This window comes from Nocardia nova NBRC 15556 (assembly GCF_001613005.1).
Classification (GTDB): Bacteria; Actinomycetota; Actinomycetes; order Mycobacteriales; family Mycobacteriaceae; genus Nocardia; species Nocardia nova.
The window spans coordinates 57,465-112,524 of record NZ_BDBN01000021.1 but is presented as its reverse complement, the minus strand read 5'-3'; the positions used below and the strand labels follow the sequence as shown (position 1 = coordinate 112,524).

Below are 55,060 nucleotides of genomic sequence, written 5' to 3'. Positions count from 1 at the left end.
CCCGGCGCCGGGACTGCTTGGCGCGCGGTACGACCGACGCCGGGACCGCACTCAGCGTCACGCCCGACGCGGGAAACTTTGTCCCGCAGCGGGACACAACGGGACAACCGGCTATCGGCTGCCTGTCCCAACTGGGACGCTGCCGTTATCGTGGAGCTTTGGCGCCGGTGCGAGGGAAATCCCATGACTGAGAATCCGCAGGAACAAGACAGCTATGTCGGACAGCAGGTGCGTGTGATTCGCGCTCGCCGCGGAATGACCCAGCAGGTACTTGCCGATCGCGTCGGCGTATCTCGGGGCGCGATCGCCAAATACGAAAATGGCGAGCGCCCAATAGATTCCCGCACAACCCTATTGGCGCTCGCGCGAGCACTCGGCGTCACTATCGGCGACCTCACCGGGCACCCGGAACAAGAAAAACTCGACCCGGTAACCGCCGGATTCCATATGTTCGTCCCCGAAATCGAGACGGCCCTATGGACACACGGCAACATCACCGACGAGCGCGCGCCCCGGAATCTAGACGCCTTGACGGCGGCTACCCGCGAAGCGAACCGGCTCCGCGCCGACTGCGAGTACGTCACACTCGGCCCGATGCTGGCGCCCCTGCTGATCGACGGATACCGCCTGATTCGCGACCTGCCCGACGATGCGCGGGCATGGGATGTGTTCGGCAACATCGCCTACGGCGTCGCGAGCGCGCTCAAGGCCCGCGGCTATCCCGCGCTCGCATGGACCGCGGCCGCCGAAGCGCGCCGCGCCGCCGAGCACACCGGCAGCCCCGCGGCCGCGGCCGGATCCGCTTTCTACCGCTCACAGATTCTGCTCACCCGGCCCGGCGCACTGGCATCCGCACTCGCCGAAGCCGAAGGCACCGCCGACCAGCTCGCCGCCGACGTGCGCACCATTGGGGACGTCGAAGTAACCGGGATGCTCCGATTGCAAGCGTCGTTGGTCACCGCGGCCATGGGAGGCGACCCGGAACCGCACCTAGCCGAGGCCGCCGACCAAGCCACCCGGCTAGCCGAGGCCGCGCCGAGCACATCCCTCGCGCGCAACGACTCGTTCCGGCCACCGAACATCACGCTATGGCGCATGTCGGCAGCGCTGGAACGCCGCGAGCCCGGCCAAGCGCTGGCGCTCGCGCCCACCCTGCGCCCCGACGATCTGCCGAACAAGAACCGCCACGCCCAATACTTCGTCGAAATCGGCCGCGCGCACGCGATGCAGCGCAACTACCGCGACTCTCTGTACGCGCTTCTGAGGGCCGAACACACCGCCCCCCAGCACGTACGCAACATGACCCACGTTCGCGAACTGGTGGGCCACATGATGCGCACAGCGCGCCGCGACCTCACCACCGGAGAACTTGGCCGGCTCGCGCAACGCGTCGGCGTCGTACCCACATAGCCCCGAACCGATAACCTGACACCGCGCCCCAAGCGCGGGCGGCGCACAGAGCCCGCCGGTCGAGCCGATCGCTCCCGGCGGGCTCTCGCATTCCACGACCACGGAGCCACGAGGCAAGGCGACGAAGTCGCCGCGGCAGCCCCTTCTTTTCGACGCCCGGAGTTAGCTGGGTGATCACGTCCGCGGTGCAACGTGACGTTTTTCGTGACGCAATTGGGTGCGATCGGATGCGATCGAACGGGAACGGACAAGAATTTGATCATGCGACCAAGACCGCCGGTCGGGCGGTCCCGTCCTGTTCGGTGAGGCTATCGAGGTCTCGACCGATCCCGTTGGATCACACCCGGTCTGTGTAGGGTCTAACCCGTGAAGGCATTGCGTCGTTTCACCGTCCGTGCCCATCTGCCACAGCGGTTGGCCGCCCTCGGTGAGCTGGCCGCCAATCTGCGGTGGTCGTGGCACGGGCCTACTCAGGATGTGTTCGCGCAGCTGGATCCCGAGTTGTGGGCGCGGGTCGGCCGCGATCCGGTGCGGATGCTCGGCGAGGTGGACGCGGAGCGGCTCGACGAGTGGGCCGCGGACCCCGATTATCAGGCGGCCGTCGACGCCGCCGAGGCCGACCTGCGGGACTATCTGACCAGACCCAGCTGGTTCGCCGAGCATAACGCCGCACAACCGCAAACCCCGGCGCCGCGCGGTATCGCCTACTTCTCCATGGAATTCGGTGTGACCGAGGTGCTGCCGAATTACTCGGGCGGGCTGGGAATTCTGGCCGGTGACCATCTCAAGGCGGCCTCGGATCTGGGCTTGCCGCTGATCGGCGTCGGCCTGCTGTATCGGTCGGGCTATTTCCGGCAGTCGCTCACCGCCGACGGCTGGCAGGCCGAGCGCTATCCCGACCTCGATCCGCAAGGTCTGCCGCTGCGACTGCTGGCCGAGGAGGGCGCCCCGGTGCTCGTCCACGTGCCCATGCCCGAGAGCCGGGTGCTGCGCGCCCGGGTGTGGATCGCGCAGGTGGGGCGAATTCCGTTGCTGCTGCTCGATTCCGATATCAGCGACAACGATCCGGAACTGCGGGCGGTGACCGATCGGCTCTACGGTGGCGATCAGGACCACCGCATCAAACAGGAGATTCTGGCCGGCATCGGCGGCGTGCGCGCGATCCGCGCCTATACCCGGGCTCGCGGTCTGCCGGATCCGGACGTGTGGCATATGAACGAGGGCCACGCGGGATTTCTCGGGATCGAGCGGATCCGCGAATATATGTCGGGCGGAATGGATTTCGACTCCGCGCTCGCCGCGGTGCGGGCCGCGACCGTCTTCACCACGCATACTCCGGTGCCCGCCGGTATCGACCGGTTCGCCGCCGGGCTGGTCCGCCGCTACTTCGGCGGCGCCCACGGGGAACGGGAATCGCCACTGCTGCCGGGAATTTCGGTGGACCGGATCCTGGCGCTGGGACGTGAGGCCGATCCTTCGGTGTTCAACATGGCCCACCTCGGTTTGCGACTCGCCCAGCGCGCCAACGGTGTTTCGCGCTTGCACGGCGAGGTCAGCCGCGACATGTTCGCGCCGCTGTGGCCCGGATTCGACGCGGCCGAGGTGCCGATCGGTTCGGTGACCAACGGGGTGCACGCCCCGACCTGGGCGGCTCGCGAATGGATAGCCAAGGCGCGCGATCTCGTCGGGCCGGAGCTCGTGGCCGAGGCGCGCGGCTGGGAACAGCTGCGGTCGGTGGATCTGCGCGAGCTGTGGGAGACCCGGGCGGCGCTGCGTGCGGTGCTGGTCGCCGAGGTGCGTCGCCGGCTGCGGGATTCCTGGCTCGAACGCGGCGCGGCCCCGGCCGAATTGGGCTGGGTGGACGAGGTTTTCGATTCCGGGGTGCTGACCGTCGGATTCGCCCGGCGCGTGCCCACCTACAAGCGGCTCACGCTGATGCTGCGCGATCCGGACCGGCTGCGCGCGCTGTTGCTCGATCCGGAGCGGCCGCTGCAACTGGTGGTCGCGGGTAAGAGCCATCCCGCCGACGACGGGGGTAAGGCACTGATCCAGCAGGTGGTGCGGTTCGCCGACGATCCGGCGGTGCGGCACCGCATCGTGTTCCTGCCCGACTACGACATGTCGATGGCCCGCTACCTCTACTGGGGTTGCGATGTGTGGTTGAACAATCCGCTGCGTCCGCTGGAAGCCTGTGGGACCTCCGGGATGAAGGCCGCACTCAACGGCGGCCTCAATCTCTCCATCCGCGACGGCTGGTGGGACGAAATGTACGACGGCGACAACGGCTGGGCCATCCCGACCGCCGACGGCGTCCGCGACGAACATCGGCGCGACGATCTGGAGGCGTCCGCGCTGTACGAGATGCTGCAGCGCTCGGTGCTGCCGCGGTTCTACGAGCGCGACGACTCCGGCCTGCCGGTGCGCTGGATGGAAATGGTGCGCCACACGCTGCGCACCCTCGGCCCGAAGGTGCTCGCCTCGCGCATGGTCCGCGACTACACCACCGGCTACTACCTTCCGGCCGCCGCGTCGTACGCCGCGGTCGCGGCCGACGACTTCGCCGGGGCGCGGGAGCTGGCCGACTACCGCCGCCGCCTCGAGGGGGCGTGGTCGCAGGTGAAGGTCCTGCAGGTCGACAGCTCCGGCCTGCCCGATATTCCGGTGATCGGTGCGGAACTGTCGCTGCGGGCCCGCATCGATCTCGCCGGGCTGTCCGTCGGCGACGTGGTGGTGCAGGCGGTATTGGGCCGGGTCGGTTCCGACGACGAGCTGACCGATACCGAGGTCGTCGACATGGACCACATCGCCACGGATGCCGGCACCGAGCAGTTCGCGGTCACCACGCCGGTGCCGCATTCGGGTGCCGTCGGGTATACCGTCCGCGTGCTGCCCAGACACCGTTTGCTGTCGGGCCCGGCGGAACTCGGATTGGTCGCCGCGGCGCGGCCGTAGAACGTCTGGTCAGCGCGGATATCGGGGAACGTGATTTGCCGCATGTTCGCCGATCTGAATGGCATCGACCGGTCCGGGACCGATACGGTGCCCTCGGCACAGTCCGATAGGTCCGGGGCGAGGGTGGAGAGCAGTACATGAGCAGTGTCGACGTCCTGTCACGGTCCAAGGGACGCCTCGATTCCTACTTCGGAATCGCGAGGCTCGGATCGACCATGAAGCGCGAGCTCATGGCCGGCACCGTCACCTTCCTGGCGATGTCCTATGTGCTCGCGGTCAACCCGGCGGTTCTCGGCGACCACGGTCAACTCGGATCGCGCGGCATTCCGACCCAGGCGGTGTTCACCGCCACCGCGGTGGCCGCGGTGGTGGGCACGCTGGTGATGGGGGTGTGGGCGCGCTATCCGATCGCGCTGGCGCCCGGGATGGGGCTCAACGCCTTCTTCGCGTATTCGGTCGTGCTGGGGATGGGGATCGACTGGCAGGTTGCGCTGTCGGGCACGCTGCTGTCGGGCATCATCTTCTTCATCCTCGCTGTGACCAAGATCCGCGAGAAGATCATCGACGCGATTCCGCTGCAGCTGAAACTTGCCGTCGGCGCGGGGATCGGCATGTTCGTCGCGTTCCTCGGCTTCAAGAACGCCGGGATCGTGGTCTCGGATCCGGCGACCTTCGTACACCTGGGTGATTTCACCAAGGGGACCACGCTGCTGGCCCTGTTCGGACTGCTGGTGACGGTGGTCTTCCTGGTGCTGGGCTGGCACGGCGCGGTGCTGTACGGCATCGTCTGCACGACGGTCGTCGGCATCGTCAGCGGGCTGGTGCATCTGCCGCATCAGGTGGTGGCGCTGCCGCACGGGCTGGACCAGACCTTCGGCCAGGCCATCGTGAATCTGCCGCACGCCTTCACCGGCCAGATGGCGATCGTCGTGCTGACCATGCTGTTCGTCGACTTCTTCGACGCCTCGGGCACGCTGATCGGAATCGCCAACCAGGCCGGGCTGCTCGGGCCCGACGGGAAACTGCCGCGCGCCGCGCAGGCGCTGGCCGCCGATTCGATCGGTACCGCCGCGGGTGCGATCATCGGCACCTCGACGACCACCGCCTATGTCGAATCCACGGCCGGCGTCAGTGCGGGCGGGCGTACCGGGCTCACCGCGGTGTCGACCGCGGGGTGGTTCCTGGCCGCCATGTTCTTCTTCCCGATCTTCGCGGTGGTGGCCGACGTTCCCGCCGTGACGGCGCCGGCGCTGATCGTGGTGGGTGTGCTGATGTCGCGCGCGCTCGGCGACATCGATTGGAGCAAGCTCGAATTCGCGATTCCGGCGTTCATCACCGTGATCATGATGCCGCTGACCTACTCGATCGCCAACGGAATCGCGATGGGGCTGACCTTCTATCCCGTCGTCATGGTCGCGCGGCGGCGCGGGCGGGAGGTGCACCCGGTCATGTGGGTGCTGATGGCGGTCTTCCTCGCGTACTTCTTCTTCCTCGCCGAGTAGACCGCTCGGCGGCCGCCGATGAGTTCGGCGGGGATTCCTCGTCCTATAAGCAAGCCGGACGGAACGAACCGCACGGAACAACTCCGTGAACCGGGTTCGGTTGGTGACCGTGTTATCAATCGGACCGCAGTCCGTTTTGCTTTCGCCAACTAACGAGATGAGGACTCCGCGATCATGACCGCCAACACCGAAACCCGGACCGCCCGCTCGCTGGAATTCCGGACGGTCGCCGATCCCGTCGCCGCCGATATCGGCCTCCTACTGCTGCGGCTGGTCTTCGGCGGACTGCTGTTCGTGCACGGCACCCAGAAACTCTTCGGCTGGTTCAACGGTTACGGCCTGTCCGCGACCGCCGACGGATTCCAGCAGATGGGTTACGACCCCGGGAAATTCTTCGCCACCCTGGCCGGGCTGTGTGAGGCCGTCGGCGGCGGACTGCTGTTCCTCGGGCTGGTGACGCCCCTGGCGGCCGCGATCGTGCTCGGCACCATGATCAATGCGATGCATGTGACCTGGCCGCACGGGCTCGCCGGATACGAATCCGCCCTGTTGTTCGCGGTGGTCGCGGTGGCACTGGGCTTCACCGGCCCGGGCCGGTTCTCGGTCGACCACGGGCGGCCGTGGCAGCGGCACGGCATCGTCTGGGGAGTCGGCGCGGTCGTGATCGGTGTGGTGGCCGCGGTGATCACCTTGTTGGTGAAGTAGTTTCGCGAGCCGGGCGATATGAGTGTCCCCACGTCGCGTGCAGGGTTCGCGACGCGGGGACCTCGGATACTCCGATGTGGGAATTGGGGGTGCATCGGAAGTATCGCCCGCCAACTTACTTCCGGATAGAAGTAGGTTCCCAGCCAATGTGGGTGGTGTCACATAACGGTTCGGTTCACTTTTCGGCGGCGGTGGTCAGATCGGCGGCCGTGGCGGTCAGCCGCCGCAGCGCCTTGGTGACGACTTCGGGATCGGAGGTCTCCCAGTACGGCGGCAACGAGGCGCGCAGATATCCGCCGTACCGGGCGGTCACCAGCCGGGAATCCAGAATCGCCACCACGCCGCGATCGTGCACGCTGCGCAGCAGCCGTCCGGTGCCCTGAGCCAGCAGCAGGGCGGCGTGGTTGGCCGCGATGGTCAGGAAGCCGTTGCCGCCGCGCGCCTGGACGGCCTGCTGCCGGGCGACCAGCAGTGGATCGTCGGGCCGGGGAAAGGGAATCCGGTCGAGAATGACCAGGCTCAGCGACGGTCCCGGAACGTCCACGCCCTGCCACAGCGAGAGCGTGCCGAACAGCGAGGTCGCGGGATCGTCGGCGAAGCGGCCGACCAGCGTGCCGGTGGCGTCCTCGCCCTGGCACAGGATCGGCGTGTCCAGGCGTTCGCGCAGGATCTCGCTGGCGGCCTTGGCGGCCCGCATCGAGGAGAACAGCCCCAGCGTGCGCCCGCCGGCCGCCTCGATCAGCCGCTCGATCTCGTCCAGATAGGACGGGGCCAGGCCGTCGCGGCCGGGGGCCGGGAGATGTTTGGCGACGTAGAGGATGCCGGATTTGGCGTGATCGAAGGGTGAGCCCACATCCAGCGAATTCCAGCGCATGGCCGACGTGTCGGCGGGCGCTTCGGCCCCGTTGGCCATGGCCGGGTCGATGCGGCGGATGCCCTTGTCCGCGCGGTCGGCGCCCGGGACGTCGGTTCCGGCGCGATCGGGTGTCTGCGGGGGCAGGCCCCAGGTGACGGCCAATCCGTCGAAGGATCCGCCGACCTGCAGCGTGGCCGAGGTGAGAATGACCGTCGCGGTGCCGAACAACCGGCTGCGCAGCAACCCGCCCACGGAGAGCGGGGCCATGTGCAGCGTGCGCCGGGCGACGCCGCGCACCTCGTCCACCGCCAGCCACAGCACATCGCGGCGGGCCGCGGGATCGGGTTCCTCGAACGCCGTCAGCGCGCGCACGGCCGTATCGTGCACCTCCTCGACCGCGGCCACCGCCATGTTGCGGGCCGCGGCGGCCTCCGGATCGCCTTGTGGCGCACCGGAACCGGGAGGTGCGAGGGCGGTGCGGACGGTCCAAGCGGCGTCGCGCAGCAGCGCCAGAACCTGATCGCCGCCGGCGGGTAACTCGTCCCAGCGGCCCGCCGGCAGATCCTCGAGCAATTCGTGCCAAGCCTCCGCCGCACCCTCGAGCCGGTCGAGATCGCCCTCGTCGACGAGTTTGGTGCAGCGCTTGGCCGCCGCGGTGATGGTGGCGGTGGACAGTTCCGCGGTCGCCACGCCGGTGACCCGGTCCACCAGTTCGTGCGCCTCGTCGATGACGACCACATCGTGTTCGGGCAGCACCTGGATGCCGCTGATGGCATCGATGGCCAGCAACGCGTGGTTGGTGACCACCACATCGGCTTGTCCTGATTCCGCGCGAGCGCGTTCGGCGAAGCAGTCGGTGCCGAAGGGACAGCGCGATTTGCCCAGGCATTCCCGCGCCGACACGCTGACCTGGCGCCATGCCCGGTCGCTGACGCCGGGGACCAGTTCGTCCCGGTCGCCGGTCTCGGTATCGGAGGCCCACTCGTTGAGTCGCTGCACCTCGCGCCCGAGCCGGGAGATCGCGAAGGCGTCGAACAGTTCGGTCTCCGGTGGTTCGTCCGGGATCGCGCTGTTGATCTTGTGCAGGCACAGATAGTTGTTGCGGCCCTTGAGGATCGCGAACCGGGCGTGCCGGCCCAGTGGTTTCTCCAGCGCCTGCGCCAACCGGGGCAGATCGCGGTCGACCAGCTGCCGCTGCAGCGCGATGGTGGCCGTCGACACCACGACCGTGCGTCCGCTCTGCACCGCGTGCCGCAGGCTCGGCACCAGATACGCCAGCGACTTACCGGTGCCGGTTCCGGCCTGGACGGCCAGGTGCTCCTTGGTGTCGATGGAGTGCGCGACCGCGGCCGACATCGTCTGCTGACCGGTACGCGCCGTACCGCCGAGTGCTTCCACGGCGGTCGCCAGCAGGGTCGGTACGGGCGGGAGTTCGGGCACCCAGGAAGACTAGCGCCCCCTGCCGACAATCGACCCGACCGGCGGCGGTCGCCCGTGCCTGCCCGCTCCCGTCCGCGCGAGGTTGTGCACAGGCCGGCGGTTGTCCACAGGGGCCGTCGCGGTGACGCCGGATCCGGTGGCCGCGTCCGGGACGGCCAGTAGGGTTGGCGGTAATCCGCATCAGGGGGTGCGGTACGGGGAAGGAGACGCGCGTGGAGCCGGATTACCGCACCTGGATCGCCGGGGGTTCACACCTGGAACTGAGTGGCCACCGGATCTTCCACCGGCAGGACGGCCCGATCGACGGGCGGCCGGTGACGCTGCTGCACGGATATCCGACGTCCTCGCACGACTGGGTCTCGATCCTGCCCGCCCTCACCGAATCCGGCTGCCGGGTAACGACTCTGGATTTCCTCGGCTTCGGTGCCAGCGACAAACCGCGCGGGCACGAGTACCGGATGACCGAACAGGCCACGCTGGTCGAACAGCTCTGGCAGCGGCTCGGAATCACCGGCACCGCGCTCGTGGCACACGATTACGGGGTCAGCGTGGCACAGGAGTTACTGGCCCGCGACAGTACGCGGGTACAGCGGATGGCCTGGCTCAACGGCGGCCTGTACCCGGACCTGTACCGGCCCTTGCCGATTCAGCATCTGATGACCACCCCGATCGGCAAGATACTGAATCCGCTCATGTCGGAGACGACCTTCCGGATGACCCTGCGCAAGATCCTGGGGCGCCCGGTCCCCGATGCCGATCTGCATCAGATGTGGCTGGCGATGACCGACGGCGGCGGTAAGCACGTGCAATGGGCGCTCAATCGCTACCACGCCGAGCGCCGGGCCAATGCCGAACGCTGGCAGCAGGCGCTCGAAACGTATTCCGGGCCCACGCTTTTCGTATGGGGTCCGGCCGATCCGATCAGTGGCGGCCATCTCCTTCCCCGCCTGCGGGAACGGCTGCCGGGAGCGCGCTTCGAAGTGCTGGACGAACCGCCCGCGACGGGTCACTATCCCCAAGTCGAGAACCCCGAGGCGGTGGCCGGTGCGCTGGTCGGCTTCCTGGCCGGCTGAGGTCGGGCGGGGCCGAAGTCCGGTCCGCCCGGGACCGCGGGGCGGGTCGGGTCAGTTCAGCGAGGCTCAGTTCAGTTCAGTTCAGGGACCTGTCCGGACAACTCGACACCAGCCGCACGCAGACGATCCAGCGCGATCTGCGTCGTCTCCGCCGACACCGCCGCGGTGAGATCGAGTAGAACCCGCGTGGACAGACCCGCCGCGCGGGCGTCGGCGGCGGTGGCGCGGACACAGTGGTCTGTGGCGATGCCACAGACGTCCACCGCGTCGATGCCCTTGGCGCGCAACCACTCCGCCAATCCGACCGCCTCTTCGGTCGCCCCTTCGAAGCCGGAATAGGCGGCACTGTAGGCGCCCTTGGAGAACACCGCCTCGAAATGTGTGGTCTCCAGGTTCGGGTGGAAATCCGCACCCGGGGTGCCGGCGGCGCAATGACGCGGCCAGGTGTCCACGAAGTCGGGCCGATCGGAGAAGTGGCCGCCCGGATCGATGTGCAGATCGCGGGTGGCGGCGATGGCGGCATAGTCGTCGCCCCGGGCAACCAGATACTCGCTGATCTGCCGGGCCACCGCGGCGCCGCCCGCGACCGCGAGGGAGCCGCCCTCGCAGAAGTCGTTCTGCACATCGACGACGATGAGTGCTCTACCCATCTCCCGCACCTCGTTTCGCGCCGGTTGCCTCTCCTTCATTGTAGGAATGTGGTCGCGACAGCCGGTTCGCCCGCGGACAATTTCAAACCTTCCCAGGGGAGGCTGACCAGGCCGCGTGCCACCAACTCCCGGCTGCCGGCCAGGTCCGGTGAATCGGCTGCCGGCTCGCCTTTGCGAATGAGCGGAATCAGCAGATCCCGCACCTCGTACCCGTTGCCGGTGGGTCGGGGTGCCGCGGCCGGATACACGATCTCCTCGACGATGGTGCCGGTGTCGCGGGACAGTCGCACGGCGCGCTTGGTACCGCCTCGCGACTGTTTGTGACTACTGCGCTTGGCCACCGGTACGCCCTCGACTTCCACCAGCTTGTAGACCATTCCGGCGGTCGGCGCGCCCGACCCGGTGACCAGGGAGGTGCCCACGCCGTAGACGTCGACCGGTTCGGCGCGCAGGGCGGCGATCGCGTATTCGTCCAGATCGCCGGACACCACGATCCGGGTGTGTTTCGCGCCGAGGGTGTCGAGCTGATCGCGCACCTGCCGCGCCAGGACGCCCAGGTCGCCGGAATCGATACGCACACCGCCCAATTCGGGCCCGGCCACCTCGATGGCCCGGGCCACCCCGGCGGTGATGTCGAAGGTGTCCACCAGCAGTGTGGTTCCGATGCCCAGCGCGTCGACCTGACTGCGGAACGCCGCCGCCTCGTGCTGCCCGTCCGGTCCGCTGTGCAGCAGCGTGAAGGCGTGAGCGCTGGTGCCGGCGCCGGGAATCCCGTAGCGCCGCACCGCCTCCAGATTCGAGGTGGCGTCGAATCCGGCCAGATAGGCGGCGCGGGCGCAGGCGGGAGCGGCCAGTTCGTGGGTGCGGCGCGAACCCATCTCGATCATCCGGCGTCCCGCGGCCGCGCTGACCATCCGAGCCGCCGCGGCGGCGATCGCGCTGTCGTGGTTGAGGATCGACAGGATCAGCGTTTCCAGCACCACGCACTCGGCGAAACTGCCGCGCACCGACAGGATCGGCGAGCCGGGGAAGTAGAGATCGCCTTCCAGATAGCCGTCGATATCGCCGGTGAAGCGGAAATCGCGCAGCCATTCCAGGGTTCGCGGGTCCAGGAATCGCGCTGCCACAGCGAGTTCGGCTTCGCCGAAACGGAAGTCCCGCAACGCGGTGAGCAACCGGTCGGTACCCGCGACGACGCCGTATCGGCGGCCGTGCGGCAACCGGCGAGCGAATACCTCGAAGGTGCATTGCCGCTGGGCCGAACCGTCGGCCAGGGCGGCCGCGAGCATGGTCAGCTCGTACTGGTCGGTCAGCAGGGCGGTGCTCGCGGCGGCGGCCGATGTGTCCACGCGGCCACTGTAGACATACCGGACGCGCGGCGGCGCGGATGGCCTTCGGGACCTGCTCGGCGCGGGTGTTGTTTATCCGGAGGCGCGTCGTACTCTGAGGGTATGGGTCTGTGCATGAGAGACGCCGTCCGGATCGCCGCCGGTCCGGTCGGCGCGAACCAGGCAGCGGCGCGAGCGACGGGCCCGCAGGACACGGCATGGCCGGGGCAGTCGTGGGCGGGGCGGAGCAGCCGCGTATGCGCCGTAGCCGGACAGTTGTCGGCGGCTCAGGCCACACCGGAAACCGTCGAGGTCACCGAGATCCTGGAGGCCGAGGACCGGCCGTGGGTCACGGTGGTCTGGGACGACCCGGTGAACCTGATGCACTACGTCACCTACATCTTCCAAAAGCTGTTCGGTTACAGCAAAGCCAAGGCAACCGAACTGATGCTGCAGGTACACAACGAGGGCAAGGCGGTGGTGTCGTCGGGGTCCCGGGACAGGATGGAGCACGACGTTCAGCGTCTGCATGCCGCCGGACTCTGGGCGACCATGCAACGTGACCAGTGACCGCGACGGCTACGGTAGCCCCGTGCGCAAGTGGAGCAGGAAGAACTCGCTGAGCGGGCTCAAGCTGCGGTCGGAAATGGACCCCAGGGAGGCGGACGTTCTGCGTTCGCTGGTGGGGGCGGTAACCGGACTGCTCACCGATCGGGCCCGGTCCACCCCCGAGGACGATCTCGCGGAGCTGACCGGACTTCGCACCGGCAACAGCGCTGCGCCGGAGGACCCGCGGCTGGCGCGGCTGCTGCCCGACTTCCATCGCAAGGAACCCGGTTCCCCGGACGCCGACCGCGCCGATCTCAACAGCGCTCTGCGCAGCCTGCACGAACCCGAGATCATCGACGCGAAGGTCGCCGCCGGCACGGTGGTTCTGGAAACCCTGCCCGAGCGCGGCGGCAAGATCGTGCTCACCCCCGAACAGGCCGACGCCTGGCTGAACGCGCTCAACGACGTGCGGCTCGCGCTCGGCACCGCACTGGGCATAGATCCCGACACGCCGGACCAACTCGATCCGGACGACCCCCGCGCCCCGCACCTGGACGTCTACCACTGGCTCACCTGGATGCAGGATTCGCTGCTGCACGCCCTCGCTCCCTGACTCCGCTCTCGCCGCGCGGATGCCGACCTCTGCAGGAGGACATGTGACTTCGGTGCCGGGACCTCGCGATTCGATCACCGATGTCGCTGGTGTGCTCGTCGGCCATCATCACGAACTCGATCCGGACGCGACGCTGGGTTCGGGCGCCGCGACCGGATGCACCGTGGTGCGCGTGCCGGGCGGCGCCACCGCCTCGGTCGACGTGCGCGGCGGGGGACCGGGCACTCGCGAGACCGATCTGCTCGATCCCGGACAGACGGTGCGGCAGGGGAATGCGGTACTGCTCACCGGCGGCAGCGCCTACGGGCTGGCGGCCGCCGACGGGGTGATGCGCCGGCTGGAGGAGGACGGCGAGGGCATTCCGATGGATCCGGCCGATCCCTCGCGGGTGGTGCCGATCGTTCCGGGCGCGGTGATCTTCGATCTCCCGGTGGGGGCGTGGGATATCCGGCCGACCGCGGAATTCGGCTATCGCGCAACGGAATCGGCGAGTGCGGTGTTCGAGCGCGGCAGTGTGGGCGCCGGTACCGGCGCGCGTGCCGGTTCCCTCAAAGGCGGAATCGGCACGGCCAGTGTGCATTTCACCGCGGGCCCGGCCGCCGGTCATACCGTCGGTGCGCTGGTGGTCGCCAATCCGGTCGGCTCGGTATTCGATCCGCGGACCGGTCTGCCGTGGGGAGCGGGTACCGACGGACCGGAGCATTTCGGTCTGGCACCCGCCACGGCCGAAGCGCTGGCCCGCGCCAATGCCCTGCCGGTGAAGGGAACCGTGCTCAACACCACCATCGGTGTGGTGGCCACCGATGCCGCGCTGGATCCGGCGGGATGTCGCCGCCTCGCCGTCACCGCGCACGACGGGCTGGCCCGCGCGATCCGTCCCGCCCATTCCCCGCTGGACGGTGACACTCTGTTCGCGCTGGCCACCGGCACGGCGACCGCGGAATCGAATATCGCGCTGCCGCCCGCGTTTCCGGCGGATCTGCTGCTGCTCGACGAACTGTGCACCGCGGCCGCGGTCTGTGTGGAGCGGGCGATCGTGGACGCGGTCCTGCGGGCGAACCCGGTGGCGGGCATTCCGACCTACCGCGAGTTGTTCGGCTGAGTGGCGTCCGCACCGATCGAGGTATTTCGCCGCCCTCCGACGTGCTATATCAGGCCCGGCCGCGCGGTGGGTGGGAATAGCCGAATATCCTCGGCCGTTGACGGCAGCGATACGACCCGCGCGGGCCGGCGCGTCGTGCGGTGAGCGGAAGGATTCGAACTGTGCTGGTGATCAGGGCCGATCTCGTGGATGCGATGGTGGCGCACGCCCGCGCCGATCATCCCGACGAGGCCTGCGGTGTGATCGCCGGCGCCGAGGGCTCCGACCGTCCCGAGCGATTCGTGGCGATGATCAACGCCGAGCGCTCGCCCACCTTCTATCGATTCGACTCCGGCGAACAGCTGCGGGTCTGGCGGGAGATGGACGACCGCGACGAGGAGCCGGTGGTGATCTACCACTCGCACACCGCCACGGAGGCCTATCCGAGCCGGACGGACATCTCGTACGCCTCCGAGCCGAACGCCCACTACGTGCTGGTGTCCACCCGCGACCCGCACGAGCACGAACTGCGCAGCTACCGGATCCTCGACGGTGTGGTCACCGAGGAACCGGTGAAGATCGTGACCGAATACCCCCGGGCCTGAGCCCGACGCGTCCGCGAACCAGGCGACCAGAAGAAACAGGAGCACCCATGTCGGTAACCGTGTCCATCCCGACCATCATGCGCACCCTCACCGGAGGTGAGAAGCGGGTCCAGGCGACCGGTTCCACCCTCGCCGAGGTGATCGGTGACCTCGAGACCAACTACCCCGGACTCGAACAGCGCCTGCTGTCCGACGGCAAGCTCAACCGCTACGTCAACATCTACGTCGACGACGAGGACGTGCGCTTCGCCGGTGGGCTGGAGGCCGAGGTTCCGGCCAACGGATCGGTGACCATTCTTCCTGCCGTCGCCGGCGGCGCGCTCGGCCGCTGATTTCCGTGGCACGCTACGAATCGCTGATCGAGACCCTCGGCAACACCCCGCTGGTGGGTCTGCGGACGCTGTCGCCCAAATGGGACGGTGACGACCACGTCCGGCTGTGGGCCAAACTCGAGGACCGCAACCCGACCGGGTCGATCAAGGACCGGCCCGCCCTGCGCATGATCGAACAGGCCGAGGCCGACGGCACGCTGCGGCCCGGCTGCACGATTCTGGAGCCGACCAGTGGCAATACCGGCATCTCGCTGGCCATGGCAGCCAAGCTCAAGGGCTATCGCCTGGTCTGTGTGATGCCGGAGAACACTTCGGTCGAGCGGCGGCAGCTGCTGACCATGTTCGGCGCCGAAATCATCGACTCGCCGGCCGCCGGTGGTTCCAACCAGGCCGTCGCGAAGGCCAAGCGGATCGCCGCCGAACATCCCGACTGGGTGATGCTGTACCAGTACGGCAATCCCGCCAATGCCGACGCGCACTATCAGGGCACCGGCCCGGAAATCCTGGCGGACCTTCCGGAGATCACCCACTTCGTCGCCGGTCTGGGCACCACCGGGACTCTGATGGGAACCGGTCGTTACCTGCGCGAGAAGGTCGCGGAGATCGATATCGTGGCCGCCGAGCCGCGATACGGCGAACTGGTCTACGGCTTGCGCAACATCGACGAGGGCTTCATTCCGGAGCTCTACGACGAATCGGTGCTGACCTCGCGGTTCTCCGTCGGGCCCTACGACGCGGTGCGGCGCACCCGGGAGCTGGTACTGGAGGAGGGCATCTTCGCCGGCATCTCCACCGGTGCGATCCTGCACGCCGCCCTCGGTGTGGGCAACAAGGCGTTGCGCGCGGGCAAGCGGGCCGATATCGCGTTCGTGGTGGCCGACGGTGGTTGGAAATACCTGTCGACCGGCGCGTACGACGGCACGCTCGAGGATGCCGAGGAACGGCTCGAAGGCCAGCTCTGGGCGTAATCCCGGTGGACCGGCCGCAGCGCCGGTCCGAGTCCGGTTCCTCGCCGCAGCGGTACCGTTGAGGGCGAGCGACCGGACGGCCGGTCTCGCGAGGAGGTGATGGCGGTGGCCGAGCAGATGGGCCCGTCCTTCGACCCGGATCGGATTGCCGCGCTGCGGGCCGAACTGCAGAAGTCCGCGGGAAAACCCGCCGGTTCCGTACCGCCCGGTTCGCAATCTCCCTCGCCGCGGCCCGTTCCCGCCACGCCGGCATCCGAGGCCGGACGCACCGCCGCGCTGAAGTTGTTGTGGCAGCGGGCGATTGCGATGACCCTCAGCTTCGTGGCGCTGCTGTACGCGGTCGAGGGGGTCGACACCGTCTCGAACCACGACCTCGACGGTGCGGGGGTGCGGCCCCGGACGGCCGCGGGTCTGGAGGGCATCGTCTTCGCCCCCGTCCTGCACGCGAATTGGGCGCATCTGATCGGCAACACCCTGCCGGTGATCGTGCTCGGCCTGCTGACGTTGCTCACCGGGATCGGTCGCGGTCTGGCCGCCACCGCCATCGTCTGGATCGTGGCCGGGATCGGCACCTGGCTCACCGGGGCGAGCGGTTCGGTGCATATCGGCGCCTCGGTCCTGGTGTTCGGCTGGCTCACCTATCTGATCTCGCGCGGCCTGTTCACCCGCAACCTGTGGCAGATCCTCGTGGGCGTCGTCGTGGGTCTGCTCTACGGCTCGATTTTGTGGGGTGTGCTGCCCGGACAGTCCGGAATCTCTTGGCAAGGGCATCTTTTCGGTGCGTTGGGTGGACTGCTGGCCGGCTGGGTACTCTCATCGAATGAACGTCGTCATCGTCGCGGGGAGAGTGCCGGCCGCCTCGCATCGTCGGGGTGACTGCGGAACCCGGCCGGCGATTTGGGGGATCCCCAGTTGAGTGAGAATGCAGCGTGGCAGCATGGGGGAATGCGCCTCACCGTCCTCGGGTGTTCGGGCAGTGTGTCCGGCCCGGATTCCCCTGCGTCGGGCTATTTGCTGACCGGTCCGGATATGACCCCCACCGTGATCGATTTCGGTCCCGGCGTGCTGGGTGCGTTGCAGCGCCACCTGGATCCCGGCGAGGTCGACATCTTCCTCACCCACCTGCACGCCGATCACTGCCTGGACCTGCCCGGATTGCTGGTGTGGCGGCGGTATCACCCGAACCCGCCGACCGGGAAGGCCATCGTGCAGGGCCCCTCGGATTCGGCGCTGCGAATCGGCAACGCCTCGGCCGAGATCGGCGGCGAATGCGACGACTGGTCCGACGTGATCGATATGCGCCCCTGGGAGGAGGGCGCCGAGGTGCGCTTCGGCCCCGGCCACACGGTGGTCGCCCGCCGGATGTACCACCCGCCGGAGTCCTACGGCCTGCGCATCACCACCGCCACCGGCCGCACCCTGGTCTACACGGGTGACACCGCCTTGTGCCCCGCCGTTTTCGAACTCGCGGAGGGTGCCGACATCCTGCTGTCGGAAGCCTCGTGGACGCACGATCCGGCCAATCGCCCACCGGGGATTCACCTTTCGGGCACCGAGGCCGGAATGATCGCAGACCGTGCGGGTGTCGGCGAACTGCTGCTCACCCACATTCCGCCGTGGACCTCGCGCGAAGATGTCATCGCCGAGGCCAAGGAGCAGTTCAGCGGGCCCGTGCACGCGGTCTCGCCGGGCGAGGTCATCGACATCTGAGCGCCGACCCCGCCGGGTGGAGATGTTGGTGCCCCGCCGGGGGAGGGGCGTCGTACCCATCCCTTAGGCTGGCGTGGTGTCTAGACGAGCCGATGGCAGAGCGGACGACGAACTCCGCGAGGTAAGGATTACCCGGGGATTCACCACGCATCCGGCGGGTTCGGTACTGGTCGAATTCGGTCAGACGCGGGTGATGTGCACCGCGAGCGTCACCGAGGGCGTGCCCCCGTGGCGGCGCGACTCCGGATTGGGCTGGCTCACAGCCGAATACGCGATGCTGCCGGCCGCCACTCACACCCGCAGCGGGCGCGAATCGGTGAAGGGCAAGGTCGGCGGGCGCACCCAGGAGATCAGCCGTCTGGTCGGCCGGTCGCTGCGGGCGTGCATCGACCTGGCCGCGATCGGCGAGAACACCATCGCCCTCGACTGCGATGTCCTGCAGGCCGACGGCGGCACCCGCACCGCGGCGATCACCGGCGCTTACGTGGCGCTGGCGGATGCGATCACCTACCTCGGAGCCGCCGGCCGCCTGGCCGATCCGCAGCCGATCTCGTGCATGATCGCCGCGGTCAGCGTCGGTGTGGTGGACGGGCGGGTGCGCCTGGACCTGCCGTACGAGGAGGATTCGCGCGCCGAGGTCGATATGAACGTGGTCGCCACCGACACCGGCACCCTGGTCGAGATCCAGGGCACCGGCGAGGGCGCCACCTTCCCCCGCTCGACCCTGGACAAGCTGCTGGATTCCGCGCTGGCCGGCTGTGAGCAGCTGTTCGAGGTCCAGAAGCAGGCGCTCGCGCTGCCGTATCCGGGACATCTGCCCGAGCCGGGCGAGAAGAGGAAGTAATGGCGCGCCGGGTACTGGTGGCCAGTCGCAACGCGAAGAAGCTCGGCGAATTGCGCCGCATCCTCGCCGAGGCGGGCGTCGCGGGTCTGGAGATCATCGGCCTGGACGAGGTGCCGCCGTTCCCGGAGGCCCCCGAAACGGGTGCGACCTTCGAGGAAAATGCTCTCGCCAAGGCTCGCGACGGTGCGACGGCCACCGGATTGCCTTGTGTGGCAGACGATTCCGGCCTCGCGGTCGACGCTCTCAACGGTATGCCGGGCGTGCTGTCCGCGCGCTGGGCGGGCCGCCACGGCGACGACGCGGCCAACAACGAGCTGCTGCTCGCCCAGCTGGGAGACGTCCCCGACGAACGCCGCGGCGCCCGCTTCGTCTCGGCCTGCGCCCTGGTCGCCGACGGCCGTGAGGTCGTCACCCTCGGCCAATGGCCGGGCAGGATCGCGCGAAAGCCGGTCGGCGACGGCGGTTTCGGCTACGACCCCTTGTTCGTCCCGGCCGGCGGGTCGGTCTCGGCGGCCCAGCTCACTCCGGCGGACAAGGACGCCGCCTCCCACCGCGGCCGAGCCCTGCGCGCCCTGCTCCCGGCACTGGCCGAACTCGCCGAGTCCTGAGCGCGCCGAGCGGCTCAGCTCAAGAACTCGGCTCGGACCTGGCGGGTGCGGTAGTGCTCGCAGACGAAGGACAGGAACGGGATGGTTCCGGCGAGCGCGGTGATCACCAGCGTCAGCGGCTTCCAGCGCGTCTTGATGCCCAGGTCGATGGTGAACACCAGGTACAGCATGTAGAAGATGCCGTGGATCTGGCCGATGTAGAACAGCCAGTGCGGCGCCTTGCTGCTGTCGTCGAGCAGCAGGTACTTGTACACCATCTCCGCGCACAACAGCAGCAGCCAGACACCGGTGATGTAGGCGAGCACGCGGTAGCGGGTCAGCGCCGACCGGATGCGGCCGGTGTCGCGGGCCGCGGGGGCGGGCGTGCCGGCCGGTGCCGGTGTGGTGGTGGCGGCCGGGGTGGTGGGGCGGTCGGCGCTCAACCGGCTCTCCTCTCGATGTCGGGGCCGTCGAGCCCCACGGCGTGCATCCGCTCGCGCACATCCTGTGCGTGCAGATCGGCAAGGTATTTGTTGTATTCGGCCAGCACCGGGTCGTCGTCGCGGGCGGCGGTCGGCCGTTCGGGCAGGATGCCGGCCGGGATCTCGCGCGGAGCAGCCCGTTTGGTCTTCCGCCGAGCCGGAGTCGCGGAGTCGGCCGGGCTCGATGCCTCGGCCGGTTCCGTCGCCTCGGTGTGCTCGGCGGCGGTATCGCGTTCGAGTCGCACGAACCGGAAATAGGCGAAGACCACGAATCCGGCGAACAGCGGCCACTGCAGCGCGTAACCGAGGTTCTGCGCGGTTCCGGACGAGGATTCGAACCGTCCCCACTGCCACCAGCCCAACCCCAGGCACGCCAGCGCGGCCACGACCACCAGGATGATCAGGGCCGGGCGACGATGTGGAGCGGACACGCCTACCACGGTACCCGGTCTACTACACAGGCCGTAGTGTGAGGTGCCCGGCGATCGGCGCTGGTCAGAATTTGTAGGTCACGCCGGTCAGCCGCTCGGATTCCTCCCACAGCCGCCGCTGCAGATCGGTGTTCTTCGACAGCCCGCTCGACGGTGACGGCCGCACCGGACCGCGGGAACCGAACAGCAGCGTCGGTCCCCAGTAGGTGTTCGGATCGGCGTCCGGCACGGTGGCCGCGTAGAGGCTCGACTCCGCCGCCTTGCGCGGGGAGTGCCCGGCCAATGCGATGAAGGGCTTGGCGACCTTGTCGAGCGGGGTCTCGGTCCGGGTGAACAGATCGGTGGGCGAGACGCCGGGGTGGACGGCATAGGACCGCTTGGCGGATCCGGACTCGGCCAGGCGTCGTTGCAGTTCGCGCGCGAACATCAGATTCGACAACTTCGACTGTGCGTAGGCGAGGTTGCGCTGGTAGCGGCGGTTCTCGTAGTTGAGGTCGTCGATCCACAGCTTCGGCGTCTGCCGGTGCGCGATGCTGGCGAGAGTGACCACCCGGTCGCCGATACGGTCCAGCAGCAGTCCGGTCAGCGCGAAGTGACCGAGATGGTTGACCCCCCACTGGGTTTCGAAGCCGTCCTCGGTCCGCGAGAAGGGGATGTTCATCAGTCCCGCGTTGTTGATCAGCACATCGAATTCCCCGGTGCGCTCGGCGAATTCGCGAATCGAGGCGAGATCGGCCAGATCCAGTGCGGAAACTCGGACATCACCCTCGATACCGTCGGCGACCTGCTGTGCTGTCGTGGTGTTGCGGCAGGCCATGATCACGGTCGCCCCCTTGGCGGCCAGTGCTCGGGTGGTGTGCTTGCCGATACCGCCGTTGGCTCCGGTGATCACGAACGTGCGTCCGTGCTGCGCCGGGATCTCGCTGGGATTCCACGCCATGGTGAGACCTCACTGTTTACGTTTGGGAGTAGGAGCCTCGTCGCATCCTCACCGCGTGACCTTACTCCAGAGTAAGTTCCGGCGGTAGGGTTCGGTCGCCGTGTCGTCAGGGTATCGACCATCGCTCCGGCATGGGCGATATGAATGCCGAAGATTTGCGGGTGAGGGAAGCAAGCCGGCGTATTGCCGTGTTACGCCGATCGAATCGGGCCAAGGGCACATACTGAGCTAATGTCCGGTGTCGCCGCAGTCGCCGAATCGCCCGCACCCGTGAGCCATACCCGCGTCAACGTCGTCTTCGCCACCGTCGTGCTGGGGATGTTGATGGCCGCGCTCGACCAGACCATCGTGTCGACCGCGTTGCCGACCATCGTCGCCGACCTGGGTGGCGCCGGGCATATGGCCTGGGTCGTGACGGCGTATCTGCTGGCCGAGGCCGTCGCCACCGCGCTGGCGGGAAAATTCGGCGACCTGTTCGGCCGCAAACTGATCTTCCAGCTCAGCGGACTGATCTTCATCGTCGGGTCGATGGTAGCGGGGCTCGCTCACGGCATGACGCTGCTCATCGTCGCGCGCGGCATCCAGGGAGTCGGCGCGGGCGGGCTGATGGTGACCTCGATGGCGCTGATCGCCGATGTGATCCCGCTGCGTGACCGGGGCAAATATCAGGGTGCGCTGGGCGCGGTCTTCGGCATCACCACCGTGGTCGGCCCTACGCTGGGCGGGCTGTTCACCGACCATGCCAGCTGGCGCTGGTGCTTCTACGTGAACGTGCCGCTGGCGATTCTGATGATCGCCGTTGCGGCACGGGCGATTCCGTCGATCCGCGCCGCGGTGCGGCCGGTGGTCGACTACGCCGGCATCGCACTGGTCGCGATCGGCGTCAGCTGTCTGATTCTCGGACTGGAATGGGGCGGCCAGGAGTATCCGTGGGGTTCGGCGACCATCATCGGACTGTTCGCGGCCGCGGTGGTCCTGCTGACAGCGTTCGTCTTCGTCGAGACCCGCGCGGCCGAGCCGATGCTGCCGATGCATCTGTTCCGCAGCAATGTCTTCACCGTCTGCTCGATCCTCAGCTTCATCGTCGGCTTCGCGATGCTCGGCGCGATGACCTATCTGCCGGCCTATCTGCAATACGTCAACGGTGTCTCGGCCACCGCGTCCGGACTGCGCACCCTGCCGTTGGTGGTGGGCCTGTTCACCACCTCGATCATCTCCGGCCAGGTGGTGGGCCGGACCGGCTACTACAAATACTTCCCGGTCGCGGGCACCGCGGTCATGGCGGTGGGGCTGTATCTGATGTCGACCATGGGCCGGACCACCGGCTTCTGGCTGCAATCGCTGTACATGCTGATCCTCGGTCTGGGCATCGGCCTGGCGATGCAGGTGCTGACGATCGTCGTGCAGAACACCGTCCCGTACCAGGACCTGGGCACCGCCACCTCGGGTGTCACCTTCTTCCGGACCGTCGGGTCGACCTTCGGCACCGCGATCTTCGGCACGCTCTACAGCAATCAGCTGGAACCGAATCTGCGCCAGGCGCTCACCGAGGTGCCCGGGGTGCCGCCCGCGGTGGCGCAGAGTCCGCAACTGTTGCACCAGCTTCCGTACGCCCAGGCGATCCCGATCATCGACGCCTATGCCGACACCATCGATTACGTCTTCCGCTGGGTGGTGCCGGTGGCCGTGGTCGGTTTCGTCGTGGCGTGGTTCCTGAAGCAGGTTCCATTGCGCGACAGCGTCCGCGCGGAGGCGGCCGATGTGGGCGGCGGTTTCTCGGTGCCCGATTCTCCGGATCGTATTGTCCGCCTGGAGCATTCGCTGGCGAACGTGCTGCGCAGACTGCGCGACGACGAGCTGCCCGATCCGCAGATCCTGGCGGCCGCGGACAGTCCGCTCGGCCGGGATCAGGCCTGGGCCATCGGGCAGGTGAAGATGTTGCAGCGCGCCCGCGGTTCGGCCGAGCTCGCGGCGGTGGCGCGAGCGCACTGGATGCCGCCGGAAGTGCTGGAACCGGTGTACGACAAGGCAGTGCGATCCGGCTACATCGAATTCGACGGCGACCGAATGGATCTGACCGCGAGTGGCCAGGCCGAGTACGACCGCATTCTCGCCGCTTGGCGCAAATGGCTGTGCCGCTATCTCGACGATTGGGATTGCGCCGACCCGGACGATCGCGCACTCTTCGATCGCGCGCTGGACAATATCGCGGCGAAACTGCTGGAGGAAGTGGAACGGCCGGAGGCGCTGCGGCTGACGGTGTGATCACCGCCGGCCGCGGCGCCCGGGCTCGATTACCTTGCCCTCCAGGTGAATACGCTCACGCGACAGCGAGTTCCGCGCGCTCGTCGACCGGCGCGTCCCAGTCGATGGTGTAGCTCTGTTCGCGGGCCATGACCTCCTCCATTTTGAAGAGTTTGGTCGCCAGCGGCATGACCAGCGGCATCATCCGGCGCATCACCGGGCCGACGGTCTTCGACTGGTTGATCTTGGCTCCCCGGGCCGCCACCTTCTCCACCCGGGGACGACGGATCCGTTCGTAGGCGGCGAAAGCCGTTGCCGGTGAATCGAAATCGCGCAGACAGCGAGCGAGTTGCACCGCGCTCTCGATCGCCATCGACGCTCCCTGGCCGGTGCTGTTGGACGGCGCGTGCACCGCGTCGCCGACCAGCACCATGCGATCGCGATACCAGTGCGGCACCGGCGGCATGATGTGCAGGCCGCCGGTGACGACCAACTCTTCCGGCCGGGTGTTGCGAACCAGTTCGGCGCCGGGGGTGTCCTCGCCGTAGACCTCGCGCAGGGTCCGCAACCACCGTTCGGCCGGGACCTCCCGCGCCTCGGTCAGCGAAAGATACTGCTTGTGGGGCAGATTGGCGCCCCAGGCGATCCGGCCGTCGGGCATCGACCAATACAGGTAGTAGGCGTTGCGACCGTAGGCGAACACCATGGTCTCCGGGGTGACCGGATGCGAGCATGCGGTGTAGGCGCCGAAACCGAGCATGCCGGTGTAGTCGGCGCCCGGGGCGTTCGGATCGATGAGCGTCCGCACGCGCGACTTGATGCCGTCGGCGCCGACGAGGATGTCGGCGGTGGCGGTGGAGCCGTCGGCGAACCGGGCGGTCACGCCGTCGCGATGTTCCTCGACGCCGACCAGGCGCTTGGAGTATTCGACCGCCACGCCGGTGTCGACGGCATGATCGTGCAGGACCTGATGCAGGGCGCTGCGATCGATCGCGTGCAGCGGTTCCAGGCCGGCGGCCGTCGGCAGCTCGATATCTTTGTGGCCCAACGACATCACGGTGCGAGTGATCGGCAGAGCGACGGCCCGCACGGCATCGCCGGCGCCGATGGTGTCCAGGGCGGCCAGGCCGTTGGGTGCGAAACCCAGGGCGCTGCCGATGTTGTAGGCCGGTCCCGGATAGGCCTCGTAGACGGTCGCCTCGATTCCGGCCTTGCGCAGGGCGGTGGCGGCGACGGGGCCGGCGACACCGCCGCCGATGACGAGGGCGGATGTGACTGCGGACATGGGAAATCTCCTCGAGTGGATGAACCCGATCCGATCCGCGCACGCGCTGCCCAGTTATCCTGAAGTTGCCATACTCGGGCTGGGTTCGCCTGCGTGAATGCGGTTCGAGAGGTAAGTGGATCGAGCTCGGCGCGGTGTTGCCGCACTGCGCCGGGCCCGGTTCGTCGGTGGATTGTCGTAGCGTGGATCAGTCGTCGGTCGGCTGTCGGAACGTCCCTCCTTCCACCATCGCGGCGACCTCGGCGGGCGGAATCTGTTCCGAGTGGGCGCGCCGCCAGAAATCGATGTCGGGGAAGGTGCCGGAGGCGAGTTCCGTACGCAGTTCGGCGACCCAGGCCGCCTCGGCCTCGAGCATCGCCACGCCGAATTCGGCCTCGACCAGGAAGAGCCGCGGCAGAAATCGTGTCTGCTCCTCGATTTCGCGGCGGCGCTCGGCGATCTCCGCCGCGAGCAGCCGGGTGCGCTCGTCGAGCAGTGTGATCACCTCGTCCGGCGGCAGCAGGGCTACGACGGACAAGCCCGCCACGAACCGATGGGGTTCGGGTTCGGGGGTCGAGATCAGTTCCCGGATCCAGTCCTCGGCCTCGGCGCGGCCGGCGTCGGTGAGCCGGTAGATCGTCCGCTCGGGCCGGGCGCCGTCGCGCTCGCTGCCGATGACCTCGACGAATCCGTGCTTCTCGAGATTCTGCACAACCGTGTAGAGCGAACCCCATTTGATGTCCATATCGCGGTCCTTGCCGCGTTCGCGCATCTGGGCCGCGATCTCGTAGCGGTGCATGGGACGTTCGATCAGCGTCGCCAGGACCGCCAAGGCCAGCAGATTGGCGACTTTCCGCTTCTCGGGCATTGCCCACACCTCCTTACTCGTCTACGAATATACGTCGACGAGTATGACTGGGCAACAGGGAGACGAACGAAGGAGCGCACGCACCGCGCAGTCGAGAGTGTCGGACCGGCCGACCGGAGTCGGGCGGTTATCGTGATTCGTCGTGCGGATCTTTGTGGCGGGCGCGACCGGAGTGCTGGGCGCCAGATTGACACCTCTGCTGGTCTCGGCCGGGTTCGAGATAGCCGGGCTCACGCGCTCGGAGTCGAAGACGTCGATGCTCACCGGCTTCGGTGCGCGGCCGGTCGTCTGCGATGTCTACGACGCGGCGGCGCTGGAACAGGCGGTACGCGATTTCGCGCCCGATCTGGTGATGCACCAGCTCACCGACCTGCCCGACGATCCCGCCGATCTGCCCGCCGGACGGGCGGCGAATTCGCGGATGCGCCGCGAGGGCACCGCGAATTTGATCGCCGCGGCACAGGCAGCGGGTGCGAAACGCTTTCTCGCCCAGAGCGTCGCGTGGGAGATGACCGGAGAGGGACAGGCCGCCAAGCAGTTCCTCGAGGATGCGGTGCTCGGGATCGGTGGCGTCGTCCTGCGCTACGGCCAGTTCTACGGTCCCGGAACCTACTATCCGGAGGACGCGGACCGGCCCGATCCGCCGCGCATTCATATCGCCGAGGCCGCGGCACGGACCGTGGTCGCGCTGGATCTGGCCTCGGGCATCTACGCGGTGACCGAAGACGGCCGCATGGATTTCGAACCGGTGCAGTAGGTTTCGGCGCCGGCCGGTCGAGCGCGATCGGTCACCCGGCGCGCCGGCGGAGCAGTTCCGCGGTGGATTCGTCGGCGGGCAGGAAGGCCTCCAGATGCAGTTCCGCCAGCGAGACGTCGGTGGCGGTGGCGAACGAGGTCAGTGTGGTGATCAAACGCAACTCGCCGGCCTCCCCGCGCAGTCGCAGCGGCACCGCGAAGCCGAGATAGCCGGGCCCGGGGTCGGTGTCCGGGAGGTAGCTCTCGAATTCGGCGACCAGTTCCTCGGCGCGCGGATCCGGTGAGTGGCGGTTGCGTGCCCGCATGGATTCGGTGACATGTCGGCCCCATTCGGCGAAGTTGACCACCCGAGGCGCCAAGCCGTCCGGATGTAATGCCAAGCGGCGCACATTGATCGGCGCGGTGAGCAGTTCGGGCGCACAGCCCTCGGTGAAGACGTCGAACGCGGCGTTCGCTTCGATCAAACATCCGTAGCGGTCGGCGATCAGCGCCGGATAGGGCATATGCCCGGACAGGATCGTGCGCAGCGCCGCGCGCACCGGAGCCAATTGCGGTGCGTCCACACCGGATTCGTCGTAGGCGGGGGCGTAGCCGGCCGTCGCCAGCAGCGCATTGCGTTCGCGCAGCGACAGTTCCAGTGATTCCGCCAGCCGCAGCACGATGGATCGGCCCGGCCGGGAGCGGCCCTGTTCGAGATAGCTGAGGTGGCGCTGCGTGGTATCGGCGCGGATGGCCAGGTCGAGCTGGCTCCACCGCCGCAGCCCCCGCCAGCGTCGCAGTTCCTGCGCGAAGGGTCCCGGTTGCGCGACTGTCGTCATGGGATCATCGTCGGCCCCGGGGTGGCGCTCCGCCATACCCTGGAGGGAATCGCGCGAGTGCGGGCCGGCGGACAGACTCGGCGGCATGAGCTACGAACCCACCGATATCGAATTGAAGAATCTGCTCGACCGCTGGGTCGGCCAGTGGAACGAACCCGATGCCGACCGGCGTCGCGCGCTGATCCGCGAGGTCTGGGCCGAGGACGGCTATCAGGTCATGGTCAATCCGCCCGAGGGCATTCGCGACACCGCCCGCCACTACGGGGTCGCCGCTCCGGCGATCGAGGTCCGCGGCTACGACGCGATGTTCACCCGTGTCACCCGGGCATACGACATGTTCGTCGCCGACGGTGAGCATGTCTTCGAGCCCGAGGGCGAGCCGGTTCGGCACGCCGGGGCCGCCGTGGCCCTGACCTGGGTGATGCGTTCGCGCGCGGACGGCACGGTCGCCGGATCCGGACTCGAGGTGCTGACCTTCGACACCGACGGGAGGGTGCGCACCGACCACCAATTCGTGAAGTGAGCCGCCGCGGGCCTGTCGGTGCGCATGTCTAGGGTGCAGGAATGCCTCGCGACCTCGCCGATCTGCCGTATGCCCCGAGTCTGACGCCGCTGCTGGAACCGCTCGCACCCGACACCGAGTACGAGCGGGTCCACCTCGACGCCACGTCCCTCGACGAGGTGTCGGCGGGCGGCTCCTGGTTCAGCGAGTCGGCGCTGACCGGTGTGGTCCTCGGCGGCGGCAGCCTGAATCACTGCCGATTCGACGACGTCTGGCTGCGCGGGGTGCGGTGGATCGGGATCGACGCCTGCGAAACTCGGTGGCTGAATGCCGAATTCGTCGACTCCGCGTGGTCGGGAGTCATCGCCGTCGACGCGCAGCTGCGTCGCATCCGGTTCGAGGGGTGCAAATTCGAATCGGTGAACTTCCGTGCGGCCACACTGCAGGACGTGACCTTCGCCGACTGCGTGTTTCGCGATACCGACTTCTCCGCCGCCACACTTCGGAAGGTCGACTTTCCCGGATCGCGGCTCGAAGGCGTCGCCCTGCACGGGGCCACCTTGAAGGACGTGGACCTGCGGGGCGCGACCGCCCTGGACCTCATCGCCGATATCGGAACGCTGAAGGGGGCGATCATCACCACACCCCAGCTGATGGAGATGGCACCCGCCTTCGCGCGGGCGGCGGGAATCATCGTGCGCGACAATCGAATCCGTGATTAGCCGCTGGATACGCCCGGAATCTGGCCGATACCGTAGGTCACGATCATGGCCAGCGCACCACCGATCACCACCCGGAGCACGGCCCGGCGTCGATTGCTGCCGCCGAGGCGCGCGCTCAGCGATCCGGTCGCGGCCAGCGCCACCAGCACGGCGGCGAAGGTCACCGGAATGCGCCAGTTCGCCGGCGGCAGCAGAATCGCCAGCAGCGGCAACAGGGCGCCGCAGGTGAACGCCAGCGCGGAGGAGAACGCGGCCTGCCACGGGTTGGTCAGCTCGTTCGGGTCCAGACCCAATTCCGCCTCGGCGTGCGCGGCGAAGGCATCGTGGGCGGTCAACTCCTGCGCGACCTGCCGCGCGGTCGCCTCCGACAGTCCTTTGTGCCGATAGATCTCGGTCAACTCGGTCAGTTCGTAATCGGGATCTTCGGCGAGCTCCCGCTTCTCCAGCGAGAGCAGGGCACGTTCGCTGTCGCGCTGGGTGCTGACCGAGACGTATTCGCCGGCAGCCATCGACAGCGCACCCGCGACCAGCCCGGCCACACCGGCGGTGAGGATGGGCGTGGTGGCCGCGGTGGCCGAGGCGACGCCCACCACCAGGCCCGCGGTCGACACGATGCCGTCGTTGGCGCCCAGCACTCCGGCCCGCAACCAGTTCAGCCGGGAGGCGAAACCGCCGCCGTGGGGTTCGTGCGGATGCTTCCAGCTTCCGGAGTCGCGCACATTGTCGGAGTCGTTCACGGATGCAGAGTAGGCCGCCGAGCGGGCCGGGTGGTGGACCTGCGCCGCAGGCGAGCCGCGTCCGCCGCCCAGGCGAGCCCGGATCGGTAGCATGCGTGCCATGAATTCCCTTGTCACACGCGCTATGTCCACGGTCGCCGAACAGCTGGGCAATCCGCACGGGGTGCTGGGCAAGGTGGTGGCGCGGATGCTGAACCGGGCCAATCGCTTCGCCATCGACGCCGCGGTCGAGGCGGCCGAGGTGGGCGCGGGACAGGCCGCGGCCGATATCGGCTTCGGTGGCGGCGTGGGGCTGTCGATCCTGTTGCGCACCGTCGGGGAGGCGGGGACCGTGCACGGCGTGGAGATCTCTCCGGATATGTCGGCGCGTGCCCGTTCTCGCTTCGCCCGCGATATCGGCACCGGCCGGTTGCGGATCGTGGAAGGCGCGCTCACCGAACTGCCGCTCGCATCGGCGAGCCTGGATGCGGTGATCACGGTGAATACCGTCTATTTCATCGACGATCTGGACCGGGCCTGCGCGGAGCTGGCGCGGGTGCTGCGCCCGGGTGGCCGGGTAGTGGTCGGCATCGGAGATCCGGCGGCGATGGCGAAGATGCCGTTCACCGCGCACGGTTTCCGGCTGCGGCCGGTCGACGAGGTATCGGGCGCGCTGCAACGAGCAGGGCTGGCGGTCGAACACCGGCAGATCGACCGGCAGCCGATTCCGGCTCATCTGCTCATCGGGCGTCCGGTTCGCGAGGACTGAGAGCCGGCAGGGCGACCACGTCGATCGCGCGACTCACGGCGCCGATCTCGTCGGGCACCGCGGCCAGGGCGATATCGACCGTGAAGCCCATGGGCGCGTCCAGCGGCCGGAGGAAATCGTCGTAGTGCATCGGCACGACGGTGGCGGGGCGCAGCCGCGTCAGGATCCGGTGCCAGTAGTCCGGCGTCACCGACCGTCCGGCCACTCCGGCGAGGAAGATGTCGACCTCGCGGTGCCGGATCGCGTCATCGATGAGATCGGCGCTGCCCTGGTGGTAGATCTCGATACCGGCCACCGCGATGTGGATGCCCCAGGTCTGTCCGCAGCCGTACGCCATCGGCGCCAGCGCCGCCAGGGATTCGCAGCTGGTGTCGCCGGGGGAGGGGATCCGGGTGCCGAAGGGGATCTTCGAATGCACGCTCGGCACGAAGGTCACCGTGAACGGTCCGAGTTCGTAGCGGCGGTACGGCTCCACCTCCACACCCCGTTCGCCGAGTCCGTGCAGGGCCATGAGATTGCGCACCGACCGTGAGCCGTAGACCGGGCAGCCGAAACGGCGCGCGAGCTCGGGAGCGTCCAGCGCGTGGTCCCAATGGCCGTGTCCGACAACAATTCCCGATACGTCACCGAGGCCTGTTAGGAAGCGGTCGATCGACGCGGGGTCGGGAAGCGCGGTGCGGCGGCGCACCACCGTCGACAACGGCACCCGGGTGAGGAACGGATCGACGAGCAGTGTCGCGCCCTCGTAGGTCATCCGATACCCGGCGGTGCCCAGCCATTCCAGTTCGAGACCGGCGGGCAGCGTCAGCGGCCGGGCTTCGAGCTCGCGCAATGCCTGCGCATCCTCGCGGTCGCGCGCGCTCTTGTTCAGGAAGTAGCGGGCATAGCCGGCGGTGTGCCGAAGCGGATCGAGCACCGTCGAGAGAGCGGACATCGGTCCATTGTGCGCCAGCGGGTCACGGATTGTCCTCGGCGAGCACCTTGTGCAGGGCGGTGGCGAGAGCGCCGAGTTCGTCGGCGCCCAGACCGGCGAAATGCTGGTCGACGACCGCGTGATGGTGGGGGGTGGCCTCGTGCAACCGCTGCCGCCCGGCCACGGTGATGGCGACGTACGCCGATCGGCCGTCCGCGGGATTGGTTTCGCGGGTGACCAGGCCGCGCGCCTCCAGTTCGGTGACCAGGCGGCTCACCCGGGTGCGACTGAGCACCATGGTCGCGCCGAGGTCGCTCATCCGCAGACGCGGCGTGCCCGCGAGTTCCACGAGCATGTCGTACCAGCTGGCGGGCATGCCGTAGCCGCGACGCAGTTGGGCATCCAGCTCCGGGCGCAGGTCGACGTACACCCGCTGCAACGCCCGCCACACCTGGACCGAGGCGGGTACTGAGCTCCCGGATTCCGGCACGCTGCCGATCTTAGACGGCCGTCATCCCGGCCGCCCGGCGTGCGCCGATCGCCGCCCGGCGATAACCGGTGGACACCGGTTCTACGATTCGGACATGGATATGCGCGCGAGCGTGGAACTTCCCCCCGGCTGGCAGGACCGGGTACGCGGCGCCCTCGCCGGCTCGCCCCGGCCGGAGTTGGCGAGTGGTTCACTGTGTCTGCTGGGCGCCGGGCTGGACAGCGTTGCGCTGCAGCTGGATTGGGCGGGACAGCCCTACGTGTTGCGTCTGCCCCAGGACCCGCACGGCGCGGAAGGAATCGCGCGCGAGGCCGGTCTGCTTCCGGAATTGGCCCCGTTGCTGCCGGTGCCGATTCCGCAATTCCTGTTCACCGCGCCGAATCCGCTGGGGCCGGGCGAGTTCTGTGTGTATCCGCTGGTACCGGGCGAATCGCTCGACGAAGAAGAATGGGCCGAGCGGGGATTGCTGCACTCCGACGCGGCGCGGACGATCGCGGAGTTGATCGATCTGATCCATTCGTTTCCGGTGGACCGGGCACGGAGCTTCGGTGTCGAGGTCACCGATCTGCGGGGTGATTTCGCCGCGGATCTGAAGGCCGTTCGCGCCGAGGTGCTTCCGTTGCTGGACGCGTCCGAGGCCGAGGAGTTGTCCGCGGCCTGGCAGCGATATCTCGACGACGACGCGAACTTCGACTTCGAACCGACCCTCATCCATGCCGATATGAGCCTGGACCATCTGTTGATCACCGACGGCGCGATCAGCGGCCTGATCGACTTCGGCGATGTGGAGATCGGCGATCCCGACTACGACCTCTGCTATCTGTACCCGGAGGCGGGGCGCGACTTCGTGCGCGAGATCCAGCGCTGTCGCGCACGGGATCTCGAGCCCGTCACCGAGAACAAGCTGCGCTTCTGGGCATGTGCCGACCCCGCCCTCGACGTACTGGACGCGATCGAACAGGGCCGCACGGACTTTCGGGACCAGCGACTGGCGGTACTGCGGCAGGCCCTGCGCAGCTATCGGCCGAACGGCGATTGAGCCTCAACGACGTTCGTAGAAACCGTCGATCCGGGCCCGGCCCACGGCCTGCGCGGCCGCCAGCACATCCCGGGGTTTCGCGTTCTCGACAGGTTTGCCCGCGGCTGTGGTGAGGGGCGCGCCGAGGGCGAACAACTGGAAGACGTACCGGTGCGGACCGTGTCCTTTGACCGGCGCGGGACCCATGTACCCGCTGCCGAAACCGGAGCGCAGCACCCGTACCCCAGGCTCGGTGGTATCGGCACGTAATGCGTTGCGTGCCAAGCTCCGCAGCGACGGCTCGAGGAGCGCGACGCAATGGACGAACGGCTTCCGCATCGGAGCGTCGGGATCCTCGACGACCAGCAGGAAGCCCGCCGCGTCGTCGGGCGCGCCGCTCCAGTTCAGCGCCGGGGACTCGTCGGCGCCACCGATTCGGTGGGAGGCATGCCGGATGTCGAGCGTGGTCTCCGGCTCGAAATCCGGACTCGTGAGCCGAAAGACGGTGTCGCTGCTCAGGTTCGGCTGATTCCACGCCAGCTCCGATGTACCGGCGCGGCGATTGGCGAGCAGTTTGCCGAGAATGCTCATCGGTTCTCCTTCTCCGACCGAGGTGGACGTAGCCGCCGCGCCGCCGGTCGCAGCAGCGGGCGGGCGAAGTGGTGGATTTCGACGGTGGCATCGAATTCCAGGGTGGATACCGCACCGGGAGCACCGGCCCACTCCTCCGGGACGGCGACACCCGGCCAGGTGTGACCGCCGCCGACTACCGTCCATGCCGTCACGGCGGTATCGCCGATGCCGTGTGCGGCGGTGACGCGTCGTGAGCCGGCGGTCGTGACGGTAGTTCGTTCGTCCGCGCATCGGTCGAGGCTCGCCCAGTGCTCGGCGGTCGCGGCGGCGCCGAGAATCCGACCGCGCGGTTCGCCGTCCGGCCCGCGGTGGCGGGAATGGCCGCCGGCGAGCGGAACCAGGGGATCGGCATCGCCGTTGATCAGCATCGCCGACACCGCGTGGGTCGGCCGCACCGCGGTCAGATCGGCGGGCAGTGCCCCGGCCACCGCGGCGAAGACGGCGACCCGTTCGCTGCATTCGAGCGCGAGACGATGGGACATGAAGGCGCCGTTGGAAATGCCGGCCACCAGCGTTCGATCGGATGCGGTCCGGAACTTCTCCGCGCACCATTCGATCAGGGTGCGCAGGAACCCCACATCGTCCACCCCGTTTTCCTCCGCGGCCGTGACGCCGCGGCCGTCCGCCCAACTGCCGTGGCAGCCGTCCGGATAGACGACACCGACACCCCATTCCTCGGCGTGATCGGCGAATCGGGTCCAGTCGTGCATGAGCAGACCGCCGCCCTCGGCATCCGGTCCCATATTCCCGTGCAACGCGACGATCAGCGGACTGTCCGGGTCCCGGGGTGGTCGCAGATGAAAGCTCCGCCGCCGGCCGTCATAGGTCAGCTCGCCCGGAATCAGTTCGGCGGTCATCGGCTCCCCTTCACGCGGCATGCCCGTTCGCCGTCGGATCAATACAGTAATACTGCGCAGCTCTGTCGGAACGGCGCGAGGCCGCCTGGGATGAGATCGGGGGAGATCTCCGGGACTTTCCCGATGTGCCGGACGCGGTGGCGGTGGTTTATTCGGTACCGGCGGTCGCCCGGTCCGCCGCGAGCCCATGGGAGGGTCGTCGTGAATGCCGCGGTGGTGACGACGTGGATCTGGTTGCTCTTCGAGATCGGACTGGCGATTCGGGACCGATTGCGCCGCAAAGGATCCACCGCCCGCGACCGCAGGACCCGGACCACCATCATGATCGTCGTCGCCGTATCGATCGCAGTGGCGAACGTGGTCTCGATCGCCTTGCCGGCCGACAGCGATCTGCGCTTCACCACCCATCGCGAGGTTGTCTGGCAGGTTGCCGGAGTCGCGCTGATGGTCGTGGGGCTCGGTGTGCGAATCTGGGCGATCACGGTGCTGGGCGAGGCCTTTCGCACCACCGTCGAGGTCGATGCCGATCAGGCCGTCGTCGATCGCGGGCCGTATCACTGGGTGCGGCACCCTTCCTACACCGGAGTTCTGCTGCTCACCATCGGTTTCGGTGTCGCGGCGGGGAACTGGATCTCGCTGCTGCTGCTGATCGTCGTGCCCACCCTGGCATTTCTGCGTCGTATCGATGTGGAAGAACGGGCGATGGTCGACACCCTGGGCCGTTCCTACGAGGACTACCGCGCTCGCACGAGGCGGCTCGTCCCCGGTCTCTGGTGACCGCCTTGTGGCCGGTCACACGTGACGCAGGTCATAGCGATAGCCGTTCGTTGCTGATAACAGGTTCCAGAACTCGCGTTCACTTAATAAAACATGCACGTGAGCTGGATTTATCGCCGCACTTCGAACGCCCCTCGGAGCGGTCACCCTCACACCGTGATCAGCTTTACTGTAACTAGCTGTAACCGATAGCTTCGTGTTGGCAGTGTTGCCGATCACGGAGAGACGATTGTGAAATTCGAGCCACACCGCCCGGACGCGGCCCGCCGATCATGGCGCCGGTGACCCGGGCCTCCTCGGGCGCGTCCGCTGTTCGTATCGTTCGCAAGAATTTCTCGGACACCGTCGTGTCCGCACTGCGAACCTTCGGCAGGGCCGTGGATATCGCCCGGGAATCGGTGACCGGCACGGCCACCGACGTCGTGCGGCGCGAATTCCAGTGGCGCGAAGCGATTCTGCAGGCGTGGCGGCTGGTGACGGTGACCGCGATCCCCGCGATCCTGATCGCGATCCCGTTCGGCGTGATCGTCTCGGTGCAGGTCGGCAACCTCATCCACACCCTGGGCGCGGATTCGCTGCTCGGCGCGACCGGCGGGCTCGGGGTGATCAAACAGGGCGCGCCGCTGGCCACCGGCTTTCTGCTCGGCGGCGCGGGCGCGGCCGCGATCGCCGCCGATCTGGGCGCGCGCACCATCCGCGAGGAGATCGACGCGCTCAACACGATGGGCATCTCGCCGATTCACCGGCTGGTGATCCCGCGACTGGTGGCGATGATCCTCGTCGCGCCGCTGCTGAACATCCTGATCATCTTCGTCGGCATCGTCGCCGGCTATGCCGTGGCCGTCGGCGGTCAGAACGTCACCCCCGGAAGTTATTGGGCCACTTTCGGATCCTTCACCACCGTCGCCGATGTGTGGGTCTCGCTGCTCAAGGCCGTGCTGTTCGGATTTCTCGTCGTGATCATCGCCTGCCAGCGCGGACTGGAGGCCAAGGGCGGCCCGCGCGGCGTGGCCGATGCGGTGAACGCGGCCGTGGTGCTGTCGGTGGTGTCGATCGCGATCGTCAATCTCGGCGTGACCCAGGTGGTCGAGATGTTCCTGCCGACGAGGCTGGTCTGACGTGGCGATCTCGACCTATATGCCCAAGGGGCTCAGCCACTTCGTGCGCTTCTATCGCCGCCGCGGCTTGCTGCTGGCTCGCGTGGAGGGACTGGGCTTCGTCCTGGCCTTCATCTGGCAGGTGCTGTCGTCGATCCCCTTGACGCTCAGGCGGTATCGCGACGAGACGCTGCGCATCATCTCCGATATGACCTGGGGACGCGGGTCGGTGATCGTCGGCGGCGGCACGGTGCCGATGATGATCGTGCTCGGCCTGGTGATGGGCGCCTCGGTGGCCGTCGAATCCTTCACCATGCTGAACATCCTGGGCATGGGCCCGGTCTCGGGCATCGTCTCGGCCTACGCCACCACCCGCGAGCTGGCTCCGATCGTGGCCGCCATCGGATTCGCCGCCCAGGCCGGCTGTCGCATGACCGCCGAGATCGGCTCGATGCGCATCTCGGAGGAGATCGACGCGATCGAGGCCCTGGGCCTGCGGTCGGTCCCGTTCGTGGTAACCACCCGGGTGATCGCCGGCGCCGTCTCGATCGTGCCGACCTTCCTGATCGGGCTGATCCTGTCGTATCTGGCCTGTCGCGGACTCGTCACACTGGTCCACGGCCAGTCGGCCGGTGTCTACGACCACTACTTCTTCCAGTTCGTTTCCGGATTCGACGTGATCGCCGCGGTGATCAAGGTGGCGATCTTCGCGACCGTCGTGATCCTGATCCACAGCTACTACGGCTTCTTCGCCACCGGCGGGCCCGAGGGCGTCGGCATCGCGTCCGGTCGCGCGGTACGTGCGTCGTCGGTGGCGATCGTGGCCATCGACATGGTGCTGACGCTGATGCTGTGGGGTTTCAACGCGTCGATCGACTTCACGGGGTAGTACAGGTGCCGAATTACGGAATGCCCGGAGTGGCGGTGGACAAGCGGCGCTCGCTGCTGGTCGGCGGCGTGGCGATCGCGCTCGTGGCCGCCGTCGCGATCGCCTCGCTGGCCTATCGCGGCCTGCGCGCCGACGACAGCCTGCGCATCGCGCTGCACACCGAGCAGATCGGCGACGGGGTGCTGACCGGCACACCGGTGCGAGTGGACGGTGTGCAGGTCGGTGAGGTCGCGGCGATCGTGCCCGCCGACGGCGGCACGCAGCGAATCACGCTGCGACTGGACCGATCTCAGCTGCACGGTATCGACGACAGCCTGCGGGTGGACTACGCGCCGGCGAACCTGTTCGGCATCAGCGAGATCGAGTTGCGGCCGGGCTCCGGCGGCGCCCCGCTGCGCGGCGGCTCCACCATCGACCTCACCGGGCAGCACGCCGACGCGGTCTACGACGCGACCATGGGCGGACTGCTGCGTGGGCTGTCGCAGACCGGCAACGCACTCCTGACCCCGCAGATGGCCACGGTGATCGCCCAGGTCTCCAACGACGTGCGCGGATTCACGCCGCTGGCCCAGGCGTTGATCTCGGTGGCACAGACCATCACCGACAACCAGAAGATGCCCAGTTCTGAACTGGTCGGCCGGCTCGGCCCGGCCTTCGACGGCGGCGGCCGCTTCGCGGGCGCGACCATCCAGGTCCTCGACCTGATCCGCAATATCCCACGGCTGCAGAACAATCGGGCCTCCTACGACGCCGGAACGTCGGCGCTGACCGGTTCGGTCCTGCCCGCGCTGGCCGGTCTGGGCACTCGTGCCGGATCCGAATTGTCCGGCAGCACGGACGCGGTGGCTCCGGTCCTCGCGGTGCTGGCGCGGATGGTCCCCCGGCCACAGCAGTCCGGCGCCGATCTGGCCGAACTCGTGCGCCGCCTGCGCGCCGGCCTGCGCGACACCCCGGACGGCCCGGTGCTCGACACGGAAATCGATGTGCGCGGCGTGCCGGTGCCGGCACCGCTGCTGGGAGGGATCCGATGAAGGTGGGCGCCGCCGCCTGGCGGCTGGGCTTGTCCGCCGTGGTGATGATCGTCGTGCTGTCGGTCGTGTTCACCGCGATCAAGCGGCCCGTCGGCGGCGAGACCGCTGCGCGTCAGGCGCTGTTCACCGATGCCAACGGGCTGAAGGTGGGCGACGACGTGCGCCAGTTCGGCGTGCAGGTCGGCAAGGTCGAGCACATCTCCCTCGACGGGACACTGGCACGAGTCCGGTTGTCGCTGAAGACCGATGCGCCGATCTTCGACAATTCGAAGCTCGCCATCCGCTATCAGAATCTCACCGGTCAGCGCTATATCGACCTGCAGCAGCAGCCGAAGCCGGGGACGCGGCTGCCGGCCGGACGCACGATCGGCATCGACCACACCGTGCCGTCGTTCGATGTCACTAGCATGTTCAACGGCCTGAAACCGGTGCTGGCCACCATTTCCCCGGAAGCGATCAACCAGTTCAGCGCCAGTATGGTCGCGCTGATCGAGGGCGACGGCAGCAATGTCGAACCGGTGCTGGCCGCGATCGGCCGGCTCGCCTCCTATGTGGACGACCGCCAGCAGGTGATCGGCGCCCTGATCCACAACATGTCGGATCTGTCGCAGCGCGTCGGCGGGCGGGTGCATTATCTGGTGCCGCTGCTGGCCCGGCTCACCGATATCTTCCAGGCCCTGCAGACCAACATCGGGGGGCTGGCGCAGTTCGCGATGGCCGCGCCGTCGGTGCTGGGACCGTTGGACAGCCTGTTCGACGCCCTCGGCCTGCAGTCCGGCAACGACGTCGACGCACTGATCCGGCGGCTGTTCCCCGACCCGAAGGAGGCCGTGGACGTCTTCGGCAAGTTGCCGGCCCTGCTCGGCGGGCTGGACGCGGCGACGCCGAAGCCGGTGGCGGGCTGGAAACCGCAGTGCTCCAAGGGAAATGCCGAACTGCCGCAGGTGGTGCGGGTGCTCGTCGCGGACCAGCAGGTGGCGATATGCAACGGCTGAAACTGTTCCGGGCGAATCTCTTCCGGTCGCGGGATAGGCGCGTGGCGGATGCGGCGACCATCCGCCGGCGCGAAATCCGGCTCGGTATCGTCGGCGTCGCGCTCGTGGTGGTCTGCGCGGCCGCCGCGGGCATCCTCTACGTGGTGCCGTTCGGCAAGAAGACCTACACCGCCGAACTGTCCGAAGCGCAGTCGGTGAAGGTCGGCGACGATATTCGCGTCGCCGGTATCCCGGTCGGCACGGTGAAATCGCTCGAGCTGCATCCGGATCGGGTGCGGATGCGGTTCACCGTCGATTCGGACGTCTTCGTCGGCGATCAGTCCACGCTGGACATCCGGATGCTGACCATCGTCGGCGGCAACTATGTCGCACTGTTTCCCGTGGGCGGTAAACCATTGGGAGACAAGCCGATTCCGATGGATCGGGTGCGGCTGCCCTACAGCCTCGTGCAGACCTTCCAGGATGCGGCGCAACCGCTGCGGCAGATCGACGGCGACACGCTGCGCCGCAATCTGGCCGCCCTGGACACCTCCATCGAGGCCGCGCCGGATGCGCTGCGCACCACCCTGAACACGCTCGGCACCTACGTCGACGCGCTCAACCGGCAGCGCACCCAGGTCACCGACGCGATCGCGGTCGCCGACGAATACGTCACGATGTACGACGGGGCCGAACACGACCTGGGCCGCTTGATGGTCAATGTCAACCAGATGGAGACGTTGCTGGTCGACAAACGCGCCGAACTGCGCGAGGGCGTGCGGCTGCTGCGCGCGGTGATCGAGCGGGTCGCGGCACTGGCGCCCACCTACGATTCGGCGCTGAAACCGAAACTGCGGCAGTTGAGTGACGCGCTGCCGCAGCTGGAAAAGCTCGGCGGCGAACTCGAGCCGGTGATCGGGACGGTGCGAAGCCTGCAGCAGAAGTTCGCGCAACTCAGCGGTGCGGACGACGCGGTCACGGTCGACCAGTCGGGGCAGACGGTCGGCGCACCGGCCGCCCACCTGTGTATTCCGGTGCCGGGGAAGGACTGCTGATGCTGCACAAGCTGCTCGGTTCGCGGGCCTTCATGTCGATCGCCGGGACGGTGGCCGTCGTCGCGGTCGCGGCGGTCGGCTATCTCGTCGCCTTCCAGCCGATGCGGGCGACCACGGCCTACTGCGCGATCATGCCCGACAGTGTCGGGCTCTATCCCGGCAACCAGGTCACGATGCGCGGCATCACCGTAGGTACCGTGAAATCCGTTGCCACACAGGGCAATGCGGTCAAGGTGGAATTCGACGTCCGATCCGATCATCCGATCCTCGCCGACGCCGGTGCGACGACGCTGTCGGACAGCATCGTCGCCTCCCGCGAACTCGCGGTGGTGTCCGGTGGCAAGGAGACCGCACGCTGGGATCCCGCCCGCTGCCTCACCAAAACCCTGACGCCCAAGAGCATCAGCGACACCCTGAACGCGCTGGCCGCGTTGTCGTCGCAGATCCAGGGCCCGGACGCCGCGCACCCCGATGCCCTGGCGCGGGGACTCACCTCGTTGAACGACGCCACCGCGGGCACCGGACCGCAGATCAACGCGCTGGTGCAGAAACTCGGTACCGCGCTGTCCGCGCCCGATGCCGATATCGCCCATCTGGCAGGCATTTTCGACGCGTTCGCCTCGGTGTCCAAGGATGTGGAGGCGCACTGGGGTGAATTGAAGACCATGCTCACCCGCCTGGGGCCGGTCCTGGACCAGGCCACCGAGGATCTGCTGCGGCCCGGCGCGGCGCTGTTCGACGGCCTCGGGCAGGTGCTGCCGATGCTCGACGACATCACCACCCTGTTCGGCGATCCGATCATGCGCGCCCTCGACGACACCGTTCCGCTGGTGAAATTCCTGCGCGCGAATGTGGGCTCACTGGCCCAGATGATCTCGCTGACACCGGTTCTCGCCCGGATCGTGCACACGATCGGCGACTCCGGCATCGGCTACGCCCCGCCGAAGGTGGCGATTCCGCAGGAACACGCCGATCAGGTGTGCGCGGCGATCGACGCGCTCGCCCCCGGGCGCTGCACCGCCGCCGACGGCCTGGCGAAGGTGGACATGGCGGCCCTGATATTCGGAATGGCAGGTGCGCGATGAGGTTTCGGCGATTCACCGCCGGCTCGGCGATCGTCCTGGCGGCAGCAGTGTCGGCCGCCGGATGCGCGTTCGACCCGTCGTCGGTGCCGGTACCGGGAACCACCGTGTCCGGCCCGACCTACCACGTGCGCATCGAGTTCTCGAATGTGCTGAACCTGCCGGCGCGCGCCAAGATCATGGCCAACGGCGCGCAGGTCGGCACGGTCTCCGGGGTCACCGTCGTGAATCCGGCGGCCTCGGGCGGACGCGGCGGTTACGTAGTGGTCGACGCCGACATCTCGACAGCGGCGCGACTACCCGCGACCACCGTCGCCGAACTGCGGCAGAACACGGTGCTCGGCGATATCCACGTCGCGCTGACCACCCCGCCGAACGGTTTCGGCACCCTGCTGCACGACGGGTCCACGATTCCGATGGCGCAGTCGAAACCGCCTGTGCAACTGGAAGATACGATGGCGTTGATCGCCGCCTTCACCCAGGGCGGTGCGGTGACTCAACTGCAGGACGTCATCGAGCAGTTCAATCGCACCCTGCCGCAGGATCCGGCGCAGACCGCCCGCATCTCGCACACCATGGCCACCGACGCCACGGATCTGTCGAACAACCTGGACAGCGTCGACGCGCTGCTCAACGGTCTGGGCACCAACGCTCAGGTGCTGCACGATATTCAGCCGGAACTCGACGACATCCTCAGCCGGACCTCCGTCGACCGAATGAACGGCATCACCGATTCCATCGTCGGCGTGACGAAGATCTTCGGTGGGCTGGGGCCGGTGGGTGCGTCGCTGACCTGGCTCGGGCCGGTGCTGCGCGGCGCCGACGGTGCCGCCCAAGCCTTCGCGCCGCTGCTGCTCTCGGCCGGACCGGTGGACCTGAGCCGTCCCTCGAACTTGCAGGCGGTCGTGGAATTGCTGCGCGACAAGGTGATTCCGTTCGTCGAACGTGGGCCGAAGGTGAATATCGTCGGCGTGCGCTCGGACGCGTCCGCGGAGGTGCCGCCCGATCAGCAGACCGACCGCATCCTGGCGACGCTGCGGATGATCGGAGTGGTGCGATGAGGTGGGGTGCGCTGACCTCGCTGGGCGGTATCGTCGCGATCACCGTCCTGGGAGCGAGCTATCTGACCTTCGGCGTCGTACGAGCCGACCCGTTCGCCGACTACAACCGAACCACCATGGTGCTGACCGATTCCGGTGGTCTGGGTGTCGGATCGCCGGTGCTGCTCACCGGACTCGAGGTCGGCCGCGTCACCGCCGTGCGGCATACCGCCGCGGGTGTCGAGGTGGGGATGCGGCTGGCCGCGGACAAACGGGTGCCGGCCGACAGCACCGTGACCATCGAACATCTGTCGGCCCTCGGCGAACCGTACGTCGAATTCCGGCCCACCTCGGGTAACGGGCCCTACCTGCACGACGGCCAGCGCCTGGAAACGTCGAATGTGCGCATGCCGCTGTCGATTCCGGACGTCGCGCGGCTGGTCACCAAGACCATGAACCAGCTCGATCCCGAGGTGGTCGGCTCGCTGGTCGCCACCGCGAGCTCCGCGCTGAACGGCACCGACGCCGCGATTCCGAATCTGACCCGTTCCGGAGATCTGCTGGCCGCCGCGATCATGAGCCGCAGCCCGCGGATCGCGGATCTGCTCAACAGCTTTCAGGCCGCCGCCGCCGATATCGAGTGGGCCGGTCCGGCCACGAGTACGGCGGCACCGGCGTTCGTGCAGTTCACCCACGCCCTGAACGATCTGGTCGCGGCGGTGGGCCGGATGGTGGACGCCCGTCCCGCCGAAAGCTACACCGAGGGCAACGGCCTGGCGCCGTTCTTGGCGAAGCTGACCGACCGGCTGGCGCAACTCGGTCCGGAACTGAAATCCCTGGGCCCGGCGCTCGCGCCGCTGGCGGCGGCGACCACCGATTCCGCGCCGCGCATCGACATCTCCGATCTGATCACGCAGGCCCTCGACGATGTGGGCACCGACGGAACCGTGCGGGTGCGCATCAATGTCAAGTAGTACCACCGAGAAGGAGGACGCCATGTCGAACGACATCGGTACCGAACCGAAGCGGGCAGTCGACGCGGAGGCCGAGTCCTCCGCGGCCGCGCCTGCCGAGACAACCGCAGCCGAGACCACCGCGCAGACCACGAAAACGCCTCGCACACTGTCGATCCGGCTGTCGACCGTCGCCACCGTGGCGGCCGGCGTGGCGTTGATCGCGCCGGCCGCGGTCTTCGGATCGCTGTGGCTGTCGGCGCGCGGCGATCTGCGCGACCGCGACGACCGGGCGGCCGCGCAGCAGCATGCCGAGCAGGTCGCCACCGATTACGCGGTCGGCGCCTCGAATATCGACTACCGGAACGTCGGCGCGTGGATCGGCAAGCTGAAGGCCGGCACCTCGCCGCAGTTGGCCGGGAAATTCGACGCTACCGCACCGAAACTGCAGGAGATCCTGGTCCCGCTGAAGTGGACGTCGTCGGCGACGCCGATCGCGGCCAAGGTGATGAGCAACGAGAACGGCGTCTACAAGGTCGACGTCTTCCTCGACGTGAACTCCACCAGCGCACAGACGCCGCAGGGCGCGCAGACCACCGTCACCTACACGGTCGACGTCGATCCCGGCAGCGGCTGGAAGGTGACCGACGTCGGCGGAATGGCCGGGGCCCTGCCCAAACAGTGACGGCCTCGCCCGAGCAGTAGCACCCCCGGGCAGCGCCCGGACCCTCAGTGGCCCGGCAGCACGCACACGGTGTCGAGTCCGAGGACGCGGTTGAGCCGGCCGAACGCCAGCCACGAACCGATGCACATGCTCAGCTCGACGATCTCGGCCTGGCTGTAGTGCGCACGCATCCGGGCCCAGAACTCGTCGTCCAGATTGTGGTGGTCGAGGACGTAGCGTTCGGCGTATTCGGCGGCCAGCCGGGTTCGGTCGTCGAAGGAATCGGTTGTGCGCCAATCGGTGACGGCCTGCTCGAAGCCGATCTCCACCTTCTGCCCGTCGCGCTCGGTGCGCCAGTCCTGACAGAACAGGCAGCCGTTGATCTGTGCGATCCGCAGCCGCGCCGCCTCGAACTCTCGCAGTCCGAGGGTGCTGTGGGAGTAGACCGCCAGCGACAGTTTCGAGGCGGCGGGCCCGATCCCCGGCACCATCTCACCCCAGACGTAGCCGATCGGATCCGTCCCCTCGGGGATGTCGATGTTCATTGCGGTGTCCTTTCGGATGGGTCGCTCGCGAATCTGCCGACCGCGGGGCGCAAGGGGACGTCGAGGGCGTCGTAGAGGCCGGGCTCGGCCGCGGCCAGCCAGTCGATGGCGTTGACCAATCTGCCGACGGCAGTGGCATTTCCGCCGGCCGCGCGGTTACCGCCCTCGGTCTCGGCCTCGACGGTCACCTCGATGCGCGGATCGCCCTCCACGATGATGCGATGCGCGCCCGCGCCGTCGGGCGGGCGCGGCCAGTCGGGTGCGCAGTCGGGGTGGATGCGGGTGACGTGTTCGATCACGATGCGCGGCCGGCCGCCGACCATGCCCTGCACCTCGAACCGCACCGCACCCTGGGTGCCCGCGTCGAAGTCACCCATCGCCGCGGTGGTCACCGTGGTGCCGAGGGCACGCCGGTCCAGCGTCTCGCGGATGCCGTCGAGTTCGGCGCCCAGGGCGCGTGCGATCAGGCGAATCTGACCGCCCCACACCATCGTCGGGACGCCGGGCGCGGTCATCGGCGGCTCGTAGTCCATCGGCTGTCCCATCCCGACCAGGTAGCGCACCGAATCCGGCTGGTCGTAGGTGGAATAGTCGAAGATCTCCTGGCAGCGGATCGTGTCGACCCGGTGACCGAGCCCGCTCACCAGCAGCGGCAGCACATCGTTGCCCCACCCGGGATCGATACCCGAGACGAACAGCGAACCACCGCCCGCCGCGATCGCCGCCAGCACCGGCTCGCGCACCTCGGCGGGAGCGTTGCGGGGATCGTAGAGCGCGTAGAGGGCGGGGGTGACGACCACGGCGCCCGCGCGGATCGCGGCCACGATATCGCGCAGGGCGTCGTCGGGCCGGATATCGCCGGACACCGCGTACACGACCGCGCGAGGATGGCGTGCCAGCAGGGCGTCGACATCGGCCGAGGCCGCGACACCGAGGTCGTGGTCGAGTCCGGCCAGCCGGCCCGCATCGCGCCCCACCTTGGCCGGATCGTGCACCAGCACCCCGGTCAATTCCAGTTCGGGGTGCGCGTGCACGGCGCGGATCGCGGCACGGCCGACATTGCCCGTACCCCAGACGATCGTCGAGATCATCGCTCCGACACTAGCAAGTGCTTGGTTCGCTGTGGGCGTTTTGCCGGGTCTGCCGTCGGTCCCTGTGCCCGGACACCAGGCCGTCGGCTCAGCTCGGTGCGCCGTGCCGTTCGGTACCCTGATCGTCATGGTGATGCGGATCCGTTCGACGGCGCTGATGCTGTGCGCCCTCGTACTGTCCGTGGTCGCCGCCACGATCATGCCTGCGGGCGAACCGAATTCACTGCTGGCGGTTGCCGCCGCGGCGGTTCTCGCGTTGGCGGTGGTCGCCGCCTACTCCAGCCGGGTGCGACTGCAGCCGATCGGTGTCAGCAGTGGACCACCCGTGTCGGCGCAGCAGCGGCGGCGGGGATCTTTTCTGCGACAGAGCAATCCGGATACGGCGGGCCGGGTGCGGCCCAGGGCACCGGGTCGCTGGAGCTGATCGCGCGTCACCCACGCCGGTGCTCCCAGCCGGCCGCAGTGAACGCGCAGCTGTCCAGCCGCCCCTGTTCACTCGCCCGTACCTTCACGGGTGCCTCGAAGTGAGGTGATATCCCATGCTCGATTTCGTGTACTACCCGGTCGCCGCCGTTCTCTGGCTCTGGCACACCGGATTCGCCGTCCTGTTCGGCGCCGCGAGCGGCCTGTCCTGGGCCCTGGCGATCGTCATGCTGGTGGTGACCCTGCGCGCCGCCCTGTATCGGCCGTTCCTCGCTCAGGTCCGGTTCTCCCGCACGATGGCCGTTCTGCAACCGAAGATGCGGCAGCTGCGCGCCGAATGCGGCGACGACCGCGAGCGATTGGCCGTCGAGACCCGGAAATTGCAGCAGCAGCACAACTTCAACGTGCTCAGCGGCTGCCTGCCGGTGCTCGTGCAACTGCTGATGTTCCTGGGACTGCTGCATGTGCTGCATTCCTTCGACCGCACCGGCGGCGGCTCGTATGTGCCGTTCCTCGGAAACACCACGGCGATGTCCGCGGCGCAGAACGCCGATACCGCGAATTACGTGTTCGCACCGGAGCAGGTGCGGTCGTTCCTGCACGCCGATCTGTTCGGCGCACCGCTGTCGGCGACGCTGACCTCCACCGACAGCGTGGCGTCGGTGGCCGTCGTGGCGATCCCGCTGGTACTCATCGCGGCCGTCGCGACCCACTGCACCGCGCGGGCGTCGATCGCTCGCCAGCTCGAGATCACCCCGCAGATGCGGCTGATCAACGCGATGACGTTGTGGCTGTTTCCGCTGGGCACACTGGTCGCGGGCCTGGTGATGCCGGTCGGCATCCTGGTCTACTTCGCGACCAGCAATACCTGGACCTTCGTGCAGCAGCACGTGGTCCATCGCAGGCTCGGCCCGCTGGAACCGCTGCCGCCACCGGCGGTCCCGACGATCTAGGCCCGTTCCTGTTCGGCGGGGGCGGTCTCGTAAACCTCCGCATGCGGGGCGCCCCAGCCGATATGCGATTCGGCGCGCAGGCGGTCGATCATGTGCGGATAGTGCAACTCGAATGCCGGCCGCTCCGACCGGATCCGGGGCAGCTCGTAGAAGTTGTGCCGGGGCGGCGGGCAGGTCGTCGCCCACTCCAGCGAATTGCCGTACCCCCACGGGTCGTCCACCGTGACCACCTCGCCGTAGCGGTAGCTGCGGAACACGTTCCAGACGAAGGTGATCATCGAGAAACCGAGGATGAACGAACCGATGGTGGACACGGTGTTGAGCGTGGTGAATCCGTCGGAGGGCAGATAGTCGGCATAGCGACGCGGCATTCCTTCCGCACCCAGCCAGTGCTGCACCAGGAAGGTGGTGTGGAAGCCCAGCAAGGTGGTCCAGAAATGCAGTCTGCCCAGGCGTTCATCGAGTAGTCGGCCGGTCATCTTCGGGAACCAGAAGTAGATGCCGGCGAACGTCGCGAACACGATCGTCCCGAACAGCACGTAATGGAAATGCGCCACAACGAAATACGTGTCGGTCACGTGGAAGTCCAGAGGCGGGCTGGCGAGGATGACGCCCGACAGGCCGCCGAACAGGAAGGTGACGAGGAATCCGAGCGCCCACAGCATCGGCGTTTCGAAGGTGAGCTGGCCCTTCCACATCGTGCCGATCCAGTTGAAGAATTTCACCCCGGTCGGGACGGCGATCATGAAGGTCATGAAGGAGAAGAACGGCAGCAGCACCGCCCCCGTGGCGAACATGTGGTGTGCCCACACCGCCACCGACAGCGCCCCGATACTCATCGTCGCGTAGACCAGGGCGGTGTAGCCGAAGATCGGTTTGCGGCTGAACACCGGAAAGATCTCGGTGACGATGCCGAAGAACGGCAAGGCGATGATGTACACCTCGGGATGGCCGAAGTACCAGAACAGGTGCTGGTAGAGCAGGTTGCCGCCGGTGGCGGGATCGTAGATGTGGCCACCGAGACGGCGGTCGTATTCCAGGGCCATGAGCGCCGCGGTGAGGATCGGGAAGACCATCAGGACGAGCACGCTGGTCACCACGATGTTCCAGGTGAAGATCGGCATCCGGAACAGGGTCATACCCGGCGCGCGCAGGACGATCACGGTGGTGAGCATGTTGACACCGCCGAGGATGGTGCCCAGGCCGGAGACGGCCAGACCCAGAATCCACATATCGCAGCCCACACCTGGGGAGTGCACGATATCCGACAGCGGGGTGTAGGCGGTCCAGCCGAAGTCGGCGGCGCCGCCCGGTGTGACGAATCCTGCGGTGGCGAGTGTGGCGCCGAAGAGATAGAGCCAATAACTGAGCGCGTTCAGTCGGGGGAAGGCCACATCGGGCGCGCCGATCTGCAACGGCAGGATGCAGTTGGCGAAGCCGAACACGATGGGCGTGGCATAGAACAGCAGCATCAGGGTGCCGTGCATGGTGAACAGCTGATTGAACTGCTCCGGCGACAGGAACTGCAGACCCGGGCGAGCGAGCTCGGCCCGCATCAGCAGCGCCATCAGCCCGCCGACGAGGAAGAACGCCATCGAGCTGACGATGTACATCATGCCGAGCAGCTTCGGATCGGTCGTCGTGACGATCGTCCAGAGCTGCGAACCCTTCGGGGCGATCCGCCGGGGATAAGGCCTTGCGGCTTCGATCTCGGCGGCGCCGCGAGATGGTGCTGTAGTCACAGTTCCTCCTCGAGCCCAACCATCTTCGAGTGTGGCACCGCGGCAAGATCAACGTGTCGAATCCCGCCGGGTATCGGTGCGCGATCGGTCGTGATCTTCGCCGGACGCGCCCATGCTCCCATCGATACCCACTTCCCGGCAGATGGATCGCCGGAAACTTCCACGCGGATCGCTGGGAAGTAACGGATGCTTCGGTGACCTCCACGGAAACGACGGCCGGGAGTACGGTTGGACCCGACCGTTTCGGAGTGGTTCTGAGGTGAGTGCGGCGGTGCGGACCGTAGCTGTCCGTTCGCTCGCCGCTGCGACGACGAGATTCCGAGATACGAGGTGTGGACATGACCGCTGCCTGGCCCAGTTCGTTCAACTCCTTCGACGATCTGTTCAATCGCTTCTTCGGCCCCGGGATGGCCGCGCAGCCACCGGTACAGCGCATCGATCTGGGCCGGCTGCTCAGCGACAGCGCCAAGGAGCTGATCGCGATCGCCCGCTCGGCCGCGCAGGACTGGGGTAATCCGGAGGTCACCGCCGAACATCTGCTCTACGCCGCCACCCAGGTCGAACCGTCGCGCGGGATCATCGCCCAGCTGGGCCGGGATCCGGACCAGGTCGCCGCGCAGATGCGCGGTGCCGCCGGCAGCGGAGAGGCCACCGCGACCGCGGGCGGCCAAGTCGTCCTGGGCCCCGGCGCCAAACTGGCCCTGCGCACCGCGCAGCGCAACGCCGCCGAAGCGGGATCGAGCTACATCGGCCCGGAGCATATCTTGCTGGGCATTGCCGACAATCTGGAAAGTCCTGCCGCGCAGTCTCTTTCGGGTGCAAAACTGCCCGTCGCCGAGGGGCAGAAGAAGCCCACCGACACACCGACGCTCGACGAATACGGCCGGGATCTGACCGCCGAGGCCCGCGCGGGCAAGGTCGACCCGGTCGTCGGCCGCGCCGAGGAGATCGAGCAGACCGTGGAAATCCTTTCCCGGCGGCGCAAGAACAATCCGGTACTCATCGGCGACCCCGGTGTCGGGAAGACCGCGATCGTCGAGGGCCTGGCGCAGCGCATCGTCAACGGCGATGTGCCCAGCACCCTGGCCGACCGGCGGGTGGTGGCCCTCGATGTGGGCTCGCTGGTGGCGGGCAGCAAATATCGCGGCGAATTCGAGGAGCGGCTGACCAAGATTCTCGACGAGGTCCGCGAGCACTCCGACGAACTGGTGCTGTTCATCGACGAGTTGCACACCATCGTGGGCGCCGGCACCGGCGGCGAGGGTTCGATGGACGCGGGCAACCTGCTCAAACCGGCGCTGGCCCGCGGCGAACTCCATGCCATCGGCGCCACCACCGTCGACGAATACCGGCGCTACATCGAAAAGGACGCCGCCCTGGAGCGCCGCTTCCAGCCGGTGCTGGTCCCGGAACCGTCGGTAGCGGACACCATCGAAATCCTGCGCGGACTCGCCGACGTCTACGAGGAGCACCATCAGGTGCACTACGACGACGAGGCGCTGGTCGCCGCGGCGGAGCTGTCCGACCGCTACATCACCGACCGGTTCATGCCCGACAAGGCGATCGACCTGGTCGACCAGGCCGGCGCCCGGGTCCGGTTGCGCACCCGCATGCCGGGCCCGGATCTGCGTGCGGCACAGGAGGAATTGTCGCGCCTCGAGCGCGAGAAGGATGCCGCCGTCGCGGCCGAGGACTACGCCCGGGCGGACGAACTCAAGAGCGAGATCGCCGCCGCCGAGGAACGGGTCGGCCACATCACCGCCGACGAGGCGCCGACGGTCACTCTCGACGACATCGCCGAGGTGGTGTCCAAGCAGACCGGAATTCCGGTGTCGGAGTTGACGGTCGAGGAACGACAGCGCCTGCTGCAGCTGGAGGATGTGCTGCACAAGCGGGTGATCGGGCAGGACGAGGCGATCGTGGCCGTCGCCGAGGCGGTGCGCCGCGCCCGCGCCGGGATGAAGGATCCGAACCGTCCGATCGGCTCGTTCCTGTTCCTCGGCCCGACCGGTGTGGGCAAGACGGAATTGGCGAAAGCGCTGGCGGAGGCGGTGTTCGGCGACGAGGACCGGCTGATCCGATTCGATATGAGCGAATTCCAGGAGAAGCACACGGTGTCCAGGCTGGTCGGCGCACCGCCCGGATATGTGGGCTACGAGGATGCCGCACAGCTCACCGACAAGGTTCGCCGCCAGCCGTATTCGGTGATCCTGTTCGACGAGGTGGAGAAGGCTCATCCGGACGTCTTCAATGTGCTGCTGCAGTTGCTCGACGACGGGCGCGTCACCGACGCCAAGGGGCGCACGGTCGATTTCAAGAACACCATCGTGATCATGACCAGCAATATCGGTTCGGATCTGATTCTGAAGGCCACTTCGGCGGAGCTCGACGCCATCACCCCGCGGTTGATGGAGCGGCTGCAACAGCATTTCCGGCCGGAATTCCTCAACCGCATCGACGAGACCATCGTGTTCCACCGGCTCGACCAGGAACAGTTGCGCCGCATCGTCGATCTGGTTCTCGACGGCCCCCGGCGCCGCCTGCGCGCCCAGGACATCGAACTCGACGTCACCGACGCGGCGCGGGATTGGTTGTCGGAGAATGGTTATCAGCCCGAATTCGGCGCTCGCCCGCTACGCCGGACGGTGCAGAAGCAGCTGGAGAATCAGGTGTCCCGGCTGGTGCTCGGTGGCGAGCTGAACCCGGGCGACACCGTGCGCGTCGATGCCGACGAGTCCGGGCTGCTCGTCGCCGCGGTGGCCGGATCCGGGGCCGAACGCTCGCTCGACGCTTCCGCGAACGGCCAGAAGCCGAAGGGTAAGAAGGCGAACGGTAAGTCCGATGCCAAGTCCGAGAAGAAGTCCGGAGCGAAGTCCGGTAAGAGCTGACCTCCGCCAGGAGTCCGGCATGGTGAGCTACGTGGCCGATCCGCGCGTCGACGCCTACATCGACGCGCTACCGGCGTGGCAGCGTGATATCTGCCGCCAGGTGCGCGAACTCGTCCACGCCGCCGACCGGGATGTCGCCGAGACCGTAAAGCGCAGAGTGCGACCGTATTTCGTCCTCGACGGCAACATCTGCGCGCTTCTGGCGACGAAGACGCACGTCGACATATTCCTCTACGACGGGGCGATGGTGCCCGATCCCGAGGGCATCATCACGGGCGGTCACGACAACACGACGGCGCGCACCGTGGCGATTCGCGAGGGGGAGACGATCAACGCCCCCGCGCTCTCGGCGATGCTGCGGCAGATCATCGCGAACAATCGCGCGGGCGGTTGGCGCAAGCTGAAACATGATGCCGCACAGGTCGATTGACGGATCTCTCCGGCGGAGTTCATGGACCTGTCGTGCGGCGGATCGGCGCAGGCCGGCACGTCGCCGTGGGCGGATCGCGCGGTCCGGCGCCGTGGCCGTTTTCAGCCCGTTGTCGTGTCCGCAGGGGCTTGTGCGTAGACGCCGGCGGTCAGTTCGCGCATACATCTGACCACCAGGGGAGCCGGTCCGCCCGCTCGCGTACCGGTTCGCGCTGCGGCCGAGGATGTTTCGGCAACACTACCCGGCTGTGCCACCGGGCCGTCGTCGTCGGCCCATTGCTCGAGTCCGATGCGGATCGCGCCGGCGGCCGCGGCGGCCAGGGTGCGCAGGCGCAGCGGATCGGTGTCCGGGGACAGTTTCGTCAGCAACTCCAGCAGGGCGTGCTCACCGGTGAGGTTGACCCGGAACCAGACCGCGCGCAGGGCCGAATCGTCGGCCATCGCGCGCAACAGGCCGCGGGTGATGTCGAGTTCGTCGCGGTCCACCACGTTCAGGGCACGGATCGCGGCGGTCTCCAGTTCCGCGATCGTAGGCAATCGGTCCGGTCCGTCGCCCAGGATGTCCAGCCAGCGAGACGCACCCGCCGACAGCATCGGTTCCACGGCATCCTCTTTGGTACGGCAATAGCGATAGAAGGTACGCAGGCCGACGCCGGAAGCGGCGGCGATCTGCTCGGCGGTGACCGCCGCGGTGCCGCGCTCGGCGAACAAGCGGGCGGCGGTGTGGGCGATCTCCATCCGGGTCGCCGACTTGCGCCGCGCGGCCAGGTTCGGGCGCGGCGATGCGGGGGCGGACGGGCCGGTTCTCGACTCGGGCATGAGTCACCTCCTGTCCGCACAGTCTAAGCGCGAATTGTCACTCTGGCACAACGTGTCACTCAGGCGTACTGTGTCAAACAAAACGAGAAAATCGCAGTTGAGGAGAGTTTCGCAATGGAGCGTTTCGCAGACCGCCGGGTTCTGATCACCGGCGGCGGATCCGGGATCGGCCGCGCCACCGTGCATCGCATCCTGTCCGAGGGCGGCACCGTGGTGGCCGCCGACGTCAACGAGGCGGGGCTGGCCGAAACCGCGAAGCAGGCCGCCGAGAAGGGCAGCGCCGATCGGCTGACCACCGTCACGATCGACATCTCCGACGAGTCCTCGGTGCAGGCCGGGGTCGCCAGGGTCGTGGAGACCCTGGGCGGGCTGGACGCGCTGGTCAACGCGGCCGGCATTCTCCGCTCGGCGCACACCCACGAGATGCCGCTGGCGGACTGGAACCGCATCATCACCACCAACCTCACCGGCACCTTCCTGATGATCCGGGAATCGCTGCCTGCGCTGCTGGACAGCGGCCGCGGCGTCATCGTGAACTTCGCCTCCACGTCCACCTACTTCGCGCACCCGTATATGGCCGCCTATGCCGCGTCGAAGGGCGGCATCATGTCGATGACCCATGCGCTGGCCTCGGAGTACTCCAAGCAGAACCTGCGCGCGGTGGCCGTGGCGCCCGGCTCGATCTCGAGCGATATGACCGACGGCCGCGGCCCGGGCCTGCCCGAGGACGCCGACTTCTCGCTGTTCACCAAGCTCATGCCGATGCTCGGCCAGGGTTTCGCCTCGCCCGACACGGTCGCCGGCGTGGTGGCCATGCTCGCTTCCGACGACGGCGCCTTCATCACCGGCACCGAGGTGCGCATCGACGGCGGCACCCACGCCTGATGTGGCGAATCGGTCCGGGCCGTCCCGGTCATCGGGAAAGCCCGGACCGAAACAGAAACGTGTTCTATTGTGCTGGCGGGGCCGAAACCAGGAGGTGACCGCGATGGATCTGGTTGCGTTGGAAGAGATTCGTGCGTTGAAATACCGCTATCTGCGGACGCTGGATCTGCGGGAGTGGGACGAGTTCGCCGATACCCTCGCCGCGGACGCGGTGGCCGATTACGGCTCGCCGTCGGGCGGTAAGCCGCTGCAGTTCGAGGGCCGCGACGCCATCGTCGGCTATCTCAGCGGCGCGATGACCGGCACCATGATCACCTCGCATGTGTGCAGTCATCCCGAGATCGCGGTGGACGGCGATTCCGCCTCCGGCAGTTGGTGTCTCGAGGATACGGTCATCGTTCCCGAGCACGGGATCATGATTCGTGGCGCCGCGTACTACCGCGACACCTATCGCCGTGAATCCGACGGCCGCTGGCGCATCACGAAGACCGGCTATCAGCGCAACTACGAGGCGATGATGCCGCTGTCCTCGATCCAGGGATTCACCATCACCGCCAGCCGCTGGGACCCCAGCGTCACGCACTGATCCGGTCGGCCGCTCAGGCCCGGGCGGTGCGCCGGATCGCGGTGGGAGTGCTGTCCCACCAGCGGCGCGCGCAGCGGGTCAGGGTGGCCTGTTCCGCGAGGCCGAGCAGTGAGGCGATCTGGCTCATCGGCAGATCCGTTGTGGTCAGATAGCGTCGGGCCTCACTGCGGCGCACATCGTCGACGATGGCGGCGAAAGTCGTGTGCTCGGCCGCCAGGCGCCGCTGCAGGGTGCGCGGATGGATCGTCAAAAGCCTTGCCACCGAATCGATCTGCGGTGCGGTCGTGCCCAGCAGCTGTTGTACGGCGGCCCGCACCCCCGGCACCGCGGAGGCGCCGGTGTCACCGGCTTGTTCGGCCAGGAATGCCACCGCCAGCCGGCGCAGATTCGCATCGCCGCCCGCGATCGCCCGGCTCGTGAGGTTGCTCGGCAGCCGCAGCATGGCCGCCGGTCGCTCGAAGCGCACCGGGACGCCGAAGAAATTCTCGTAGGCCGCGCGCGGACCCGGCGGGCGGTACGGCAGCTCCACCGAGCGCAGGCCGTACGGGCCGTCCACCAGCCGGATCAGCGTGCGATGCAGAAATCCCAGGCCGAGATCGGTGCCCTGGACGGGTTGGGGGAACCCCGGTTCGACGCCGTAGCGCAGGGCCGTCACACCGCGGTCGCCGTAGGGATCCGGTTCGATGGTCAGGCTCAGCGAGCGCGCGTGCACGAACAGGTAGCGCGAGGTGCACTCCAGCGCATCGGCCAGGGTCGGCGAGCTGCGGATGGCCAGCGCGAGTGGTCCCAGCATGCCGAGGTCCTGCCGGGCGGCGATCCGGAGGCCCAGATCGGGACACCGCAGCCGGTCGGCGGCGATCTCCAGCACCAGCGCCATCGCCTCGTCCGACACCAGCAGATCGTCCGCGTCCAGGGCGGCGATCGGGTAACCGGCCGCGGCCGCGTATTCCTCCGCATTTCCCCCGAGTTCGGCCACGGTCGCGCGAAAACCGCGCAAACCGGCCGAGCGGATCACCGACATGTCGTCCAGAATCAAATACTTGTCGCGCAAAGTCAAGAATGCCGCGGGCGGAACCAGGAGACTGGAACCATGACCGCAGCTGGTGAATATGTCGACGTCGTCATCGTGGGCGCTGGTCTGTCCGGAATCGGCGCCGGTTACCGCGTGCAGACCGAATTGCCCGGAAAGTCCTATGCGATTCTCGAGGCGCGCGAGTCGCTGGGCGGCACCTGGGACCTGTTCCGGTACCCCGGCATCCGCTCGGATTCGGATATGTTCACCCTCGGCTACCCGTTCGAGCCCTGGCGCGATGCCAAATCGATCGCCGACGGTCCCTCGATCCTGCGCTACATCACCGAGACGGCGCGCCGCTACGGGATCGACAAGCATATTCGCTACGGCACCAAAGTCGTTGCGGCACAATGGTCCAGCGCCGAGTCGCGATGGACGCTGACCCTGCGGCAGGGCGATGCGGAGCGCACGCTGAGCTGCCGCTTCCTCTACTCGTG

Annotated in this window: 57 protein-coding genes (1 of these 57 running past the window's edge); 38 read left to right on the top strand and 19 right to left on the bottom strand. The window is 67.9% G+C overall.

The window, feature by feature from the left end; translation table 11 throughout:
- The first annotated feature begins 150 nt into the window (after window positions 1-150).
- The 4 genes from NN2_RS09350 to NN2_RS09335 all read left to right on the top strand — a co-directional run bounded on the left by NN2_RS09350 (window position 151) and on the right by NN2_RS09335 (window position 6,569).
- Complete coding sequence (locus NN2_RS09350; protein WP_156511282.1) at window positions 151-1,410, top strand: helix-turn-helix domain-containing protein; 1,260 nt, start codon at window positions 151-153, stop codon at window positions 1,408-1,410.
- 366 nt (window positions 1,411-1,776) lie between these two features.
- A complete protein-coding gene (gene glgP / locus NN2_RS09345) occupies window positions 1,777-4,362 on the top strand; it encodes an alpha-glucan family phosphorylase (RefSeq protein WP_063012231.1) in 2,586 nt (861 codons plus the stop codon).
- Between the two features lie 137 nt (window positions 4,363-4,499).
- Entirely contained in the window at window positions 4,500-5,864 is a 1,365-nt protein-coding gene (locus NN2_RS09340; RefSeq protein ID WP_063012229.1) for an NCS2 family permease, read from the top strand.
- A 174-nt stretch (window positions 5,865-6,038) separates the two neighbouring features.
- Window positions 6,039-6,569, top strand: coding sequence for a DoxX family protein (locus NN2_RS09335; protein WP_082856848.1), 531 nt, complete (start codon window positions 6,039-6,041; stop codon window positions 6,567-6,569).
- 175 nt (window positions 6,570-6,744) lie between these two features.
- Here NN2_RS09335 and NN2_RS09330 read toward each other — a convergent pair whose 3' ends face one another.
- On the bottom strand, window positions 6,745-8,865 hold the full coding sequence (locus NN2_RS09330; RefSeq protein WP_063012227.1) for an ATP-dependent DNA helicase: 2,121 nt from the start codon (window positions 8,863-8,865) through the stop codon (window positions 6,745-6,747).
- A 212-nt stretch (window positions 8,866-9,077) separates the two neighbouring features.
- On the opposite strand from NN2_RS09330, the gene NN2_RS09325 reads away from it, so the two are divergent.
- Window positions 9,078-9,938 carry an alpha/beta fold hydrolase gene (locus NN2_RS09325; protein ID WP_063012225.1) on the top strand — a complete coding sequence of 287 codons (861 nt, stop codon included), beginning with the start codon at window positions 9,078-9,080 and terminating at the stop codon, window positions 9,936-9,938.
- Between the two features lie 71 nt (window positions 9,939-10,009).
- Here NN2_RS09325 and NN2_RS09320 read toward each other — a convergent pair whose 3' ends face one another.
- Window positions 10,010-10,588, bottom strand: coding sequence for an isochorismatase family protein (locus NN2_RS09320; protein ID WP_063012316.1), 579 nt, complete (start codon window positions 10,586-10,588; stop codon window positions 10,010-10,012).
- Between the two features lie 35 nt (window positions 10,589-10,623).
- Window positions 10,624-11,937 (bottom strand): nicotinate phosphoribosyltransferase, encoded by a 1,314-nt coding sequence (locus NN2_RS09315; RefSeq protein WP_063012223.1) that lies wholly within the window; start codon window positions 11,935-11,937, stop codon window positions 10,624-10,626.
- A 114-nt stretch (window positions 11,938-12,051) separates the two neighbouring features.
- On the opposite strand from NN2_RS09315, the gene clpS reads away from it, so the two are divergent.
- From clpS to NN2_RS09265, 10 genes are all read left to right on the top strand, one after another.
- A complete protein-coding gene (gene clpS, locus NN2_RS09310) occupies window positions 12,052-12,486 on the top strand; it encodes an ATP-dependent Clp protease adapter ClpS (RefSeq protein ID WP_369817606.1) in 435 nt (144 codons plus the stop codon).
- Between the two features lie 22 nt (window positions 12,487-12,508).
- Entirely contained in the window at window positions 12,509-13,078 is a 570-nt protein-coding gene (gene aosR, locus NN2_RS09305; protein ID WP_063012315.1) for an oxidative stress transcriptional regulator AosR, read from the top strand.
- A gap of 43 nt (window positions 13,079-13,121) precedes the next feature.
- On the top strand, window positions 13,122-14,180 hold the full coding sequence (locus NN2_RS09300) for a P1 family peptidase (protein WP_245658629.1): 1,059 nt from the start codon (window positions 13,122-13,124) through the stop codon (window positions 14,178-14,180).
- A gap of 161 nt (window positions 14,181-14,341) precedes the next feature.
- Complete coding sequence (locus tag NN2_RS09295; protein ID WP_030516111.1) at window positions 14,342-14,764, top strand: M67 family metallopeptidase; 423 nt, start codon at window positions 14,342-14,344, stop codon at window positions 14,762-14,764.
- 47 nt (window positions 14,765-14,811) lie between these two features.
- Window positions 14,812-15,096: a MoaD/ThiS family protein gene (locus NN2_RS09290; RefSeq protein WP_063012219.1), complete on the top strand. Its 285-nt coding sequence runs from the start codon at window positions 14,812-14,814 to the stop codon at window positions 15,094-15,096.
- Window positions 15,097-15,101: 5 nt separating this feature from the next.
- A complete protein-coding gene (locus tag NN2_RS09285) occupies window positions 15,102-16,064 on the top strand; it encodes a PLP-dependent cysteine synthase family protein (RefSeq protein WP_063012217.1) in 963 nt (320 codons plus the stop codon).
- Between the two features lie 99 nt (window positions 16,065-16,163).
- Entirely contained in the window at window positions 16,164-16,940 is a 777-nt protein-coding gene (locus NN2_RS09280) for a rhomboid family intramembrane serine protease (RefSeq protein ID WP_082856847.1), read from the top strand.
- 69 nt (window positions 16,941-17,009) lie between these two features.
- Window positions 17,010-17,774, top strand: a complete 765-nt coding sequence (locus NN2_RS09275; RefSeq protein WP_063012215.1) for a cyclic nucleotide-degrading phosphodiesterase — start codon at window positions 17,010-17,012, stop codon at window positions 17,772-17,774.
- Window positions 17,775-17,850: 76 nt separating this feature from the next.
- Entirely contained in the window at window positions 17,851-18,618 is a 768-nt protein-coding gene (gene rph / locus NN2_RS09270; protein WP_030516106.1) for a ribonuclease PH, read from the top strand.
- Window positions 18,618-19,226: a non-canonical purine NTP pyrophosphatase gene (locus NN2_RS09265; RefSeq protein ID WP_063012213.1), complete on the top strand. Its 609-nt coding sequence runs from the start codon at window positions 18,618-18,620 to the stop codon at window positions 19,224-19,226. Before rph ends, NN2_RS09265 begins: the two co-directional genes overlap by 1 nt.
- A gap of 14 nt (window positions 19,227-19,240) precedes the next feature.
- Here NN2_RS09265 and NN2_RS09260 read toward each other — a convergent pair whose 3' ends face one another.
- From NN2_RS09260 to NN2_RS09250, 3 genes are all read right to left on the bottom strand, one after another.
- Window positions 19,241-19,648: a DUF3817 domain-containing protein gene (locus NN2_RS09260; RefSeq protein ID WP_063012211.1), complete on the bottom strand. Its 408-nt coding sequence runs from the start codon at window positions 19,646-19,648 to the stop codon at window positions 19,241-19,243.
- Entirely contained in the window at window positions 19,645-20,118 is a 474-nt protein-coding gene (locus tag NN2_RS09255; RefSeq protein ID WP_063012209.1) for a hypothetical protein, read from the bottom strand. Before NN2_RS09255 ends, NN2_RS09260 begins: the two co-directional genes overlap by 4 nt.
- Before the next feature lie 64 nt (window positions 20,119-20,182).
- Window positions 20,183-21,058, bottom strand: coding sequence for an oxidoreductase (locus NN2_RS09250; RefSeq protein WP_063012207.1), 876 nt, complete (start codon window positions 21,056-21,058; stop codon window positions 20,183-20,185).
- Window positions 21,059-21,289: 231 nt separating this feature from the next.
- On the opposite strand from NN2_RS09250, the gene NN2_RS09245 reads away from it, so the two are divergent.
- Window positions 21,290-23,323: an MDR family MFS transporter gene (locus NN2_RS09245; protein WP_063012205.1), complete on the top strand. Its 2,034-nt coding sequence runs from the start codon at window positions 21,290-21,292 to the stop codon at window positions 23,321-23,323.
- A 55-nt stretch (window positions 23,324-23,378) separates the two neighbouring features.
- Here the strand turns inward: NN2_RS09245 and NN2_RS09240 are convergent, their stop codons facing one another.
- Window positions 23,379-24,587 carry an FAD-dependent monooxygenase gene (locus NN2_RS09240; RefSeq protein WP_063012203.1) on the bottom strand — a complete coding sequence of 403 codons (1,209 nt, stop codon included), beginning with the start codon at window positions 24,585-24,587 and terminating at the stop codon, window positions 23,379-23,381.
- A gap of 187 nt (window positions 24,588-24,774) precedes the next feature.
- Window positions 24,775-25,434 carry a PadR family transcriptional regulator gene (locus NN2_RS09235; RefSeq protein WP_063012201.1) on the bottom strand — a complete coding sequence of 220 codons (660 nt, stop codon included), beginning with the start codon at window positions 25,432-25,434 and terminating at the stop codon, window positions 24,775-24,777.
- Window positions 25,435-25,576: 142 nt separating this feature from the next.
- On the opposite strand from NN2_RS09235, the gene NN2_RS09230 reads away from it, so the two are divergent.
- Window positions 25,577-26,191 (top strand): NAD-dependent epimerase/dehydratase family protein, encoded by a 615-nt coding sequence (locus tag NN2_RS09230; protein WP_063012199.1) that lies wholly within the window; start codon window positions 25,577-25,579, stop codon window positions 26,189-26,191.
- Between the two features lie 31 nt (window positions 26,192-26,222).
- Here NN2_RS09230 and NN2_RS09225 read toward each other — a convergent pair whose 3' ends face one another.
- Complete coding sequence (locus NN2_RS09225) at window positions 26,223-27,008, bottom strand: helix-turn-helix domain-containing protein (RefSeq protein WP_063012311.1); 786 nt, start codon at window positions 27,006-27,008, stop codon at window positions 26,223-26,225.
- Window positions 27,009-27,093: 85 nt separating this feature from the next.
- Between NN2_RS09225 and NN2_RS09220 the strand changes: the two genes are divergently transcribed.
- Window positions 27,094-27,531, top strand: a complete 438-nt coding sequence (locus tag NN2_RS09220; protein ID WP_063012197.1) for a hypothetical protein — start codon at window positions 27,094-27,096, stop codon at window positions 27,529-27,531.
- A gap of 41 nt (window positions 27,532-27,572) precedes the next feature.
- Window positions 27,573-28,232, top strand: coding sequence for a pentapeptide repeat-containing protein (locus NN2_RS09215; protein WP_063012195.1), 660 nt, complete (start codon window positions 27,573-27,575; stop codon window positions 28,230-28,232).
- On the opposite strand, the gene NN2_RS09210 is transcribed toward NN2_RS09215, so the two are convergent.
- Window positions 28,229-28,969 (bottom strand): VIT1/CCC1 transporter family protein, encoded by a 741-nt coding sequence (locus tag NN2_RS09210; RefSeq protein ID WP_036524962.1) that lies wholly within the window; start codon window positions 28,967-28,969, stop codon window positions 28,229-28,231. The two genes, NN2_RS09215 and NN2_RS09210, sit on opposite strands and share 4 nt — an antisense overlap.
- A 100-nt stretch (window positions 28,970-29,069) precedes the next feature.
- Between NN2_RS09210 and NN2_RS09205 the strand changes: the two genes are divergently transcribed.
- Window positions 29,070-29,717, top strand: coding sequence for a class I SAM-dependent methyltransferase (locus NN2_RS09205; protein WP_063012193.1), 648 nt, complete (start codon window positions 29,070-29,072; stop codon window positions 29,715-29,717).
- On the opposite strand, the gene NN2_RS09200 is transcribed toward NN2_RS09205, so the two are convergent.
- Window positions 29,689-30,651, bottom strand: a complete 963-nt coding sequence (locus tag NN2_RS09200; RefSeq protein WP_245008002.1) for an MBL fold metallo-hydrolase — start codon at window positions 30,649-30,651, stop codon at window positions 29,689-29,691. The two genes, NN2_RS09205 and NN2_RS09200, sit on opposite strands and share 29 nt — an antisense overlap.
- Window positions 30,652-30,673: 22 nt before the next feature.
- Window positions 30,674-31,120, bottom strand: a complete 447-nt coding sequence (locus tag NN2_RS09195) for a MarR family winged helix-turn-helix transcriptional regulator (protein WP_063910718.1) — start codon at window positions 31,118-31,120, stop codon at window positions 30,674-30,676.
- A 94-nt stretch (window positions 31,121-31,214) separates the two neighbouring features.
- Between NN2_RS09195 and NN2_RS09190 the strand changes: the two genes are divergently transcribed.
- A complete protein-coding gene (locus NN2_RS09190) occupies window positions 31,215-32,159 on the top strand; it encodes a phosphotransferase (protein WP_063012189.1) in 945 nt (314 codons plus the stop codon).
- Between the two features lie 3 nt (window positions 32,160-32,162).
- On the opposite strand, the gene NN2_RS09185 is transcribed toward NN2_RS09190, so the two are convergent.
- Together NN2_RS09185 and NN2_RS37685 are read right to left on the bottom strand one after the other, a co-directional pair.
- Window positions 32,163-32,729 carry a YbhB/YbcL family Raf kinase inhibitor-like protein gene (locus NN2_RS09185; protein ID WP_063012187.1) on the bottom strand — a complete coding sequence of 189 codons (567 nt, stop codon included), beginning with the start codon at window positions 32,727-32,729 and terminating at the stop codon, window positions 32,163-32,165.
- Window positions 32,726-33,628, bottom strand: coding sequence for a CE1 family esterase (locus NN2_RS37685; RefSeq protein WP_063012185.1), 903 nt, complete (start codon window positions 33,626-33,628; stop codon window positions 32,726-32,728). Before NN2_RS37685 ends, NN2_RS09185 begins: the two co-directional genes overlap by 4 nt.
- Window positions 33,629-33,829: 201 nt before the next feature.
- On the opposite strand from NN2_RS37685, the gene NN2_RS37680 reads away from it, so the two are divergent.
- The 10 genes from NN2_RS37680 to NN2_RS09130 all read left to right on the top strand — a co-directional run bounded on the left by NN2_RS37680 (window position 33,830) and on the right by NN2_RS09130 (window position 43,211).
- Window positions 33,830-34,405 carry a methyltransferase family protein gene (locus NN2_RS37680; RefSeq protein WP_063012183.1) on the top strand — a complete coding sequence of 192 codons (576 nt, stop codon included), beginning with the start codon at window positions 33,830-33,832 and terminating at the stop codon, window positions 34,403-34,405.
- Window positions 34,406-34,677: 272 nt separating this feature from the next.
- Window positions 34,678-35,523 carry an ABC transporter permease gene (locus tag NN2_RS09170; protein WP_030516086.1) on the top strand — a complete coding sequence of 282 codons (846 nt, stop codon included), beginning with the start codon at window positions 34,678-34,680 and terminating at the stop codon, window positions 35,521-35,523.
- A gap of 1 nt (window position 35,524) precedes the next feature.
- Window positions 35,525-36,391 (top strand): MlaE family ABC transporter permease, encoded by an 867-nt coding sequence (locus NN2_RS09165; RefSeq protein ID WP_063012181.1) that lies wholly within the window; start codon window positions 35,525-35,527, stop codon window positions 36,389-36,391.
- Window positions 36,392-36,396: 5 nt separating this feature from the next.
- On the top strand, window positions 36,397-37,422 hold the full coding sequence (locus NN2_RS09160) for an MlaD family protein (protein ID WP_082856845.1): 1,026 nt from the start codon (window positions 36,397-36,399) through the stop codon (window positions 37,420-37,422).
- Entirely contained in the window at window positions 37,419-38,417 is a 999-nt protein-coding gene (locus NN2_RS09155) for an MlaD family protein (RefSeq protein WP_063012177.1), read from the top strand. The genes NN2_RS09160 and NN2_RS09155 overlap by 4 nt, the downstream gene beginning before the upstream one ends.
- A complete protein-coding gene (locus NN2_RS09150; RefSeq protein ID WP_063012175.1) occupies window positions 38,405-39,451 on the top strand; it encodes an MCE family protein in 1,047 nt (348 codons plus the stop codon). Before NN2_RS09155 ends, NN2_RS09150 begins: the two co-directional genes overlap by 13 nt.
- A complete protein-coding gene (locus NN2_RS09145) occupies window positions 39,451-40,536 on the top strand; it encodes an MlaD family protein (protein WP_063012307.1) in 1,086 nt (361 codons plus the stop codon). Before NN2_RS09150 ends, NN2_RS09145 begins: the two co-directional genes overlap by 1 nt.
- The gene (locus NN2_RS09140; protein ID WP_063012173.1) at window positions 40,533-41,594 is read left to right on the top strand and encodes an MlaD family protein; all 1,062 of its coding nucleotides are present in this window, start codon (window positions 40,533-40,535) and stop codon (window positions 41,592-41,594) included. Before NN2_RS09145 ends, NN2_RS09140 begins: the two co-directional genes overlap by 4 nt.
- On the top strand, window positions 41,591-42,547 hold the full coding sequence (locus NN2_RS09135) for an MlaD family protein (protein WP_063012171.1): 957 nt from the start codon (window positions 41,591-41,593) through the stop codon (window positions 42,545-42,547). The genes NN2_RS09140 and NN2_RS09135 overlap by 4 nt, the downstream gene beginning before the upstream one ends.
- 22 nt (window positions 42,548-42,569) lie before the next feature.
- Window positions 42,570-43,211, top strand: a complete 642-nt coding sequence (locus NN2_RS09130) for a hypothetical protein (protein ID WP_063012169.1) — start codon at window positions 42,570-42,572, stop codon at window positions 43,209-43,211.
- Window positions 43,212-43,255: 44 nt separating this feature from the next.
- Here the strand turns inward: NN2_RS09130 and NN2_RS09125 are convergent, their stop codons facing one another.
- On the bottom strand, window positions 43,256-43,735 hold the full coding sequence (locus tag NN2_RS09125) for a carboxymuconolactone decarboxylase family protein (RefSeq protein ID WP_063012167.1): 480 nt from the start codon (window positions 43,733-43,735) through the stop codon (window positions 43,256-43,258).
- The gene (locus NN2_RS09120; protein WP_063012165.1) at window positions 43,732-44,826 is read right to left on the bottom strand and encodes an NAD(P)H-dependent amine dehydrogenase family protein; all 1,095 of its coding nucleotides are present in this window, start codon (window positions 44,824-44,826) and stop codon (window positions 43,732-43,734) included. The genes NN2_RS09125 and NN2_RS09120 overlap by 4 nt, the downstream gene beginning before the upstream one ends.
- Before the next feature lie 127 nt (window positions 44,827-44,953).
- Here NN2_RS09120 and NN2_RS09115 point away from each other — a divergent pair, with 127 nt between their 5' ends.
- On the top strand, window positions 44,954-45,250 hold the full coding sequence (locus NN2_RS09115) for a DUF6412 domain-containing protein (RefSeq protein WP_063012305.1): 297 nt from the start codon (window positions 44,954-44,956) through the stop codon (window positions 45,248-45,250).
- 115 nt (window positions 45,251-45,365) lie between these two features.
- The gene (yidC, locus tag NN2_RS09110) at window positions 45,366-46,202 is read left to right on the top strand and encodes a membrane protein insertase YidC (protein WP_063012163.1); all 837 of its coding nucleotides are present in this window, start codon (window positions 45,366-45,368) and stop codon (window positions 46,200-46,202) included.
- On the opposite strand, the gene ctaD is transcribed toward yidC, so the two are convergent.
- On the bottom strand, window positions 46,199-47,944 hold the full coding sequence (gene ctaD, locus NN2_RS09105) for an aa3-type cytochrome oxidase subunit I (RefSeq protein ID WP_082856844.1): 1,746 nt from the start codon (window positions 47,942-47,944) through the stop codon (window positions 46,199-46,201). The two genes, yidC and ctaD, sit on opposite strands and share 4 nt — an antisense overlap.
- Window positions 47,945-48,282: 338 nt before the next feature.
- Between ctaD and NN2_RS09100 the strand changes: the two genes are divergently transcribed.
- Window positions 48,283-50,832, top strand: coding sequence for an ATP-dependent Clp protease ATP-binding subunit (locus NN2_RS09100; RefSeq protein ID WP_063012161.1), 2,550 nt, complete (start codon window positions 48,283-48,285; stop codon window positions 50,830-50,832).
- Between the two features lie 19 nt (window positions 50,833-50,851).
- The gene (locus NN2_RS09095; protein ID WP_218022013.1) at window positions 50,852-51,262 is read left to right on the top strand and encodes a DUF1801 domain-containing protein; all 411 of its coding nucleotides are present in this window, start codon (window positions 50,852-50,854) and stop codon (window positions 51,260-51,262) included.
- 101 nt (window positions 51,263-51,363) lie between these two features.
- Here NN2_RS09095 and NN2_RS09090 read toward each other — a convergent pair whose 3' ends face one another.
- A complete protein-coding gene (locus NN2_RS09090; protein ID WP_063012159.1) occupies window positions 51,364-52,080 on the bottom strand; it encodes a TetR/AcrR family transcriptional regulator in 717 nt (238 codons plus the stop codon).
- Window positions 52,081-52,194: 114 nt separating this feature from the next.
- On the opposite strand from NN2_RS09090, the gene NN2_RS09085 reads away from it, so the two are divergent.
- Both NN2_RS09085 and NN2_RS09080 read left to right on the top strand, forming a co-directional pair.
- Complete coding sequence (locus tag NN2_RS09085) at window positions 52,195-52,965, top strand: SDR family NAD(P)-dependent oxidoreductase (RefSeq protein WP_063012157.1); 771 nt, start codon at window positions 52,195-52,197, stop codon at window positions 52,963-52,965.
- A 103-nt stretch (window positions 52,966-53,068) separates the two neighbouring features.
- Window positions 53,069-53,551: a nuclear transport factor 2 family protein gene (locus NN2_RS09080; RefSeq protein ID WP_030516069.1), complete on the top strand. Its 483-nt coding sequence runs from the start codon at window positions 53,069-53,071 to the stop codon at window positions 53,549-53,551.
- A gap of 13 nt (window positions 53,552-53,564) precedes the next feature.
- Here NN2_RS09080 and NN2_RS09075 read toward each other — a convergent pair whose 3' ends face one another.
- Window positions 53,565-54,602, bottom strand: a complete 1,038-nt coding sequence (locus NN2_RS09075) for an AraC family transcriptional regulator (protein WP_245658626.1) — start codon at window positions 54,600-54,602, stop codon at window positions 53,565-53,567.
- Window positions 54,603-54,641: 39 nt separating this feature from the next.
- On the opposite strand from NN2_RS09075, the gene NN2_RS09070 reads away from it, so the two are divergent.
- On the top strand, window positions 54,642-55,060 hold the start of the coding sequence (locus tag NN2_RS09070; RefSeq protein ID WP_063012155.1) for a flavin-containing monooxygenase. The gene runs 1,054 nt beyond the window's last position; the window shows 419 of its 1,473 coding nt (coding positions 1-419); its start codon is at window positions 54,642-54,644; its stop codon lies off the right edge, out of view.

What these genes read in the sequence shown, in the direction of transcription:
- NN2_RS09340 (WP_063012229.1), top strand. Translation starts at nt 4,500, where the DNA reads ATGAGCAGTGTCGACGTCCTGTCACGGTCCAAGGGACGCCTCGATTCC.
- NN2_RS09335 (WP_082856848.1), top strand. Translation starts at nt 6,039, where the DNA reads ATGACCGCCAACACCGAAACCCGGACCGCCCGCTCGCTGGAATTCCGG.
- NN2_RS09320 (WP_063012316.1), bottom strand. Translation starts at nt 10,588, where the DNA reads ATGGGTAGAGCACTCATCGTCGTCGATGTGCAGAACGACTTCTGCGAG.
- clpS (WP_369817606.1), top strand. Translation starts at nt 12,052, where the DNA reads ATGAGAGACGCCGTCCGGATCGCCGCCGGTCCGGTCGGCGCGAACCAG.
- NN2_RS09290 (WP_063012219.1), top strand. Translation starts at nt 14,812, where the DNA reads ATGTCGGTAACCGTGTCCATCCCGACCATCATGCGCACCCTCACCGGA.
- NN2_RS09280 (WP_082856847.1), top strand. Translation starts at nt 16,164, where the DNA reads ATGGCGGTGGCCGAGCAGATGGGCCCGTCCTTCGACCCGGATCGGATT.
- NN2_RS09275 (WP_063012215.1), top strand. Translation starts at nt 17,010, where the DNA reads ATGCGCCTCACCGTCCTCGGGTGTTCGGGCAGTGTGTCCGGCCCGGAT.
- NN2_RS09265 (WP_063012213.1), top strand. Translation starts at nt 18,618, where the DNA reads ATGGCGCGCCGGGTACTGGTGGCCAGTCGCAACGCGAAGAAGCTCGGC.
- NN2_RS09250 (WP_063012207.1), bottom strand. Translation starts at nt 21,058, where the DNA reads ATGGCGTGGAATCCCAGCGAGATCCCGGCGCAGCACGGACGCACGTTC.
- NN2_RS09245 (WP_063012205.1), top strand. Translation starts at nt 21,290, where the DNA reads ATGTCCGGTGTCGCCGCAGTCGCCGAATCGCCCGCACCCGTGAGCCAT.
- NN2_RS09240 (WP_063012203.1), bottom strand. Translation starts at nt 24,587, where the DNA reads ATGTCCGCAGTCACATCCGCCCTCGTCATCGGCGGCGGTGTCGCCGGC.
- NN2_RS09235 (WP_063012201.1), bottom strand. Translation starts at nt 25,434, where the DNA reads ATGCCCGAGAAGCGGAAAGTCGCCAATCTGCTGGCCTTGGCGGTCCTG.
- NN2_RS09225 (WP_063012311.1), bottom strand. Translation starts at nt 27,008, where the DNA reads ATGACGACAGTCGCGCAACCGGGACCCTTCGCGCAGGAACTGCGACGC.
- NN2_RS09220 (WP_063012197.1), top strand. Translation starts at nt 27,094, where the DNA reads ATGAGCTACGAACCCACCGATATCGAATTGAAGAATCTGCTCGACCGC.
- NN2_RS09215 (WP_063012195.1), top strand. Translation starts at nt 27,573, where the DNA reads ATGCCTCGCGACCTCGCCGATCTGCCGTATGCCCCGAGTCTGACGCCG.
- NN2_RS09205 (WP_063012193.1), top strand. Translation starts at nt 29,070, where the DNA reads ATGAATTCCCTTGTCACACGCGCTATGTCCACGGTCGCCGAACAGCTG.
- NN2_RS09200 (WP_245008002.1), bottom strand. Translation starts at nt 30,651, where the DNA reads ATGTCCGCTCTCTCGACGGTGCTCGATCCGCTTCGGCACACCGCCGGC.
- NN2_RS09190 (WP_063012189.1), top strand. Translation starts at nt 31,215, where the DNA reads ATGGATATGCGCGCGAGCGTGGAACTTCCCCCCGGCTGGCAGGACCGG.
- NN2_RS09185 (WP_063012187.1), bottom strand. Translation starts at nt 32,729, where the DNA reads ATGAGCATTCTCGGCAAACTGCTCGCCAATCGCCGCGCCGGTACATCG.
- NN2_RS37685 (WP_063012185.1), bottom strand. Translation starts at nt 33,628, where the DNA reads ATGACCGCCGAACTGATTCCGGGCGAGCTGACCTATGACGGCCGGCGG.
- NN2_RS09170 (WP_030516086.1), top strand. Translation starts at nt 34,678, where the DNA reads ATGGCGCCGGTGACCCGGGCCTCCTCGGGCGCGTCCGCTGTTCGTATC.
- NN2_RS09155 (WP_063012177.1), top strand. Translation starts at nt 37,419, where the DNA reads ATGAAGGTGGGCGCCGCCGCCTGGCGGCTGGGCTTGTCCGCCGTGGTG.
- NN2_RS09150 (WP_063012175.1), top strand. Translation starts at nt 38,405, where the DNA reads ATGCAACGGCTGAAACTGTTCCGGGCGAATCTCTTCCGGTCGCGGGAT.
- NN2_RS09145 (WP_063012307.1), top strand. Translation starts at nt 39,451, where the DNA reads ATGCTGCACAAGCTGCTCGGTTCGCGGGCCTTCATGTCGATCGCCGGG.
- NN2_RS09140 (WP_063012173.1), top strand. Translation starts at nt 40,533, where the DNA reads ATGAGGTTTCGGCGATTCACCGCCGGCTCGGCGATCGTCCTGGCGGCA.
- NN2_RS09135 (WP_063012171.1), top strand. Translation starts at nt 41,591, where the DNA reads ATGAGGTGGGGTGCGCTGACCTCGCTGGGCGGTATCGTCGCGATCACC.
- NN2_RS09130 (WP_063012169.1), top strand. Translation starts at nt 42,570, where the DNA reads ATGTCGAACGACATCGGTACCGAACCGAAGCGGGCAGTCGACGCGGAG.
- NN2_RS09125 (WP_063012167.1), bottom strand. Translation starts at nt 43,735, where the DNA reads ATGAACATCGACATCCCCGAGGGGACGGATCCGATCGGCTACGTCTGG.
- NN2_RS09120 (WP_063012165.1), bottom strand. Translation starts at nt 44,826, where the DNA reads ATGATCTCGACGATCGTCTGGGGTACGGGCAATGTCGGCCGTGCCGCG.
- NN2_RS09115 (WP_063012305.1), top strand. Translation starts at nt 44,954, where the DNA reads ATGGTGATGCGGATCCGTTCGACGGCGCTGATGCTGTGCGCCCTCGTA.
- yidC (WP_063012163.1), top strand. Translation starts at nt 45,366, where the DNA reads ATGCTCGATTTCGTGTACTACCCGGTCGCCGCCGTTCTCTGGCTCTGG.
- NN2_RS09100 (WP_063012161.1), top strand. Translation starts at nt 48,283, where the DNA reads ATGACCGCTGCCTGGCCCAGTTCGTTCAACTCCTTCGACGATCTGTTC.
- NN2_RS09095 (WP_218022013.1), top strand. Translation starts at nt 50,852, where the DNA reads ATGGTGAGCTACGTGGCCGATCCGCGCGTCGACGCCTACATCGACGCG.
- NN2_RS09090 (WP_063012159.1), bottom strand. Translation starts at nt 52,080, where the DNA reads ATGCCCGAGTCGAGAACCGGCCCGTCCGCCCCCGCATCGCCGCGCCCG.
- NN2_RS09085 (WP_063012157.1), top strand. Translation starts at nt 52,195, where the DNA reads ATGGAGCGTTTCGCAGACCGCCGGGTTCTGATCACCGGCGGCGGATCC.
- NN2_RS09080 (WP_030516069.1), top strand. Translation starts at nt 53,069, where the DNA reads ATGGATCTGGTTGCGTTGGAAGAGATTCGTGCGTTGAAATACCGCTAT.